A 55,223-nucleotide genomic window follows, 5' to 3' on the forward strand; every position below is an offset into this window, starting at 1 on the left:
CCCATGCCGAACACGGAAGTTAAGCTCTTCAGCGCCGATGGTAGTCGGGGGTTTCCCCCTGTGAGAGTAGGACGCCGCCAAGCTATCATTACGGTAAAGGCAGCTCATCATGAGCTGCCTTTTTTGTTTTTGAATAAAAACAAAACAAACACCGAAATACGGAAACGCCCATATACTAATTGCAAACTTCAAAAAGGTCCAAATTGTGTATACAATCAACAGCTTAAGGGAAGGCTATTCATACGGAGGTGGGCAAAATGAATGAAACGTCCGGCCATGAAGAAACATGTATTGTGTGTGAAACCAAAAAAAGCAGGGGAATCCATATTTATACGAAATTTATATGTTTAGAGTGTGAGAAGAAAGTAGTTTCCACTCCGACCTCTGATCCGAATTATGAATTTTTCGTTCGTAAACTGAAAAGCCTTCATACACCGACGTTATATTCTTAACCCTGAAAAGGGTCTTTTTTTTGCCTGAAATCAGAGGAGTTTTTACACTTTTTATAAAAGAACTGATACGATAAGAAGAGGAACTTGTTTAGACATGGAATGTAATAGATAATACTGATAAAAGTGAATAAATAGGAGTCGATCAAGTATGAAACCGTTTATTCAATATATGAAATGGACGCTTTGCGGCAGCACAGTTTTTGTATTAGCGGGGATAACCTTCTTTACGATAGGGCATCAGCCTTTTCTGTATTCGCTTTTATACGGGGCAGCCAGCGGAGCCGCAGTCAGTGCAGCCGGCCTGTGGAATGCGAAGCGTCTCTTTTTAAAAAAACACCGGCTGACAAGAAAAGAATATGCTTATATCAAGGAAAATCTTGAGGAAGCAAAGGGTAAAATCATCCGATTACGCAGGGCGCTTTTTCGCTCTAAAAGTATACAAATGCTGAAGCAGAATGCAGAGATACTGCGGATAACCCGACGAATATATCTGCTCACAAAGCAGGAGCCGAAGCGTTTTTATCAGGCAGAGCGTTTCTATTATCAAACGCTTGATTCTGTTGTGGAACTGACGGAAAAGTATGCTCTGCTCTCCTCACAGCCGCGAAAAAATAAAGATTTATCAATGTCCTTGAGTGAGACGAGGATGACTCTAGCAGAGCTTTCCAGAAGGCTGGAAGAGGATCTTCATGAACTGATGAAGGAGGACATCGACGACCTGCACTTTGAATTAGATATGGCAAAGCATTCACTGAGAAAATAAGAAAGGAAGAAGGAAATGGCCAAAGACCGTTCCGACGACAGCATGGACGCCCAAAATGACCAGACCCCTCTAAAGCTTGCAGATACGCTGCGGGAAGAAACAAGAGAAGCGGCACTTCAGCTCGCTGAAAAACTGGATCCTGGGAATATGCAAAGCATTGTTCTGTTTGGTTCACAGGCGCAGGCGAATCTTCTGGAATTTTCCCACACGATGATAGAGCACGTGCAAAGAAAAGATGCAGGAGAGATGGGACAGATACTGGCTGATTTGATGCTGAAGCTTGACCAGGTAAACCCCGATGATCTGCAGATGAAGAACAAAGGGTTTTTCGCCCGGCTGTTTAAAAGGGTATCCGGTTCTGTGCAGGAAGTGCTTTCGAAATATCAAAAGACAAGTGTGCAGATTGACCGTATCAGCAGAAGGCTGGAACATTCTAAAAATGTGCTGTTGAGTGACAATAAATTGTTAGATCAGCTGTACGCCCAAAACAAACAATACTTTTCTGATTTAACTATGTATATAGCAGCGGGGGAATTAAAATTAGATGAGCTGAAAACAAAGCTGATACCCGAAGCGGCAAGAAAAGCCGAATTACAAGAACACAATCAAATGGCCGCGCAGGAAGTGAATGATCTTCGCCAGTTTGCCGACCGTCTGGATAAGAGGGTGCATGATCTGCTGCTGAGCAGGCAGATTACGCTTCAGAGTGCGCTGCAAATCCGCTTGATTCAAAACACGAATCAGGCACTGGCAGAGAAAATTCAGTCCTCCATTGTTACGGCTATTCCTTTATGGAAGAATCAAGTCGCTATCGCGCTGACGCTTATGAGGCAGCGGAGTGCGGCAGATGTGCAGCAGAAGGCGGCGGATACGACAAATCAATTGCTGCTGAAAAACGCCGAACTTCTGAAAACAAGTACAGTCGAGACCGCCAAAGCTAATGAGCGCGGGCTTGTTGAGGCAGAGACCCTCAAAAAAGTGCAGGAAAGCTTAGTCAGCACACTTGAAGAAATCATGTCTATTCAAGAAGAAGGCAGGATGAAACGCAGGCGTGCCGAGGAGGAGCTTGTTATCATGGAAGGCGATTTAAAAAAGAAGCTGCTTGATATGGGGGCCGGCCGGGATAACGGCTAGATGGCAAAAAGTCTTAGCTTTAAGTTGGCTCGCAGGCACGATATAATAAGAAAGACAGGCAAAGGATTTGTTTAAAAATGGACACACCTTTATATACAGCGCTGATGAAGCATGCGCACCGAAATACGTATTCTTTTCATGTTCCGGGACATCACAATGGAGATGTCTTTTTTGATGAAGCCAAATCTGTATATCAATCTCTTTTATCTATTGATATGACTGAGATCACGGGTCTTGATGATTTGCATCACCCGACGGGGGTCATTAAGGAAGCGCAGGATTTGGTGAGCAGATTTTACGGCTCTCAGGAAAGCTTCTTTCTCGTCAATGGAACGACCGCCGGCAATCTGGCGATGATTTTAGCTGTTTGTGAACCGGGTGAACCCATTCTGATCCAGCGTAATTGTCACAAGTCTGTTTTCCATGCGGCGGCATTGGCCGGAGCCAAGCCGGTTTATTTGTCGCCGGAAATCGATGAAAACATGCATGTGCCGGCACATGTATCCCTTTCAGTCATCGAAAAAGCGCTGGCGTCATATCCGAACGCGAAAGGACTTGTGCTGACCAACCCGACTTACTATGGACACGCCGCCGATTTGACTGCGGCAGTTAACAAAGCCCATTCATACGGCGTTCCTGTACTGGTGGATGAGGCTCATGGGGCTCACTTTGTGTTAGGCCAGCCTTTCCCGCCTTCATCATTGGCTATGGGGGCGGATGCTGTTGTTCAATCGGCTCACAAAACGCTTCCGGCTATGACGATGGGGTCTTACTTTCATTTGAACAGCACCAGAATTGACAGAGACCGATTAACTTATTATATAAGCAGTCTGCAAAGCAGCAGCCCGTCATACCCGATTATGGCATCTTTAGATACGGCGCGCGCTTATGTGCAGGATATTGCTGAAAAAGGGACACTTCCCGTTCATATGGAGCACATTGAGAAAATCAAACGAAGATTCGCATCAATTTCTTCTATTGAAATAATCGAGCCTTCCGGATATGGGCTGCGGGCGGACCCGTTAAAATTAATTCTTCGGTCAAAGCTCGGACATTCCGGCTATTCATTACAACGTATTTTGGAGAGTGAAGACATTGTTGCCGAGCTGGCTGACGAGTACCAAGTATTGCTCGTACTGCCGATAGGCGGCCGGCGGATGATAGAACAGGAAACCGTAAGAAACATACAGCAGAAACTGGAGAAAACACCGCCTGATAAATTGCCGGATGCCGTGAATTGGACATTTCCGTCCATATCGACACTTGAATACCCGCAAAATGAGATGCGGAAGTTTACAAAAGAGCTTACAGATATAAATAAGGCGGCCGGGCGCTTGCATGCGGGGAACATTATTCCTTATCCGCCGGGAATTCCGCTGATCATGGACGGAGAACGGATAACAGAAGAGATCGTACAAAAGCTTTCCCGTTTAATCGGCATGGACGCGCATATTCAAGGCTTATTAAACGGGGAACAATTACTTGTCTATATAGAAGAGGAGAAATCATGAGCGGTTTATTTATAACATTTGAAGGTCCTGAAGGTGCAGGGAAAACGACTGTGCTTCAGGAATTGAAAGAGATTCTGTCGGCAGAGGGGCTCCCGGTGACAGCGACAAGAGAACCGGGCGGCATCGACATTGCGGAACAGATCAGAGAAGTGATCTTAAATAAAAACAATACACTGATGGATGCAAAAACGGAGGCGCTGCTTTACGCTGCGGCGAGAAGACAGCATTTAGCCGAAAAGGTGCAGCCTGCATTGAAAGAAGGCCGCATTGTGCTGTGCGATCGTTTCATCGACAGTTCGCTGGCTTATCAAGGCTATGCGAGAGGGCTCGGGATTGATGAAGTTCTTTCTATCAACCAGTTTGCAATCGGCGATACGATGCCTGATGTCACCATCTATTTTTCTATTGAGCCGGAAGAAGGGTTGAAACGGATTACGTCGAATGATTCAAGAGAAAAGAATCGTCTCGATCTTGAGGCCCTGCACTTTCACACGAAAGTACGGGAAGGATACCAAAAGGTAATGCAGCGTTTTCCGGAAAGATTCCATACAATCGACGCATCGAAAAAGAAGGAACTCGTCATTCAGGACGCACTTCAAGTGATAAATGAAGCATTGAAAAAAATTCAGTTGTGACCTGTTTCTCATAAGTTGCTATAATGAATGTAACGACAATGTTCTTTCCAACCTAAAGGGGGCCTAGAGAATGAAACTAATAGTGGCAGTGGTGCAGGATCAGGACAGCAACAGGCTTTTGAAAGTATTAACCGACCACAACTTCAGGGTGACGAAACTTGCGACAACAGGCGGATTCCTTAAATCAGGCAATACGACGTTTATGATCGGGGTGGAAGATATCCGTGTCGATAAAGCGCTCAGCCTCATTAAAGAGAATGGCTGTAAACGTGATCAGATGATTGCCCCGGTATCCCCGATGGGCGGGAATGCGGATTCCTACGTTCCATATCCCGTCGAAGTGGAAGTCGGCGGAGCGACGGTCTTTGTCCTCCCGGTCGATGAATTTCATCAATTTTAAGGATTTGACGACGTGAAAATAAATTCTGACTTACGTACATTTATTGAGAAAAAGCAGCAGCCTGCTTATAAAGCGGCAGAGCTTTCCGGAACGTTTAAAAGTTCAATGGACAGCCAAAGCAGCAAGCTGAAATTTGATCAGCTGAGCAGGTTCTTAACGGATATAGAAACGTTCGGGAAAAGGCTGACGAAGTCGAGAAACTTCAAAGACTTAGCGAAATTCAAAGGATTGGTAAAACGTTTTGTAAAAGAGGCTGTAGACAGCGGATTATCGCATGAGACGGAGAAAAGCTTTGACCTGTACGGCAGCAGCCGGACTCTGGGGCTTGTGAAAGAAATAGATGAAAAACTGCTTCAGCTGACGGAAGAAATGTTAGATCAGGAAAAACCGGCAATTGATTTGCTGGATCGAATCGGAGAAATAAAAGGTTTATTGATTAACCTTTACACATAGAGAGTGATACAATGGCAATATCATGGAAGGAAATGACCGGGCAGCAGCCCAGAGTGATGAGGCTTTTGCATAACAGCATTGAAAAGAAAAGGCTTTCTCACGCATATCTGTTTGAAGGCAAAAAAGGTACGGGCAAATTGGATGCCGCACTGCTTCTCGCAAAAAGCTTTTTTTGCCTTGAAGACGGGACTGAGCCTTGCGGGGAATGCCGGAACTGTAAGCGTATCGAATCCGGAAACCATCCCGACCTGCATGTGGTTCAGCCCGACGGATTATCCATTAAAAAGGCTCAGATCCAATCGCTTCAGGAAGAGTTTTCCAAAACAGGACTGGAATCGCATAAAAAGCTGTACATTATATCCCATGCGGATCAAATGACGACAAATGCAGCAAACAGTCTGCTGAAATTTTTAGAGGAGCCGAGTCAAGACACCATCGCAATTCTTATTACTGAGCAGCTCCACCGAATACTGGATACCATCGTTTCGAGATGTCAGGTTCTTCCGTTCCAGCCGCTTCAGCCGAAAGCCATAGAAGAAAGGCTGATTGAACAGGAAGTGAGCCCTCACATGGCCCGGCTCTTAGCAAATATGACAAATAATATTGCGGAAGCAGTCGAATTAAGTCGAAATGATGAGTTTGCAGAGTCCAGAGCGAAAGTGATAAAATTGTATGAAGTCTTACATCAGCGGAAAGGACATGCCTTTTTCTTCATTCAGGATCAGTGGGTGCCCTTTTTCAAAGAAAAAACCCATCAAGAAATGGGTCTTGATATGCTCTTATTGATATACCGTGATGTATTATCCATCCAAATTGGAAATGAAGATAAACTGATTTATCAAGACTTATTCCAATCAATAAAACAGCATGCGCTGCAATTTACACAACAAAGCGTTACGAACCAAATTCTCGCTGTTTTAGAAGCAAAAAAACGGCTTCATTCCAATGTGAATGTGCAGGGATTAATGGAGCACTTGGTGTTAACGTTGCAGGAGGGATAAGCTTGTACAACGTAATAGGCGTCCGCTTTAAAAAAGCGGGAAAAATTTATTATTTTGATCCGAACGGATTTGATATAGAACAAGACAGCTGCGTCATTGTTGAAACCGTAAGAGGTGTCGAATACGGGCAGGTTGTCATCGCAAATAAACAAGTGGACGAGCATGATGTTGTGCTTCCGCTTCGAAAGGTCATACGCGTTGCTGATGAACGCGATCTTCTCATTGTAGAAGAAAACAAACAGGAGGCCCTGTCCGCTTTTGAAGTCTGTCAGAAAAAAGTGGCTGACCACGGCTTAGATATGAAGCTGGTTGATGTTGAGTTTACATTTGACCGCAATAAAGTCATTTTTTACTTTACAGCAGACGGACGGGTTGATTTCAGGGAATTGGTCAAAGACTTGGCTTCTATCTTTAAAACGAGAATCGAATTGCGCCAAATCGGGGTGAGGGACGAGGCGAAAATGCTCGGCGGTATCGGACCATGCGGGAGAATGCTTTGCTGCTCCACGTTCCTCGGTGATTTTGAACCGGTGTCCATCAAAATGGCGAAGGATCAAAATTTATCGTTGAACCCAACGAAGATTTCCGGTCTGTGCGGCCGTTTGATGTGCTGTTTGAAGTACGAAAATGATGAGTATGAGACGGCGAAAGAACAGCTGCCGGATTTAGGCGAAATGATTACGACGGCAAACGGCCCCGCAAAGGTTGTCGGTCTTAATATTCTGGAACGGGTGCTTCAGGTGGAACTGAAGAATCGTGAAAAAGTGATAGAATATACTTGGGAAGAGCTCTTGGAAGAGGGCGTCGTATCCGCACAAACCACAGATTAACGAGGTGTGGAACCTTGGATAAAAAAGAGTTATTTGATACTGTCATAAACCTGGAGGAACAAATCGGTTCGCTGTACCGTCAGCTGGGTGACTTAAAGCAGCATATCGGCGAAATGATTGAAGAGAATCACCATCTTCAGCTTGAAAATAAGCATTTGCGTAAGCGGCTTGATGACACGACAGAGCAAATTGAGAAATTCAAAGCCGATCAGAAAGAAACAAAAACACAGAAGGCAGAGCAGAGTGATATAGGAGAAGGGTACGACAATCTGGCCCGGCTGTATCAAGAAGGCTTTCATATTTGCAACGTCCATTATGGGAGCGTCCGCAAGGGAGATTGCCTTTTTTGTCTGTCCTTCTTAAATAAAAAATAAGGAAAAGGCTTCCGCTGATGTCGGAAGCCTTTTTCAAAGAGTGCCGAAAGGAATAAGATTATGGTTTCATTACGTGATGATGAAAGATTGGATTACTTATTAGCAGAGGATATGAAAATAGTACAGAGTCCGACGGTTTTCGCTTTTTCATTAGATGCCGTGCTGCTGTCTAAGTTTGCATACGTTCCGATTCAAAAGGGGAACATCGTTGATTTATGCACGGGGAACGGCATTGTGCCGCTTTTGCTCAGCACAAGGTCAAAAGCCGATATCACCGGCGTTGAAATTCAGGAACGCTTGTATGATATGGCGCTCCGAAGCGTGGAATACAACGGGCTGGACGGTCAGATCAGTCTCATTCATGATGATCTGAAAAATATGCCGGAAAGACTCGGACATAATAAATATGATGTTGTCACCTGCAATCCGCCTTATTTTAAAACACCGAAAGAAGCGGAGCAGAACCTGAACGAGCATCTCAGAATCGCAAGGCACGAAATCCTTTGCACGCTTGAAGATGTGATTTCCGTCAGCAGCAAACTGCTGAAGCAAGGCGGAAAAGCGGCTCTCGTTCATCGGCCGGGGAGGCTTTTGGAAATCTTTGAATTAATGAAAGCGTACCGAATAGAACCGAAACGGGTTCAGTTTATTTATCCGAAACAAGGTAAAGAAGCGAATACCATTTTGGTTGAAGGAATTAAAGGCGGCCGCCCTGATCTCAAAATTCTTCCCCCGCTGTTCGTATACAATGAACAAAATGAATATACGAAAGAGATCCGAACGATTTTATATGGAGACAAATAGTCATTTCTTTTATGTGCTGCTGTGCAATGACAACAGTCTGTATGCCGGTTATACAAATGATCTGCAAAAACGGCTGAAAACCCACAATGAGGGAAAGGGCGCGAAGTACACAAGGGCGCGGAGGCCGGTTTCGTTATGCCATGCGGAATCATTTGAAACAAAACGGGAAGCGATGCAGGCGGAATACCGTTTTAAGCAGCTGACCCGAAAGAAAAAAGAGCAATATATAGAAGAAAAACAACGCAGCAAGGAGGCTGTATATGTTAAGACGCCAGATGAGTTTTAACGGAAAATCTGAAATGGGAACTCTGTACCTTGTTCCTACACCGATCGGCAATTTGGAGGACATGACCTTTCGTGCAGTAGAGACGCTGAAATCGGCCGATGTCATAGCAGCCGAAGATACGAGACAGACGAAAAAGCTGTGCCATGTTTATGACATAGAAACATCTCTCATCAGCTATCATGAACATAATAAAGAAAGCAGCGGCCATAAAATCATTGAATGGCTGAAAAGCGGAAAGAATGTGGCATTGGTCAGTGATGCCGGCATGCCGACAATTTCCGACCCGGGGGCTGAGATTGTGAGAGATTTCACCCAAATCGGCGGATATGTCGTTCCGCTTCCGGGTGCAAATGCGGCATTAACCGCGCTGACCGCATCAGGCATCACCCCGCAGCCGTTTTTCTTCTACGGATTTTTAAACAGACAGAAAAAAGAAAAGAAGAAAGAACTCGAACTCCTGAAAAAACGGCAGGAAACGATGATATTTTACGAAGCGCCGCACAGATTAAAAGAAACATTAACAGCAATGCATGACGTTTTGGGTAATCGAACCATCGCCGTCACGAGAGAATTAACGAAAAAGTACGAGGAATTCATCAGAGGAACCATCGCCGAGGTGATTGAATGGGCAAATGAAGATCAAATCCGCGGTGAGTTCTGTCTCGTTGTCGAAGGAAATCAAACCGCTGAACCGGATGAAGAGGAAAAGCCTTGGTGGACGGAGCTTTCTGAGAAAGAACATGTGGAGCATTACATAAATGAAGGATCTTCTTCCAAACAGGCCATAAAACAAACAGCGGTAGATCGGGACGTGCCGAAACGCGAGATTTATGACGCTTATCACATTCAATCATAAAAAAAACCGTTCTTGTGTCGTAACAAGAACGGTTTTTGTATGAAATAGCTTATTTTTGGTTTTGAAGCTGGTTTTGAATTTCAGAGATGATTTGCTCAGCGCCTTCTTTGCTGAGTACCAATTTGCCGCCGGCAAGTTTAAGGTTATCATCAGAAACTTCACCAGTTACTTGGCAAGTCATGTTTGGTTTATATTTTTTAAGGATGATTTTTTCATCATCAACATAAATTTCAAGAGCGTCTTTTTCTGCGATGCCCAGTGTACGGCGAAGTTCGATAGGGATAACTACGCGTCCAAGTTCATCAACTTTACGTACGATACCAGTAGATTTCATTAACAGTCTCCTCCCGAGAGATAATTATTTGTAGTTTATATTTTTCTTCGTCATTATTCGACAAAATCCCTTACATTCCTAGCATAACAAGGTTTCCAATAATCGTCAATCTTTTTGTTTGCTATTGTTTGTAAGAATTAGTTCTTATAGTAAGTAAAGCCTTGGAAATCCTGAAATAACAGGCTTTTTGACTGCTTTTTCGAACCTATTATCCTACTGAAAATCCTTTTAAATCAAGACTTTCGAACCAAGATGTTTTATATTAGTAGATTATATACGACAAATTTCGACATGTTAAGACTTTTTTTAATTTCAATAAAAATTTTTAATTTTATTTACTCTTTTACGCGCAGTACGTATATATCCTTGATCTTAAAGGCTAAGATGGTATCATAGATAGAGGACAAATATCAATATTGTATATCAAATAAAACCGCTCTCGTCCTTTGGGCGTGAGCTTTTCGACATTCTGAATGGGAGGTTGCAACATGCCGCAAGACAATAATACTTTTTATATTACAACCCCGATATATTATCCGAGCGGAAAATTACATATCGGCCATGCTTATACTACCGTGGCCGGCGATGCGATGGCGCGTTACAAAAGATTAAAAGGATTTGACGTACGCTACTTAACCGGAACGGATGAGCACGGACAGAAAATCCAGCAGAAAGCGGAGGAAGAGAATATCACGCCTCAAGCTTATGTGGATCGTGCAGTTGCTGAAATCCAAAAACTATGGAAGCAGCTCGACATTTCTCACGATGATTTCATCCGGACGACGGAAAGCCGGCACAAAGAAATTATCGAGAAAGTGTTTCAAAAACTTCTTGATAATGGTGACATTTACCTGGATGAGTATGAGGGCTGGTACAGCATCCCTGATGAAACATTCTATACGGAAACACAGCTGGTGGATGTGGAACGAAATGAGAAGGGTGAGGTTGTCGGCGGAAAAAGCCCTGACAGCGGACACCCGGTCGAATTAATCAAAGAGGAGTCATACTTCTTCCGCATGAGCAAATACGCAGACCGCCTGCTGAAGTTTTATGAGGAAAATCCTTCTTTCATCCAGCCTGAATCACGCAAAAATGAAATGATTAACAACTTCATTAAACCGGGGCTTGAAGATTTGGCCGTTTCCAGAACGACGTTCGACTGGGGCGTAAAAGTGCCGGGAAATCCGAAGCATGTCGTGTATGTATGGATTGACGCACTGTTCAACTATATTACAGCGCTCGGTTACGATACGGAAAATGATGAGCTTTACAAAAAGTACTGGCCGGCTGACGTCCACCTTGTCGGTAAAGAAATTGTCCGTTTTCATACCATTTACTGGCCGATTATGCTGATGGCGCTTGATCTCCCGCTGCCTAAGCAAGTATTCGCGCATGGCTGGTTATTGATGAAAGACGGAAAAATGTCGAAATCAAAAGGAAATGTCGTTGATCCGGTAACGTTAATTGAACGCTACGGCTTGGATGAACTTCGCTATTACCTGCTTCGCGAAGTACCGTTCGGTTCAGACGGTGTCTTTACGCCGGAAGGTTTCGTAGAACGGATTAATTATGACTTGGCGAACGACTTAGGAAACCTTCTGAATCGTACAGTCGCAATGATCCAAAAATATTTTGACGGCGAGATTGGTTCATATGAAGGAAATGTGACAGATTTTGATTCAGAGCTTTCTTCTGTAGCCGGTGAAACGGTTAAAGCTTATGAAAAGGCAATGGAAAACATGGAGTTTTCAGTCGCTTTATCAACGCTATGGCAATTAATCAGCCGTACGAACAAATATATTGATGAAACTGCTCCGTGGGTGCTTGCTAAAGATCAGGAAAAAGAAAAAGAATTACGTTCTGTCATGTATCATTTAGCTGAATCATTACGTATCTCAGCCGTATTGCTCCAGCCTTTCTTGACACAAACGCCTGAAAAAATGTTTGCCCAGCTAGGAGTTGAGGATCAGTCTCTTAAAGCATGGGACAGCATTCAGACATTCGGCCAATTGAAGAACACGAAAGTGAAAAAAGGGGAACCGCTTTTCCCTCGTCTTGAAGCTGAAGAAGAAGTAGCTTACATCAAGCAAAAAATGCAAGGAACTGCTCCTGCTAAAGAAGAAAAGGCGGAAGAGCCGCAAGAAGCAGAGCGTCTTCCTGAAATTACGTTTGATCAATTTATGGATACAGAACTTCGCGTCGCAGAAGTCTTGTCCGCAGAGCCGGTGAAAAAAGCAGATCGGCTGCTGAAATTGCAAATTGATCTGGGCTTTGAACAGCGCCAAGTTGTATCAGGTATCGCGAAGCATTATACACCGGATCAGCTTGTGGGAATGAAGATCATTTGTGTAACGAATCTAAAACCGGTAAAACTGAGAGGCGAGCTTTCTCAAGGAATGATACTGGCAGGAGAATCGGACGGCGTTCTCAAAGTTGTAGCTGTCGACCAGTCATTACCGAAAGGCACTCGAATTAAATAAATAAATAGATGCAAAAGGTGTTTCACGTGTAACATTCCGTCGAACACCTTTTGTTTTTCAACAAGAAAGGAGTTTTTATGATGCTTTTTGATACACATGCGCACTTAAATGCCGAGCAATTTGACACAGACTTAGAGGAAGTCATTGCGCGTGCAAAGGCTGAAGAAGTTGAACGAATCGTCGTTGTCGGATTCGACAAACCCACTATCACGCGTGCGATGGAGCTGATTGAGGAATATGACTTTATATACGCTGCGATCGGCTGGCATCCGGTAGATGCAATTGACATGACAGAGGAAGATTTATCATGGATTAAGGAACTGTCCTCTCACGAAAAAGTCGTGGCAATCGGAGAGATGGGCCTTGATTACCACTGGGATAAATCACCAAAAGACGTTCAGAAAGAAGTATTCCGGAAACAAATCGCTCTCGCCAAAGAAGTGAACCTTCCAATTATCATTCATAATCGTGATGCAACGGAAGATGTTGTCACGATTTTGAAAGAAGAGGGGGCGGAAGAAGTCGGCGGCATTATGCACTGCTTTACGGGGAGCGCGGAGGTTGCGCGGCAGTGTATGGATATGAATTTTTATATTTCATTCGGCGGACCGGTTACCTTCAAAAATGCGAAGAAACCAAAAGAAGTGGCAAAGGAAATTCCGAATGACCGTTTGCTGATTGAAACGGACTGTCCTTTCCTGACACCGCATCCTTTCCGCGGTAAACGAAATGAGCCAAGCTACGTAAAATATGTTGCTGAACAGCTCGCTGAATTAAAAGGGCTGACATATGATGAAATTGCCTCAATTACAACCGAAAACGCAAAAAGACTTTTCCGCATGAACTGACAGAATGCGCTGTCGTAACGTGTAAAGGCTTGTCCGATTCAGTGGATATGTAAAACGGTTCTACAAGCTTCCTTCTCCTCATAAGATAGGTTGTCGATATGTCTCTCTTCCTTTTTTTGCTTTGTTTTTGCATAATGAGGGATACGCTGAAGGTTTTTCATCTTCGAGATGGGAGGGTTGACAGCATTTTAGATACTCTATATAATCTCTCCGAGGAGAAGGAGGCGTTTTTCATCACACAAAAAATGAAAAAACTGTTTTCCGTAAAGCTTGGTAAAAGCAAGGTTATTCTTATTGCAGCTATTATTCTGCTGGGCGGAACCGGAACTGCATACGGGGCACATGAGCTCTCAAAACAATCAGTTTCTGTTTCCATCAACGGCAAGAAAAAGCAAATACGCACTCATGCAAAAACGGTTGGGGAACTTCTGGAAGATTTACATATAGAGACGAGAAATGAAGACCGGATTACCCCGTCTAAGCAGACAGCATTGGCAGACAACATGAATGTCGTGTATGAAGCTGCAAAGCAGATCCGTGTGACAAGAGGCGGAGAAGAAAAGACTTTATGGTCAACGGCAAAAACAGTCGGCGCATTTCTGAACGAACAGCATACACCTGTGAATCAGCACGATAAAATAGATCCAGCAGCAGATACGAAAGTGACAAACGGCATGAAAGTCACGGTCGACCCGGCTTTTCAGGTCACTGTAAATGATGCGGGAAAGAAAAAGAAAATATGGACGACTTCGACTACGGTCGCTGACTTTTTAACGCAGCATAAGATGGACATGAAAGACGAAGATAAAGTAAAACCGGCATTACACGAAAAGCTCACAAAAAATCAGGCCGGTATACAAATCACTCGTATCGAAAAAGTCACCGATGTAGTTGAGGAAAAAATAGCGTATCAAGTGAAAGAAAAAGAAGATGCGTCTCTCGACAGCGGGAAAGAAAAGATCGTTCAAAAAGGAAAAGAAGGCAAACTTAAAAAGCATTTTCATGTTGTCAAAGAAAATGGAAAAGAAGTTTCAAGAAAGCTTGTTAAAGAAGAAACATCTGAAAAAAGCAAAGATCAGATCATTGCGGTCGGCACAAAGCGGCACAGTCCCAAGATTGAGCAGCTCAGTGCACCTGTGAAGGCATCTTCGGGCGAAACCGGATCTTCCGGTAAAGTGATTACCGTGTCTTCCACGGCTTATACCGCAAGCTGCAGCGGCTGTTCCGGCCATACGGCTACAGGCGTTAACCTGACAAGCAATCCGAATGCCAAAGTCATTGCGGTAGACCCTAGCGTCATTCCGCTCGGCACGAGAGTCCACGTAGACGGATACGGGGATGCCGTGGCCGCTGATACAGGCTCAGCCATTAAAGGAAGACGGATTGATGTCTTTTTCCCTGAAAAATCTTCGGCTTACCGCTGGGGAAAGAAACAGGTCAAAATAAAAATCTTAAATTAATTCCGATTCACTCAGAGGGTTTTGCGCCCTCTGTTTTTTTCGTTATAATAGGTAAAGTGTATTTTCAGTATATTAGACGTGACATGTAAGCAAAGGTTTCGTTTTGGATATAAAAAGTTTTTTTGGAGGAAGTAATGAAAATTAAAGAAATTATTGTAGTCGAGGGACGCGATGACACTGCGCGCATAAAACTTGCCGTTGATGCGGATACGATCGAGACAAACGGTTCCGCAATCGGAGACGAAGTCATCAGACAGATTCGGCTGGCGCAGGAAACGAGAGGGGTCATCGTGCTGACGGACCCGGATTTTCCGGGGGAAAAGATCCGGAAAACCATTTCTGAAGCAGTACCCGGCTGTAAACACGCATTTCTGCCCAAACATCTTGCCAAACCGAAAAACAAGCGCGGCATTGGCGTTGAGCACGCATCCATTGAAAGCATCAGAGCATGTCTGGAAAATGTGCATGAAGAGATGGAGGCAAAGCCGAGTGAGATTTCAGCTGAAGATGTCATACAGGCCGGTCTGATCGGCGGACCGGCTGCCAAAAGACGCCGCGAACGATTGGGCGACCTGCTGAAGATCGGCTATACAAACGGCAAGCAGCTTCAAAAACGGCTGCAAATGTTTCAAATCAAAAGAAGTGATTTTATTGATGCGCTCGATGCTATGAGGCAGGAGGAACAGGATGAACAATAAAGATATCGCGACACCTATCAGAACGAAGGAAATTCTGAAAAAGTACGGTTTCTCTTTTAAAAAGAGTCTGGGACAGAATTTCTTAATTGATACAAATATATTGGACAGAATTGTGGACCATGCGGAAATTACGGATCGGACCGGAGTCATTGAAATCGGGCCCGGAATCGGCGCGCTGACAGAGCAGCTTGCCAAACGGGCGAAAAAGGTCGTCGCGTTTGAAATTGATCAGCGCCTGCTGCCCATTCTCAATGATACGCTGTCTCCGTATGACAATGTAACGATCATTCATCAAGATGTGCTGAAAGCAGACGTCAAATCTGTCATTGAAGAGCAGTTTCAGGATTGTGATGAAATTATGGTGACGGCGAATCTCCCATATTATGTGACGACGCCGATCATCATGAAGCTCTTGGAAGAACAACTTCCGTTAAAAGGAATTGTCGTGATGCTGCAAAAAGAGGTCGCTGAGCGGATGGCCGCTGATCCTTCCTCTAAGGAGTACGGATCGCTTTCCATTGCGGTTCAGTTCTATACGGAGGCCAAAACCGTCATGACCGTCCCGAAAACGGTGTTTGTGCCTCAGCCTAATGTCGATTCAGCCGTCATCCGTCTCTTGCTTCGTGACGGCCCGGCGGTTGACGTCGATAATGAACCGTTTTTCTTCCAGCTGATTAAAGCAAGCTTCGCACAGCGCCGGAAAACCTTGCTAAACAACCTTGTGAACAATCTTCCGGGCGGAAAAGAGAAAAAAGCTCAAATTGAAGAAGTTCTTCAAGAAACGAATATTGACGGAAAGCGGCGCGGTGAATCCCTGTCCATAGAAGAATTCGCGCTCCTGTCCAACGGATTGCATAAAGCCCTTTTCTAAGAGGGCTTTTTGTTTTGCGTCACCACTTGGACTGCCGCTACATAGGCTAGAGGAGAACCTTATTCATTCAACTGCAAGAAAAGCTTGAAACATCAAGCGCCGCAGCGGAAAGAGGTGTATTTGCCAAGACTTCTTTCATGATGAGGCTTAGTCTATTTGTGGAGTGGGTAACGTGCAATTTCAAATAGGAGATATGGTAGCCAGGAAATCCTATCAAATGGATGTTTTATTTCGCATTATCGGTATAGAGCAAACAAGCAATGGGAATTCAATTGCCATCCTGCATGGTGACGAAGTCAGATTGATTGCGGATGCTGATTTTTCTGATTTGGAGCCTGTCAGAAAAGACGAACAGGCCATGAGAAAGAAAAGAGATGAAAGCAGGATGAATGAATCTCTCGAGCTGCTCCGCCAGGATTATAAGCTGCTTCGGGAAAAACAGGAATATTATGCGACAAATCAATATCAGCATCAGGAGCACTACTTTCATATGCCCGGAAAGGTATTGCATCTGGACGGCGATGAGGCCTATTTGAAAAAGTGCCTGAACTTTTATGAAAAAATCGGTGTGCCGGTATACGGAATTCATTGCCATGAGAAAAAAATGCCGGCATCAATTGACGAGCTGCTTGATAAATACAGGCCGGATATTTTAGTCATCACCGGCCATGATGCATATTCCAAGCATAAGGGAGGCGTGAACGATTTAAGCGCCTACAGGCATTCCAAACACTTTGTCGAAACCGTTCAAAGAGCGAGGCGTAAAGTACCTCATTTGGATCAGCTGGTCATATTCGCGGGGGCGTGCCAATCTCATTTCGAGTCTTTAATCAGGGCAGGCGCGAATTTTGCAAGTTCGCCGTCACGCGTCAATATCCATGCGCTTGACCCGGTATATATTGTCGCGAAAATCAGCTTCACTCCGTTTATGGAGCGGATCAATGTATGGGATGTCCTGAGAAATACGCTGACGAGAGAGAAAGGGCTGGGAGGAATTGAAACGAAGGGTGTGCTGCGTGTCGGTATGCCGTATAAATCAAATGGATGAGTGATAAAACCCGCATATATTTCGCTATGCGGGTTAATTGTTTTACATATTGATACATAAATTTCCGGAACTTGTGAAAAATAACGCAGAAATCAATAGAATTTTGTCAAAATAATTTTGTTGACAATGACTTATTAACGTTGATATAATTTAAATTTTATTTGACAAAATTGGGCTCTTGTTGTACAATAAATGTAGTGAGGTGGATGCAATGGCGAAGACGTTGTCCGATATAAAAAGATCGCTTGATGGGAATTTAGGTAAACGGCTTACGTTAAAAGCAAACGGCGGCCGCCGAAAAACGATTGAGCGTTCGGGCATTTTAGCTGAGACGTACCCTTCTGTTTTTGTGATACAACTAGATCAAGACGAGAACTCGTTTGAAAGAGTTTCATACAGTTATGCTGATATTCTGACTGAGACTGTTGAATTGACATTCAATGACGATGCGGCAAGCTCAGTAGCATTTTAATGGGCAGTGAACCTTTTGTTTACTGCTTTTTGTTTTGCCTTCTAAAGCTCTTCTAATTATTCCCTCGAAAGTTTCAGCCGATTAAACGGAAGCTATAGGTGTCACATGTTTTATCGTGGCGTGCACGAATGGTGATCAATTCTATAAAAGGGGTTGTTTCGTTTGGGCAGACGTCGTGGAGTTATGTCAGATGAGTTCAAATATGAGCTGGCGAAGGACCTTGGTTTTTACGATACGGTGAAAAACGAGGGCTGGGGAGGCATTCGGGCGCGTGACGCCGGGAATATGGTAAAACGCGCGATTGAGATTGCCGAACAGCAGATGGCGGCTCAGAACCAAAATAACCGATAATGCAGTGGCCCGGGGGACAATCCGTTCCCCGGTTTTTTCTATCGCCTGTCAAAACCGACGTCAATTTCGGATAAGTACCTCCGGGTCTCCAAATGTGATACAATGTTCATACTTATGTTTAGATGGAGAAGTAGGTGAAAGCTATGCGTATTTTAGAAAAAGCGCCGGCCAAAATCAATCTGTCCCTCGATGTGACGAGTAAACGCCCGGATGGTTATCACGAAGTGGAGATGATCATGACGACAATTGATTTGGCAGATCGGATTGAACTGACAGAACTGCCCGAAAACGTTATCAGAGTGGCGTCGCATAATCGCTTTGTTCCGGATGATCAAAGGAATCTGGCTTATCAGGCAGCCAAACTGCTTAAAGAACGGTTTCAAGTCAAAAAAGGCGTTTCCATTATGATTACAAAAGTGATCCCTGTAGCGGCAGGGCTTGCCGGCGGAAGCAGCGATGCGGCAGCCACGCTCAGAGGGCTGAACAGGCTTTGGGATTTAAAGCTTTCTGTCGAAGAGCTCGCGGAGCTTGGAGCTGAAATCGGTTCTGACGTGTCCTTCTGTGTATACGGAGGCACTGCCCTGGCAACCGGACGCGGTGAGAAGATCAGGCACATCAGTGCTCCGCCTCATTGCTGGGTCGTGCTCGCCAAACCGACGATCGGGGTATCGACTGCCGAAGTGTACCGCCGGCTGAACTTACAGCAGGTTCGGCATCCTGATGTGCAGGCGATGATTGACGCGATTGAAGAAAAAAGCTTCCAAAAGGTATGCGGACAATTAGGAAACGTATTGGAGGCGGTTACGCTCAGCCTCCATCCCGAGGTGGCGATGATTAAAAATCAAATGAAACGCTTCGGCGCTGATGCGGTGTTAATGAGCGGAAGCGGACCGACTGTATTCGGTTTGGTTCAATACGAATCGAAGGTGCAGCGGATTTATAACGGGTTAAGAGGTTTCTGTGATCAAGTGTACGCGGTGCGGATGATCGGCGAACAGAATGCTCTTGATTAAATCCGTATGTTAAGTTATATTATTTTTAAATTATTCGGATTTTGGGGGTAAGTTCATGAAGTTTCGTCGCAGCGGCAGATTGGTGGACTTAACAAATTATTTGTTAACCCATCCGCATGAATTAATACCGTTAACATTTTTCTCAGAACGGTATCAATCAGCAAAGTCATCAATCAGTGAAGATTTAACGATTATTAAACAGACCTTTGAACAGCAAGGCATTGGGACGCTGCTTACAGTGCCGGGAGCTGCCGGAGGCGTCAAATACATTCCGAAAGTGAAACAGGCTGAAGCAGAAGCGTTTATACAGGAGCTGGGACAGTCTTTAGTAAATCCTGAGCGTATCCTTCCGGGCGGTTATGTATATTTAACGGATATCTTAGGAAAACCATCTGTCCTCTCTCATGTAGGCAGGCTTTTTGCTTCCGTTTTTGCGGAGCGGGAGATTGATGTGGTGATGACCGTTGCGACAAAAGGAATCCCTCTTGCTTACGCAGCGGCCAGTTATCTGAACGTTCCGGTTGTCATCGTGCGAAAGGACAATAAAGTGACGGAAGGCTCCACGGTGAGCATCAATTATGTATCAGGGTCATCTAACCGCATTCAAACGATGTCGCTTGCGAAAAGAAGTTTGGCTACGGGTTCGAACGTTTTGATTATTGACGACTTTATGAAAGCCGGCGGCACCATTAACGGCATGATCAGCCTGCTTGATGAGTTTAATGCAAACGTCGCGGGAATAGGCGTCTTGGTTGAAGCCGAGGGAGTGAATGAACGGCTTGTCGATGAATACATGTCACTGCTCACGCTTTCAACCATCAATATGAAAGACAAAACGATTGAGATTCAAAACGGCAATTTTCTGCGATTTTTTAAAGAACAGCATTTAAAGAATGGGGAGACAGAAAAATGACAAAAGCAATCCATACAAAACACGCGCCGGCAGCGATCGGGCCATATTCACAGGGAATCATCGTAAACAACATGTTTTACAGCTCAGGCCAGATTCCTCTTACTGCTGAAGGAGAAATGGTAAACGGTGATATCACAGAACAAACGCATCAGGTGTTCAGCAATTTAAAAGCTGTGCTGAAAGAAGCGGGCGCTTCGCTCGAGACGGTTGTCAAGGCAACGGTGTTTATTGCTGATATGGAGCAGTTTGCGGAAGTGAATGAAGTGTACGGACAATACTTTGATGTACATAAGCCGGCAAGGTCTTGTGTGGAAGTGGCGAGACTGCCGAAAGACGCTCTCGTGGAAATTGAAGTCATTGCGCTGGTGAAATCTTAAATCTCAGAAAAGTGGTTCCGGTCTCCGGGATCACTTTTTTTATGCAGTATATGATCCCCAAATATGGTTTATCACCTAATTGTGTATGTATATCCTATATTTTCAAAAAAACTTTTTGAAACGTGCAGGAATTTAAAAAGAATCGTGGAATTGTTAGACTAATGCTTTTATATAGGGAAAAGGTGGTGAACTACTGTGGAAGTTACTGACGTAAGATTACGCCGCGTGAATACCGATGGTCGCATGAGAGCGATTGCATCCATCACGCTGGATCACGAATTTGTCGTACATGATATTCGTGTGATTGATGGAAACAATGGTCTTTTCGTTGCGATGCCGAGTAAACGCACCCCTGATGGAGAATTCCGCGATATTGCTCATCCTATTAATTCCAGCACGCGGGGCAAGATCCAGGATGCTGTTTTAAATGAGTATCATCGTTTGGGTGACTCTGAAGCATTAGAATATGAAGAAGCCGGGGCTTCTTAAACATAACAAAATGTAAGGACTGCTGATAAAGGCTGACACAAGGCCTTTTCCGGCAGTCCTTTTTTAAATCTGATTTTTCAGTAATAAAGCGATTACATAGAAAATTCTTGCACTTTTTGATGTCTTCTTGAAATCAACAGCTATTTAGGATATATTTTTCTATGGATAAAAGGGATATTGGAGGCCATTAAATGGATAAGCGGTTTGCAGTGATTTTAGCTGCCGGAAAAGGAACGAGAATGAAATCGAAGCTTTACAAGGTCCTTCATCCGGTATGCGGAAAGCCTATGGTAGAGCACGTCGCAGACGAAGCTCTGAAATTATCTTTAGCGAAGCTTGTCACCATCGTAGGACACGGCGCCGAAGATGTGAAGAAGCAGCTCGGACAGAAAAGCGATTACGCTCTCCAAGCAGAACAGCTCGGTACGGCTCATGCGGTCAAACAGGCAAAACCATTTCTTCACGGAGAAAAGGGTGTCACGATCGTTATTTGCGGCGATACACCGCTTCTGACGGCGGAGACGATGGAAGCCATGCTAAATGAACATACAGACAAAGGTGCAAAAGCCACGGTGTTAACGGCCGTTGCCGACGATCCCGCCGGATACGGAAGAATCATCCGCAGTGAAGACGGCGCCGTTCAAAAAATCGTGGAGCACAAGGATGCTTCGGAACAAGAACGTCTTGTGAAAGAAATTAACACGGGAACGTACTGTTTTGATAACGAGGCTCTTTTTCGTGTCATCGAACAGGTTTCGAATGAAAATGCCCAAGGCGAGTATTATCTCCCGGATGTGATCGAAATCCTCAAAGACGAAGGCGAAACTGTTGCCGCTTACCAGACTGGTAACTTCCAAGAGACGCTCGGAGTGAATGATAGAGTCGCTCTTTCTCAGGCTGAAATGTATATGAAAGAGCGTATTAACAAACGGCATATGCAGAACGGAGTCACTTTAATCGATCCGATGAATACGTACATCTCACCTGACGCACGTATCGGACAAGATACAGTTATTTATCCCGGAACTGTGTTAAAGGGACAAGCTGAAATCGGCGATGAATGTGTCATCGGCCCTCACACTGAGATAGAGGACAGCTCAATCGGCAGCCGCACTGTGATTAAACAATCCGTTGTCAATCGCAGCAAAGTTGGGAATGATGTAAATATCGGTCCTTTTGCTCACATCAGACCCGATTCCGCAATCGGCAATGAAGTGAAGATCGGAAACTTTGTTGAAATCAAGAAAACACAATTCGGCGACCGGAGCAAAGCATCTCATTTAAGCTATATCGGTGATGCCGAAGTGGGCACGGATGTGAATCTGGGCTGCGGCTCCATCACGGTCAATTATGATGGGAAGAAAAAGTATTTAACCAAAATTGAAGACGGCGCCTTTATAGGCTGCAACTCCAATCTGGTCGCTCCTGTTACAGTGGGAGAAGGCGCGTACGTCGCTGCGGGTTCAACCGTAACTGAAGATGTGCCGGGCGAAGCGCTTGCCATTGCCAGAGCAAGACAAGTAAATAAAGAAGATTATGTGAAAAACATTCATAAAAAATAATCCTAAAATCGGAGGTTTACCATGTCTAACGAATACGGAGATAAGAATTTAAAGATTTTTTCTTTGAATTCAAATCCAGAACTTGCAAAAGAAATCGCGGATAATGTAGGGGTTCAATTAGGAAAGTGCTCTGTTACAAGATTCAGTGACGGAGAGGTCCAGATCAACATAGAAGAAAGTATTCGCGGCTGTGATTGCTATATCATTCAGTCTACAAGTGCGCCGGTTAATGAGCACATTATGGAATTGCTGATTATGGTTGACGCTTTAAAGCGCGCTTCCGCGAAAACAATCAACATTGTGATTCCGTACTACGGTTATGCGCGCCAGGACAGAAAAGCAAGATCACGTGAACCGATTACGGCAAAACTTTTTGCAAACCTGCTTGAAACAGCGGGTGCGACACGCGTGATCGCGCTTGATTTACACGCACCGCAAATTCAAGGTTTCTTTGATATTCCGATTGACCACTTAATGGGTGTTCCGATTTTAGGCCATTACTTTGAAGGTAAAGACTTGAAAGATATCGTCATTGTTTCTCCTGACCACGGCGGTGTGACGCGCGCCCGCAAACTTGCGGACCGTCTGAAAGCGCCGATCGCGATTATCGACAAACGCCGCCCTAGACCGAATGAGGTAGAAGTGATGAATATCGTCGGTAACGTGGAAGGTAAAACAGCGATTCTGATCGATGATATTATTGATACGGCCGGCACAATCACACTTGCCGCTAACGCGCTGGTTGAAAACGGAGCTGCAGAAGTGTATGCATGCTGTACGCACCCTGTACTGTCAGGCCCTGCCGTTGAGCGGATCAATAACTCTAAAATCAAGGAGCTTGTCGTAACGAACAGTATCAAGCTTCCTGATGAGAAAAAAATCGACCGCTTTAAGCAGCTTTCTGTCGGACCGCTTCTGGCTGAAGCGATTATCCGCGTTCACGAGAAACAATCTGTCAGCTATTTATTCAGCTAAACCGAAACTTTAAGGTTTAAATCCCAGTTATTGTGGGTATTGTTCTAATAGGACGATAAAACGATAATTAGGATGGTGCTGAATATGGCAACTTTAAAAGCAAATGAAAGAACAGATTTTAAACGTTCGACGCTTCGGAAAATCCGTCATTCAGGACATGTTCCAGGGATTATATACGGTAAAGAAACAACGAATACGCCTGTCTCTTTAGATAGTGTCGAATTGCTTAAAACATTGCGGGACGAAGGAAAAAACACGATTATCACAATTGATGTCAACGGAAATCAGCAATCGGTTATGGTGACTGATCTTCAGACAGACCCGCTCAAAAACGAATTGACGCACGCCGATTTTCAAGTCGTGAATATGAGTGAGGAGCTGGAGGCCGAGGTGCCGATTCAGCTGACGGGAGAGGCGAAGGGAGTCAAAGACGGAGGCGTCATCCAGCAGCCGCTGCATGAGCTTTCGATTAAGGCCAGACCGAAGGACATCCCTCAGACAATCAATGTTGATATTTCAGGACTTGAGATGAATGATGTGCTGACCATCGCAGATCTGACTGCTGACGGCAATTATACATTTACAAACGATCCGGAAGAAGTCGTGGCTTCCATCCTTCCTCCTAAGCAGGAAGCATTCGAAGAAGATGCAGAACCGTCTCCTGGGGAAGAGCCCGAAGGAGAAAATCAATAAGCGCTTTAAGACGTAACCCGCCCGAGGTTACGTCTTTTGTGCTAGAATGAGAAGAATTACAGCGATGTTGAGGGAGGATTTACGATGCTTGTGATTGCCGGTCTCGGTAACCCCGGGAAAACCTACGAGAACACGAGACATAATGTCGGCTTTATGGCCATTGACGAGCTTTCTAAAGAATGGAATATTGAACTGAATAAAACGAAATTCAACGGACTTTACGGAATGGGGTTTGTTTCCGGAAAAAAAGTTCTACTTGTTAAACCGCTTACATATATGAATTTATCAGGGGAATGTTTGCGGCCGCTACTGGATTATTATGATGCCGATCATGAAGATCTGAAAGTCATATACGATGACCTTGATCTTCCGACGGGCAAAATCAGGCTCCGGACGAAGGGGAGCGCAGGCGGACATAACGGAATTAAATCGCTTATACAGCACCTCGGAACCCCTGAATTTGACCGGGTCAGAATCGGAATCGGCCGCCCCGTCAACGGAATGAAAGTCGTTGACTATGTACTGGGAGCTTTTACGAAGGAAGAAGCGCCGCATATCAATGATGCCGTCTCAAAAACCGTAAAAGCCTGCGAAGCTTCCTTAACGAAACCATTTTTAGAAGTCATGAACGAATTTAATGCAAATGTATAAGATAAATAATGGGAGACCATACTAGGGAAAAATGATTTTTTCACATCAGGAGGTCCAACGTATGGCTTTGCATTATTTCTGCCGCCACTGCGGCTTTAAGGTAGGGAGCCTGGAATATTCGACGGTGCCGACACAGTCACTTGGATTTCAGCACTTAACAAATGAGGAAAGAAACGATATGATTTCATATAAAGACAATGGAGATGTCCATGTTCTTACAATTTGTGAAGACTGCCAAGAGGCGCTGGAACGCAATCCGCACTACCATGAACACAACACATTTATTCAATAAGAAGCTTTGGTGTAGATTCTAGACCAAAGCGTTTTTCTGTTCTTGCAGAAAATAGAGAGGAGGGCCCATATGGACAACATTCAAACCTTTATTAAAGAAAGCGATGATTTTAAATCCATTGTCAACGGTTTACATGAGGGGCTGAAGGAACAGCTGCTTGCGGGTCTGTCAGGTTCCGCGCGTTCTGTTTTTACCTCCGCCCTTGCACAGGAAACGAAAAGGCCGATTTTCTTTATCACCCATAATTTATATCAGGCCCAAAAAGTGACGGAAGATCTGACGGCGCTTCTCGGGGATCAATCTGTTTTTTTATACCCCGTAAATGAATTGATTTCTTCAGAAATTGCGGTAGCGAGCCCTGAACTGCGCGCTCAGCGGCTTGATGTCATTAATAGATTAACAAACGGAGAAGCGCCGGTCGTTGTGGCGCCCGTTGCGGCAGTGAGAAGAATGCTTCCGCCGAAGGAGCTGTGGAAAAGCAGCCAGCTCGTCATTTCACTCGGAGACGAAATAGAACCGGATCAGCTGTCCGCGCGCCTTGTAGAGGTGGGGTATGAGCGTTCCGATATGGTTTCTGCACCCGGTGAATTCAGTATTCGCGGCGGAATTATCGACATTTATCCGCTGACGTCGGAGCATCCGGTGCGAATTGAACTGTTTGATACGGAGGTCGATTCCATCAGAAGCTTCAATTCTGATGACCAGAGATCAATTGAGACGCTCAAACATGTGGCGATCGGACCGGCGAAGGAATTGATCATCAGGGCGGAGGAAAAAGCCCGTGCGATGGAAAGGCTCGATAAAGGGCTTGCCGACAGTCTGAAAAAGCTGAAGCAGGACAAACAAAAGGAAATGCTTCATATCAATATCTCACATGATAAAGAACGGTTATCAACGGGACAGACTGATCAGGAACTTGTGAAGTATCTCTCGTACTTTTACGAAAAGCCTGCTAGTTTGCTAGATTATACACCGGCAGACACGTTGTTACTGTTAGACGAGGTCAGCCGCATTCATGAAATGGAGGATCAGCTGCAAAAAGAAGAGGCCGAATTTACGACAAGTCTGCTCGAGGAAGGGAAAATTCTGCACGACATTCATTTATCCTTCAGCTTTCAGGAGCTTATGAGCGAAAAGCGGCGCCCGGCTATTTATTATTCATTATTTTTGCGTCATGTCCAGCATACAAGCCCTCAGAATATCGTGAATGTGACAAGCAGGCAGATGCAGAGTTTTCACGGGCAGATGAATGTGCTCGCAGGTGAAATGGAGCGCTTTAAGAAATCAAACTTCACCGTCGTCTTTTTAGGCGCGAATAAGGACAGAACCGACAGATTGGCATCCGTGCTGGCTGATTACGAAATTGAAGCCGCAAAAACGGACAGCTCCAAAGCGCTTGTGCAAGGACAGGTCTATGTCATGGAAGGCGAGCTGCAATCCGGTTTTGAACTGCCGCTGATGAAGCTGGCCGTCATTACGGAGGAAGAGCTGTTCAAAAACCGAATTAAGAAAAAGCCGAGAAAGCAGAAGCTGACAAATGCCGAACGGATCAAAAGCTATTCCGAGCTTCAGGTCGGTGACTATGTCGTCCACGTCAACCACGGGATCGGTAAGTATTTGGGGATCGAAACACTAGAAATCAAAGGCATTCATAAAGATTACCTCAACATTCATTATCAGGGCAGCGATAAGCTGTACGTCCCTGTAGAACAAATCGACCAGGTGCAGAAGTATGTCGGCTCTGAAGGAAAAGAACCGAAGCTTTATAAACTGGGCGGCAGTGAATGGAAACGGGTGAAGAAAAAAGTTGAAAACTCCGTTCAGGATATTGCCGATGATCTGATTAAGCTTTATGCGGAACGGGAAGCAAGCAAAGGCTATGCGTTCTCGCCGGATCATGAAATGCAGCGGCAGTTCGAATCTGCTTTCCCTTATCAGGAAACAGAGGACCAGCTCCGTTCCATTCAGGAGATTAAAAAGGACATGGAAAGAGAGCGCCCGATGGACCGTTTGCTTTGCGGTGATGTCGGTTACGGGAAGACGGAGGTAGCCATCCGAGCGGCCTTTAAAGCGATCGCAGACGGAAAGCAGGTCGCGCTTCTTGTGCCGACGACAATACTCGCGCAGCAGCATTATGAAACCATTATGGAGCGTTTTCAGGACTATCCGATTAACATCGGTCTTCTCAGCCGATTCAGAACGAGAAAAGAATCCAATGAAACGATTAAAGGCCTGAAAAACGGAACGGTAGACATCGTAATCGGAACCCACAGGCTCTTATCTAAAGACGTCGTCTATAAAGATCTCGGCTTGCTCATCATTGATGAAGAGCAGCGCTTCGGCGTAACGCATAAGGAAAAAATCAAACAGATCAAAGCCAATGTCGATGTGCTGACTCTTACAGCGACGCCGATACCGCGTACGCTTCATATGTCCATGCTCGGTGTGCGAGACTTATCTGTTATTGAAACGCCGCCGGAAAACCGTTTCCCTGTTCAGACATATGTCGTGGAATACAACGGCGCGCTTGTGCGGGAAGCCATCGAAAGAGAACTGGCGCGCGGAGGACAGGTATATTTCTTGTACAACCGCGTGGATGACATCGAGCGGAAGGCTGATGAAATTTCCATGCTTGTTCCCGATGCGAAAGTGGCATATGCCCACGGAAAAATGACTGAAAATGAATTGGAAAGCGTCATGCTCAATTTTCTGGAAGGGGAATCAGACGTCCTTGTCAGCACGACTATTATTGAGACAGGCGTAGATATACCGAATGTCAATACCTTGATTGTGTTCGACGGAGACAAAATGGGGCTGTCTCAGCTGTATCAGCTGAGAGGACGGGTCGGCCGTTCCAACCGCGTCGCTTACGCGTATTTTACGTACCGCAGAGACAAAGTGCTCACTGAGGTGGCGGAAAAACGGCTGCAGGCGATTAAAGAATTTACCGAGCTGGGATCTGGCTTTAAAATCGCCATGCGTGACTTGACGATCAGGGGAGCGGGGAACCTTCTCGGCGCCCAGCAGCACGGCTTTATTGACTCAGTCGGTTTTGACCTGTACTCGCAAATGCTCAAGGAAGCGATTGAAGAGCGGAAAGGCGATATTCCGAAAAGCGAACAGTTTGAGACAGAAATCGATATCGAGCTTGACGCGTATATTCCTGAAAACTATATACAAGACGGCAAGCAAAAAATCGACATGTACAAACGCTTCAGGTCAATCGCCACAATTGAGGAGAAAAATGAGCTTCAAGATGAAATCATCGACAGGTTCGGCAGCTACCCTAAAGAGGTTGAATGGCTGTTTACGGTTGCTGAGATGAAGGTATACGGAAAATATGAACGCGTCGAACTCATCAAGCAGGATAAAGACGCGATCAGATTTACCATTTCTGAAGAGGCCAGCGCACAGATTGACGGCCAGAAATTGTTCGAACTCGGCAATAAATACGGCCGGCAGATCGGACTGGGAATGGAAGGGAAAAAGCTGAAAATCTCAGTACAGACGAAAGGCCGCAAAACGGAAGAGTGGCTGGAGACCGTGCTCGGCATGCTGAAAGGCCTTCAGGGTGTGAAGAAAGAAACAATCGCGTCTTCATAAAAATTGTTACTCTCTGGTGTATATTACATTTGATGTGACGGATACTAATTTCAAGCGAGTGGCGGAAGCTACATAAAGTAAAGAGCTTTAGTACTTTCCCTTAAATATCATCACATGAAAGAGAGGCACCAGAGAGATGAAAGCTACAGGTATCGTACGTCGTATTGATGATCTAGGACGGGTCGTCATTCCTAAAGAAATTCGGAGAACACTGCGAATCAGGGAAGGAGACCCGCTTGAAATATTCGTTGACCGCGACGGAGAAGTTATATTGAAAAAATATTCTCCTATCAGTGAGCTTGGCGATTTTGCGAAGGAATATGCAGATGCATTGTATGACAGTCTCGGCCATTCCGTCTTGATTTGCGACCGTGACGCGTATATTGCCGTTTCAGGCAGTTCGAAAAAAGAATTTCTGAACAAAGCCATCAGCGATTTGCTCGAAAAAACGATGGATCAGCGCAGCTCAGTGGTAGAAAACGACGTGAAGTCCGCGCAGCTTGTTAATGACATTGATGAAGATATGAGCTCCTATACAATAGCCCCGATCGTGGCAAATGGCGATCCTATCGGCGCCGTGGTCATCTTTTCCAAGGAACAGGCGCTTGGTGAAGTAGAACATAAAGCGGTAGAAACGGCAGCCAGTTTTTTGGCGAGACAGATGGAGCAGTAGGTCTTATTACCATTATTGAAATAAGAAAACGGAGAAAGAGCAGCTCTTATACAAGTGCTGTTCTTTTTCATATTCATATGTGCTCTCTATCGGTTCGGCCGTTAGGATTGTGATATAATAAGCTCGTTTTATAGACGTAATTTTCTAGCGGCTGGAAGGAGCTTTTGGATGAACGATTCAGTTGGCGCCAAGCGGCAATCGGCATGGAAAGGTGCTTTTGTGCTCGTCGTTGCGGGTATCGTGACGAAGATATTAAGCGCCGTGTACAGGGTTCCTTTTCAGAATATTGTCGGTGACGTCGGATTTTACATTTATCAGCAGGTGTATCCGTTTTTAGGGATCGCGGTCATGCTGTCAACATCCGGTTTTCCGGTAATTATCTCAAAATTAATGAACGATTATAGCGATCATAAACAAAAAATAATGAAAATTTCCGCCCTTTATGTCACGGCGGCCGGACTTGTTCTGTTTGCGCTCATGTATGCCGGTGCGGCGCCGTTGGCCGGTTTTATGGGTGACGCCCGCCTTGTGATGCTGATAAGGGTCGCGGCGTTCGCTTTCATACTGTTTCCGTTTACGGCGGTTTTCAGGGGGTATTTCCAAGGCGTGCATGATATGATGCCGTCAGCCTTATCCCAGATTACGGAACAGCTTCTTCGCGTGGCGGTGCTTCTCGGTTTATCCTTCTGGCTTTTGAAAAGCGGCCGTTCATTATACGCGGCTGGTGCGGGGGCGGCCTCGGGATCAATTGCCGGAAGCTTGGCAGCCCTTTGTGTATTGGCTGTTTTCTGGTATAAGCGGGAAGAAACCAAGAAAGACGGCGGACATATCGAAACGGCCGTCATTATAAAAAAGCTGCTGCTTTATTCAGTCACCATCTGTATCAGCAGTGTACTCATGCTTTTGATTCAGCTTGTAGACGCCTTAAACTTATATTCACTGCTTTCAGACGGGACGGAGAGCCATGCCGCGAAACAGCTGAAAGGCATATATGACCGCGGACAGCCGCTCCTTCAGCTGGGAACCGTGTTTGCCGTCAGTATCGCCGCGTCATTGGTTCCTTCAATTTCAAAAGCGGTGCATGAGAATAAGCCGTTTATCATAAAAGAGAAAGCGACATCAGCCGTCAAGCTCTGCCTTGCGGTAGGGATCGGTGCATCAGCCGGGCTTTTTTGCATTTTAGAGCCGGTGAATATCATGCTTTTCCAAAACAGTGAGGGGACGCAGACCTTACAAATATTCAGCTTATCTATCTTTTTTGCCTCGATTGCGCTTACGGCAGCCGCGATTCTGCAAGGAGCGGGACATACCGTTTTCCCCGCCGTATCTGTTTTGGCGGGAGGGGCGCTGAAATGGGTGCTGAATGTTTGGCTGGTCCTCGGCTGGGGTATTACAGGAGCGGCACTGGCGACCGTCTTGGCATTTGCCGCAGTTGCGTGCCTGAATCTCCGGAGAATTTGGTCGAAGGGCTGGCTGACGAATATCGGCGGCGTGATTGCCCGTCTATGCTGGTGCAGCCTGCTGATGGTCTTCTTTCTGCTCGTATATATGAAGCTTTGGCAGTTATTTGTTCCTGTCAGCAGGGCCGGAGCTGTATGTGAGAGTCTGTCTGCGTCAGTCATCGGAGGGCTATTGTTTATTTATTGTATGATAAGAATGAAGATTTTCACGGACGAAGAGCTGAGCGGCCTTCCTTTCGGCAGTGCTTTAAGCAAATTGAAAAAGAGGAGAGAAAAACATGGCAGGTAACATTACGGTCGTCGGCCTCGGCGCCGGAGACATGGATCAGTTGACAGTGGGCGTACATAAGCTGCTGACTCAGGCGAAGCATTTATATATAAGAACGAAAGACCACCCTTTGATTCCGGAATTAGAGCAAGAGACGGAAGCGGACATCCGGTATTTTGATGATATTTATGAAAAACATGATCAGTTCGAAGCGGTCTATGAAGAGATCGCGGACATTCTGTTTGAAAAAGCGAAGCAAGAGGATATCGTCTACGCTGTACCCGGGCATCCGTTTGTCGCTGAGAAAACCGTTCAGCTGTTATTTGAACGCCGGGAAGAACAACAGATAGCTGTTCATACTGCCGGAGGGCAAAGCTTTCTGGATGCCACTTTTAATGCATTGCGAATTGATCCGATTGAAGGGTTTCAATTTACGGATGCGCAAACAATGACGCCGGATGAGCTCGAACTCCGCCATCACCTGATCATTTGCCAGGTTTATGACCAGATGACGGCCTCTGAGGTAAAGCTGACGCTTATGGAGAAATTGCCTGACGATTATGAAGTGGTCATCGTCACGGCAGCCGGAAGCAAGGGAGAAAAGATGACCAAGGTGCCTTTGTTTGAACTTGACCGCAATGTAGAAATAAATAACTTAACAAGCGTGTATGTTCCGCCGATTAAAAAAGAAGAACTCCTTTACCAGGAATTTTCTGCATTCCGAAGTATTATTCGCGAGCTTCGCGGGCCGAACGGCTGTCCGTGGGATCAAAAGCAGACACACCAGTCATTAAAGAAATATATGATTGAGGAATGCTACGAACTGCTTGAGGCCATTGACGAAGAGGACACGGATCACATGATAGAAGAACTCGGGGACGTCATGCTTCAGGTTATGCTGCACGCCCAGATCGGAGAAGACGAGGGGTATTTCTCAATTGATGATGTCATCAGAGACATCAGTGCGAAGATGGTCAGACGGCATCCGCACGTGTTTAAGGATGTTAAGGTTCAGGATGAACATGATGTCGTCGCCAACTGGGAAGAAATCAAAAAGGCGGAAAAGCAAACAACATCCTCTTCATTGCTGGATGCTGTGCCGAAAACACTGCCTTCTCTTGCAAAAGCGGCCAAGCTTCAGAAAAAAGCCGCGAAAACCGGCTTTGACTGGGATGACGTTCAGGATATATGGGATAAAGTAAATGAAGAGCTGAAGGAATTTTCTGCAGAGGCTTCCGCCGAATCAGCAGATGAAATCAGCTTAAAAGCTGAATTCGGCGATGTTTTATTTGCATTGGTCAATATCGGCCGATACTATAAAATTGAGCCTGAGGAAGCGCTCGCCATGACAAATGACAAATTCCGCAGACGCTTTGCTTATATTGAGAAAGAAGCGGCAGCAAAGGGACTTGAATTGACCGCAATGTCACTTGAGGAAATGGACAAATTGTGGGATGAAGCAAAAGAAATGGAGAGGAGATTCTGATATGAGACTTGATAAGTTTTTAAAAGTATCCAGATTAATTAAACGCCGCACATTGGCGAAAGAGGTCGCCGATCAAGGGAGAATCACCGTTAACGGGAATCAGGCGAAAGCCAGCTCAGACGTAAAAGCCGGTGATGAACTGACGGTCCGCTTCGGCCAGAAGCTTGTCACCGTGAAGGTAAACGAATTGAAAGAAACAACGAAAAAAGAAGAAGCCGCGGGCATGTATACAATCGTCAAAGAAGAAAAACTCGGCGAATAGGCTTGTTCTAAACAAGGCTCCCGCCTCATACAATGCAGTAATAATGCTAAAAGTATCGAGGATATGGGGGCTGAATAGATGAATTCATATTATGAGCAAAAAGGTTCTTCTTCTGTTCCGGAACAGCATGATGTAACGATGAAAGGGAGAAAGCATTTAGACATTTCGGGCGTCAAGCATGTAGAAAGTTTTGACAACGAAGAGTTTTTGCTGGAAACAGTTATGGGAATGCTTTCCGTCAGAGGCGAGAACCTGCAGATGAAAAACCTTGATGTGGAAAAAGGGATTGTATCTATAAAAGGCAGGGTGTTTGACCTTGTATATTTAGACGAGCAGCAAGGGGATAAAGCTAAAGGGTTTTTTAGCAAGTTGTTTAAATGACACTGACGACCCAATTTTATACGATGCTGGCAATGACCGGTATGGGCGCCTGGCTCGGAGCGTCGCTTGATACATACAGGCTGTTTGTCAGCCGCGCCAAAACGGCCAGATGGCTGTTATTCATTCATGACATTCTCTTTTGGATTGTACAAGGTCTGATGTTTTTCTATGTGCTGCTCAACGTGAATGAAGGAGAACTCAGGGTATACATTTTCTTGGCTGTCTTACTGGGTATTGCGACGTACCAAAGCCTGTTTAAACGAATGTATATAAAAATACTGAAATTTGCCATTCATCTTGCGGTGTCTCTTTACCAATTCGCAAAAAAGCTCATTCAGCACGTGCTGTTCCGTCCGGTGCTTCTGCTCTTTAAGCTGCTCATCGGGCTGATCACGGTTATTTCTTTATACTCCTATCGGGTGAGTGCCTTTTTTGCGAAGTGTCTTTTTAAGATCGTAGCTTTTTTGCTGTATCCGCTGTTCTTCCTGTTGAAACAATTATTGAAACTTCTTCCTGAAAAATGGCGTCTTACTTTCAAACGATATTTTCAAAAAAGTGCAGGATTTTCACAAAAGAGCAAGAAACTAATCATAACAATCAGATCGACCATGATACGTATTTTGAAAAGGTGAAAGGAGGACCGTCTGGTTTGAATCTATCTAGAGAACGTACAATAACTGAAATTCAAAACGACTATAAAGAGCAGGTTGAACGGCAATCCCAGCTTATGAAAAGAAGGCGGAAAGGGCTTTTCAGACGGTTGATCGTATTCGGCGCCCTTGTGTTGTTGACGGCTATTGTCTTAGCGGGTTCTCTGTGGTCACAGACCTCTTCCCTTAGCGCAAACGAAGAAAAGAAAGCTCAGCTGGAAAAACAAGTGAAAAAATTGAACGCGAAACAGGCTGATTTAAAAGATGAAATTTCCAAATTAAAGGATGAGGATTACGTCACAGAGCTTGCCAGAAGAGACTTGTTTATGTCAGGAAATGGTGAGATTCTCTTTAATGTAGAGAAGAAGAGCAAGTAGCCTTGTTGACACTTAAATTTTTATTTAGGTATAATTAAACAAACGATCTTTTTATAAGCCTAAGGAGGAGCACTTTTTTTATGTCGATTGAAGTTGGCAGCAAGTTGCAAGGGAAAATAACAGGTATTACAAATTTCGGAGCATTTGTTGAATTGCCTGGAGGCTCAACCGGTCTCGTTCATATCAGTGAGGTAGCCGATAATTATGTAAAAGACATTAACGAGCATTTAAAAGTCGGCGATCAAGTTGAAGTGAAAGTCATCAACGTTGAAAAAGACGGGAAAATTGGTTTATCAATTAAAAAAGCTAAAGACCGTCCGCAAGCCAGACCTAGAAATGATTTCCGTCCGAAAGAATCTTTTGAACAGAAAATGAACAAGTTTCTTAAAGATAGCGAAGACCGCTTATCATCTTTAAAACGAAACACGGAATCAAAACGTGGAGGGCGCGGAGCAAGAAGAGGATAACTTGCTGCTTTCTATAAATACATGGAGCATCCGTCTATCCCAGCGGGTGCTTTTTTTGTATGCGTCCGTATAGTCAGAAAATTAAAACTTTAAAGTTTCTGTTGACGAGATGAAGAAACCTTTGTATTATATAACTTGTGCTTATAAGCACCTATATGGCGGTGTAGCTCAGCTGGCTAGAGCGTACGGTTCATACCCGTGAGGTCGGGGGTTCGATCCCCTCCGCCGCTACCATATATATCCGGCCCGTTGGTCAAGCGGTTAAGACACCGCCCTTTCACGGCGGTAACACGGGTTCGAATCCCGTACGGGTCATCAAGCGAATCGGCTTCTGCAACAGAAGCCGATTTTTTCATATTTAGACAACTTTTTGAGAAATGTCGGAGGAAATACGAAAGGAAAGGGGAACAAGGGAGAAAGCGTCGAAGACTTCTTTGGAATTGTTACCTTCTTTTGACAAAATCCTATCTGGGCTTTCATTTATAATGACAAGCAACGAATAAAACAGGTGGGGGATGAGAGCAATGGAAAAAGCGGAAAGAAGAGTGAACGGGCCGATGGCGGGACAAGCTCTGGAAAAACTGCAATCGTTTTTTGAAAAGGCGGCAAAGCTTACAGTCCATCAAGCGCATTCACTTTTTTTCTATAAGGGGTTCATTTATGTCGTGATCGGTTTTTTACTTGGACGGGCTTTCATATTATCTGAGGTTCTTCCGTTTGCACTGCCGTTTTTCGGAGCGATGCTGTTGATCAGAAGAGATAAAGCCTTCTATGCTTGTCTGTCTTTACTTGCGGGCGCTTTAACCATTTCGCCGAAACACTCTTTATTGATTCTCACAGCTTTGGCCGTCTTCACTCTATTTTCGAAAATCGGTACATATATCGTGCAGGACCGGGTGAAGATGCTGCCGATCGTGGTGTTTTTCTCTATGGCTGCCGCGAGAATCGGATTTGTTTATTTTGAAAGCGGCGCTTTTACCACCTATGATTATGTGATGGCTGTTGTCGAGGCGGGCCTGGCCTTTATTTTGACGCTGATCTTTTTACAAAGCCTGCCGATCTTCACGATCAAAAAAGTGAAGCAATCGTTAAAAATAGAAGAAATCATCTGTTTTATGATCTTGATCGCATCCGTTTTAACCGGGCTTGCCGGTGTTTCATTTCAGGGAATGCAGGCTGAACATATCCTGGCCCGCTATGTCGTGCTGAGTTTTTCCTTTGTCGGCGGGGCAAGCATCGGCTGTACGGTCGGTGTTGTGACCGGACTGATCCTCGGGCTTGCGAATATCGGGAATCTCTATCAAATGAGTCTGCTTGCGTTTTCCGGGCTTCTTGGCGGGCTGCTGAAAGAAGGAAAGAAAGCCGGCGCCGCAGTCGGATTAGTGATCGGCTCACTGCTGATTTCATTATATGGAGAAGGATCTGCCGGATTAATGACCACTCTTTATGAATCTTTGATTGCCGTTGTTTTGTTTTTGATTACGCCCCAATCGATTACGAAAAAGGTGGCGCGATACATACCGGGCACTGCTGAGCACAGTCAGGAACAGCAGCAGTACGCAAGGAAAATCAGAGATGTCACCGCCCAGAAAGTAGACCAGTTCTCCAATGTGTTTCATGCCTTGTCGGAGAGCTTCGCCACCTTTCATCAGACGTCTTCTGATGAGCAGGCGGAAGAAGGGGAAGTGGATCTCTTTTTAAGCAAAATCACCGAGCATTCCTGCCAATCCTGCTATAAGAAAAGCAAATGCTGGGTTCAAAACTTTGATAAAACATATGACTTAATGAAACAAGTTATGCATGAAACAGAAGAAAAACAGTATGCCTCAAACCGCAGATTAAAAAAGGAGTTTCAACAGCACTGCTCCAAATCCAGACAGGTGGAAGAGCTGATTGAGGACGAACTTGCCCACCATCACGCCCATCTGACACTGAAGAGAAAAGTTCAGGACAGCAGAAGGCTTGTTGCCGAGCAGCTGTTGGGGGTTTCTGAGGTCATGGCGGACTTTTCTCGGGAAATAAAACGGGAGAGGGAGCAGCATTTTATTCAGGAAGAACAAATGATAGAGGCGCTTCAGCATTTCGGAATCGAGATTCAGCATGTCGAGATATACAGCTTGGAGCAGGGCAATATTGATATCGAAATGACAATCCCGTTCAGCGGAGGACACGGCGAGAGTGAGAAAATTATCGCCCCGATGCTGTCTGACATTCTTGAGGAGCAGATACTTGTCAAAAGCGAACAGCACTCGACTCATCCGAATGGCTACAGCCATGTCGCGTTCGGTTCGACCAAGTCGTACCGGGTATCGACAGGCGCGGCTCATGCGGCAAAAGGCGGCGGCCTTGTCTCCGGCGACAGCTACAGCATGATGGAACTGGGGGCGAGAAAGTATGCGGCCGCGATCAGTGACGGCATGGGCAATGGGGCGAGGGCCCATTATGAGAGCAATGAAACGATTAAGCTGCTCGAAAAAATTCTCGAATCAGGTATTGATGAAAAAATAGCGATCAAAACGATCAACAGTATTCTGTCTTTACGGACGACAGACGAAATCTACTCAACTCTCGATCTTTCTATCATTGATCTTCAGGATGCAAGCTGCAAATTCTTGAAGGTCGGTTCAACGCCAAGTTTTATCAAGCGGGGAGATCAAGTTATGAAAGTACAGGCCAGCAATCTGCCGATCGGCATCATCAATGAATTTGATGTAGAGGTTGTAAGTGAACAGTTAAAAGCGGGAGATCTGCTCGTCATGATGAGTGACGGTATTTTTGAAGGGCCGAAGCACGTTGAAAACCACGACCTGTGGATGAAACGGAAAATGAAAGGGCTGAAAACCGAAGATCCGCAGGAAATCGCTGATATATTAATGGAAGAGGTCATCAGAACGCGTTCCGGCCAAATCGAAGACGATATGACGGTGGTTGTTGTCCGGATTGATCACAACACGCCGAAATGGGCTTCCATCCCGGTGCCGGCGGTTTTCCAAAATAAAAAGGAGATTTCTTAATCCTTTCGTATAAATCACTTTCCTTCTGGCGAAGATGGGACTAATCGTATCACCGGGAGGAATGTATGTGAATAAGGGACATTTAAATCAAGTTCTGCTGATTACAGATGGCTGCTCCAATCATGGTGAAGACCCGATCGCAATGGCGGCTTTCGCCAAGGAGCAGGGGATTACGGTGAATGTTATAGGAATTATGGAAGAAAATGCGATTGACCAAGAGGCAATGAAGGAAGTTGAAGGCATCGCCATGGCCGGAGGCGGCGTCCATCAAGTTGTGTATGCGTCACAATTGTCTCAGACGGTTCAAATGGTGACGAAAAAAGCAATGACCCAGACGCTGCAAGGCGTCGTCAATCAAGAGCTTAAACAAATTTTAGGGAAAAACGTTGAAATGGAAGAGCTTTCTCCTGAAAAACGCGGCGAAGTGATGGAAGTTGTTGATGAACTCGGCGAAACGGTTCATCTGCAAGTGCTTGTGCTGGTTGATACGAGTGCGAGTATGGCGCCGAAACTGCCGACGGTGAAAGAAGCGCTGATCGATCTTTCCATCAGTTTAAATTCCCGGGCCGGACAAAATGAATTTGCAATGTGTATATTTCCCGGGAAAAGCCAGGAAGTTGAGCTTGTACTGAATTGGACGCCGAAGCTTGAATCCCTTTCTGCACTCTTTGCGAAGCTGTCGACCGGCGGTATCACCCCTACGGGCCCCGCTATCCGGGAAGCGACGCAGCAGTTTGAGAGAATCCGCTCAAGAAGGAGCATGTTGGCAGATGATGAACGACGCTTTAACGAGTTTGGCATGTAGTCTGGCACCGGGGACGGCAATTCAGGGCAAATGGAACGGCAAATCCTACAGATTGCTCAAACAGCTTGGAAAAGGGGCTAACGGTATTGTATATTTGGCAGAAGCATCAGGCGGACAGGTCGCTTTGAAAATAAGCAGCGACAGCATGTCTGTTACCTCTGAAGTGAATGTCTTAAAATCCTTTTCAAAGGCCCGGTCGCAAACGATGGGGCCTTCTTTTTTTGATGCGGACGACGCGTTTATACCGCAGCTGAATAAAAATGTCTCTTTTTACGTGATGGAGTACATAGAAGGGCCGCTTCTTCCGCAATATATCAGCAGTAAGGGAGCGGAGTGGATTCCGGTGCTGATGGTGCAGCTTCTTTCCAGCCTGTCAGTCCTTCATCAGCAAGGGTGGGTTTTTGGCGACCTCAAACCGGACAATCTCATTGTAACCGGGCCACCGGCTGCCATTCGCTGCATTGATGTAGGGGGAACGACAAAACAGGGCCGCGCGATTAAAGAGTATACGGAGTTTTACGACAGGGGCTATTGGGGGTATGGAACAAGAAAAGCAGAACCATCCTATGACCTGTTTGCTGTCGCAATGATCATGATCCACTGTGTCCAGAAGAAAGAGTGCAAAAAGTCAGGACAGCCGAAAGAACAGCTTCGTTCTATCATTGAAGGCCACCCGTTTCTGAATAAGTATAAGAAGGTTCTGTTTTCTGCTTTAAACGGTCAATATCCGTCTGCGGAAGCCATGAAGCATGACATCCTGACGGCGGGCCAGAGCGCCGGGAGCAAAAGGAAAGCCGCCGCCAAGCCTAAGCCGCCGCATTCAAAACCGCGGCAGGGCACTGTATCTCAGACGCGGTATAAACCTAAACAAAAACCCGCAAAGCACAATGGTTTGTTTGAAACAACACTTATTTTAATCAGCGTTCTCGCCCTTTATTTCGCTTACATCGTCTTTTTTCTCATCTAGTGCCGGCCGGACGCCTGCGCTCATGCTTCTTCTTTGCTTGGAGGGAATGAAAGTGATAGGATATGTATATCTTTAAAAAACCTGCTCATTGTGAGGGGGACATTGTGAAAAGCGTGGAAGATTTTTTCAAAACATATCATCTTCAGGCGGAGGGAGAAACGATTATTGCCGGGGTCTCCGGAGGCCCTGATTCAATGGCGCTTCTCAGTATGCTGAATAAGCACTTCGGGCATTCCTCCGTTATCATAGCGGCGCATGTCGACCATCAGTTCAGGGGTCCTGAATCTGAAGAAGATATGAAGTTTGTGCAGTCATATTGCGAGGCTGAACACATCCTCTGTGAAACGGTACAGATTGATGTTTCTGCATACGCAAAGAAGAATAAGCTGAACAAGCAGGCTGCCGCGCGTGATTGCAGATATCAGTTTTTCGAAGATCTGATGACAAAACACCAAGCGAAGTTTTTGGCGCTGGCTCATCACGGCGATGACCAGGTTGAGACAATGCTCATGAGGCTTGCGAAAGGTACGCTCGGGGCAGGGCTTGCGGGAATGCAGCCCGTTCGCGAATTTGCATCCGGCTGGCTGATCAGGCCTTTCCTCTATACGGCAAAGGATGAAATCCTTGAATACTGCCGTCAAGAAGGGCTCAGCTACAGAACGGATGAGAGCAATGCAAAAGACGATTATACAAGAAACAGATTCAGAAAGACCGTGCTTCCTTTTTTAAAACAAGAATCACCTGACGTTCATAAAATGTTTCAAAAGGTGAGTGAAGCACTGACAGAAGACGAACAATACCTGCAGTCATTAACGAAAGAACGAATGAATAAGGTTATTACAAGCAAGTCTGACACATCGGTTGAAGTCAATTCCTCTCAATTGCTTGCCCTTCCGATACCTTTACAAAGAAGAGGAGTTCAACTAATATTAAACTATCTTTATGAAAACGTTCCATCGTCGTTTTCCGCCCGCCACATACAGCAGTTTCTCGAATGGGCGGAAAATGGAAGCGCCTCGGGAGTGCTTGATTTTCCGAAAGGGCTGAAGGTGGTCAAATCATATCAGACATGTTTGTTTACATTTGAACAATGGCAATGTGAAAAGGTTCCCTTTGAGCTGCAGCTGCAAGGAGCGGAAGGCGAGACTGCTGTTCTCCCCAACGGCTTTATGATAGAGGTGGCCGATCAGGCTGACCCTCATATCAAAAATGGGAATGCTGTTTTTATGACAAGCAGAAATAAGGTGCAATTTCCTTTAACAATCCGGACGAGAAAAATCGGCGATCGGATCAAACTTAAAGGGATGAATGGCTCGAAAAAGGTGAAAGATATATTTATTGATCATAAACTGCCTCTGCGGGATCGGGACGAATGGCCGATTGTAACGGATGCGAGCGGTGAAATTATCTGGCTGCCTGGCTTGAAAAAATCCATCTTTGACGATCTTGTGATTTCAAACAGTGACCGCATTGTATTACAATATAGACAGCATGAAAAGTGTAGGGGGCAAGCATTAACATGAAACAGGATATCGAAAAAGTGCTGATCTCAGAAGATGAGATCCAGCAGAAAGTAAAACAGCTTGGAGAACAATTAACAAGCGAGTACAGCGACACGTTTCCGTTGGCAATCGGTGTGTTAAAGGGAGCGCTTCCTTTTATGGCTGATCTTATAAAGCATATTGATACATATTTGGAAATGGACTTCATGGATGTATCAAGCTACGGAAATTCCACGGTTTCTTCCGGAGAAGTCAAAATCATCAAAGATTTGGATACATCTGTAGAAGGCCGGGACATCTTAATCATTGAAGATATTATCGACAGTGGGTTAACCTTGAGCTATCTCGTAGAACTCTTCCGATATCGTAAAGCGAAATCAATTAAGATTGTTACCCTGTTGGATAAACCAAGCGGAAGAAAAGCGGACATTAAAGCAGACTTCGTAGGCTTTGAAGTTCCTGACGCGTTTGTTGTGGGTTACGGACTTGATTATGCCGAACGCTATCGCAATCTGCCTTACATCGGAGTATTAAAACCGGCGATTTATGAAAGCTGATCGGCTGCCTGCTTCCGAGATGGTTATCGGTTGTATTGGAATGATTTTCTATGGTACTATTGAACATAGTTGTGCTTACTGTGGGAGGAGGTAAGGAATGAATCGGGTCTTCCGTAATACCATTTTTTATTTACTTATTTTATTAGTAGTAATCGGGGTTGTGAGTTACTTCCAGACTTCAAACCCGAAAACAGAAAATATGTCGTACAGTACGTTTATCAAGAACCTCGATGAGGGGAAAGTTGATAGCGTATCGGTTCAGCCTGTCAGAGGTGTTTATGAGGTAAAAGGACAGCTGAAAAAATACGACAAAGACCAGTACTTTTTAACACATGTTCCTGAAGGAAAAGGAGCAGACCAGATATTTGATGCAATTAAAAAGACGGACGTAAAAGTTGATCCCGCACAGGAAACAAGCGGGTGGGTGACGTTCTTAACGACGATCATTCCGTTTGTCATCATCTTTATTCTGTTTTTCTTCCTGCTCAATCAGGCTCAGGGCGGCGGCAGCCGTGTCATGAACTTCGGAAAGAGCAAAGCGAAGCTGTATACGGAAGAAAAGAAACGCGTGAAGTTTAAAGATGTAGCCGGCGCGGATGAGGAGAAGCAGGAGCTCGTTGAGGTTGTTGAGTTTCTGAAAGATCCTCGCAAATTCGCCGAGCTTGGCGCCAGAATCCCTAAAGGCGTGCTGTTGGTCGGACCTCCGGGAACCGGTAAGACGCTGCTTGCGAGAGCCTCAGCCGGTGAAGCGGGCGTTCCTTTCTTCAGCATCAGCGGATCTGACTTCGTTGAAATGTTTGTCGGTGTCGGTGCTTCCCGTGTGCGTGATTTATTCGAAAATGCGAAAAAGAATGCGCCTTGTCTGATCTTCATTGATGAGATCGACGCGGTGGGACGTCAGCGCGGCGCAGGTCTTGGCGGCGGGCATGATGAACGCGAACAGACGCTGAACCAGCTGCTTGTAGAGATGGACGGTTTCAGTGCGAATGAAGGAATCATTATTATCGCTGCGACAAACCGTGCGGACATTCTCGACCCTGCATTGCTTCGTCCGGGACGTTTTGACCGTCAGATTACGGTAGACCGTCCGGATGTCATCGGCCGTGAAGCCGTATTACAGGTCCATGCGAGAAACAAACCGCTTGATGAAACGGTGAACTTAAAAGCGATCGCTTCAAGAACACCCGGTTTCTCAGGCGCCGATTTAGAAAACCTTCTTAACGAAGCGGCACTCGTTGCTGCCCGTCAAAACAAGAAGAAAATTGATATGCGCGACATTGATGAAGCGACGGACCGTGTGATTGCGGGCCCTGCGAAGAAGAGCCGCGTCATATCGAAAAAAGAACGCAATATCGTGGCGTACCACGAGGGCGGTCACACCGTTATCGGACTTGTGCTGGATGAAGCCGATATGGTTCATAAAGTAACGATCGTTCCGAGGGGGCAGGCGGGCGGATACGCGGTCATGCTTCCGAGAGAAGACCGTTACTTCCAGACAAAACCTGAACTTCTCGATAAAATTGTCGGTCTTCTGGGCGGACGCGTTGCCGAGGAAATTATCTTCGGCGAAGTCAGCACGGGCGCTCACAATGACTTCCAGCGGGCAACGAACATTGCCAGAAGAATGGTGACAGAGTTCGGTATGTCAGAAAAACTCGGACCGCTTCAGTTCGGTCAATCTCAAGGCGGTCAAGTATTCCTGGGCCGGGATTTCAACAACGAGCAAAACTACAGTGATCAGATCGCTTACGAAATCGATCAGGAAATTCAGCGCATCATTAAAGAATGTTATGAGCGTGCGAAAACCATCCTGACTGAAAATCGCGATAAGCTGGAATTGATTGCTCAGACATTGCTTGATGTGGAAACATTAGATGCGGAACAAATCAAGCATCTCGTGGATCACGGAAAACTCCCTGAGCGCAATTTCTCAGATGACCATCTTCAAAAAGACGATGTGAAAGTAAACATCCTGTCTAAAACAGAAGACGAAAAGAAAGACGAGCCGAAAGAATAGTTCGCTTTCTGATATGAAAACCGCCGGCGTATACCGGCGGTTTTTTTACTGGTTCCGTTTTGTTTACAAAAGAGCCGCAGATCGTGTATGGTATTGTAGAATGTTGAAAATGTTATGATTAGAAACTATTCAAAAGTGGTGATAGAGGTTGTTACTGGTTATAGATGTGGGGAACACCAACACCGTGATTGGTGTATATCATGATGGGGAATTAGAATATCATTGGCGCATAGAAACGAGCAGGCACAAAACAGAAGACGAATTCGGCATGCTGCTCCGTTCCTTATTTGAACATTCCGGACTCATGTTTGAACAGATTGAAGGGATTATCATCTCATCCGTGGTGCCGCCGATTATGTTCTCTTTAGAAAGAATGTGCACAAAATACTTTCACATCGAGCCGCAAGTTGTCGGCCCGGGAATGAAAACAGGTTTAAATATAAAGTATGACAATCCGAAAGAAGTGGGAGCTGACAGGATCGTCAATGCCGTTGCGGCGATCCAGCAGTATGGCGGCCCCTTAATTGTTGTTGATTTCGGAACGGCGACGACGTATTGCTACATTGATGAAAACAAACAATACATGGGCGGCGCGATTGCTCCCGGCATTACGATTTCGACGGAAGCGCTGTACTCACGTGCGGCGAAGCTTCCGAGAATTGAAATTGCCCGTCCGGACAATATCATCGGCAAAAACACGGTAAGCGCCATGCAGTCCGGCATCCTTTTCGGCTATGTCGGACAAGTTGAAGGTATAGTGAAGCGGATGAAATGGCAGGCAACACAGGAACCGAAAGTCATTGCGACAGGCGGGCTTGCGTCATTAATCGCAAACGAATCAGACTGTATTGATATTGTTGACCCGTTTCTCACTCTGAAAGGGCTGGAAATCATTTATGAGCGAAATCGTGTGGGTCACGTATAGGAGGTAAACGATGGATTATTTAATTAAAGCAATTGCATATGACGGTAAAGTGCGGGCTTATGCAGCCAGAACGACAGATATGGTTAATGAAGCGCAAAGAAGGCATGACACGTGGCCGACGGCATCAGCCGCAATCGGCCGGACGATGACAGCTTCTCTGATGCTCGGAGCGATGCTTAAGGGTGAAGATAAGCTGACAGTCAAAATAGAAGGCGGCGGCCCGATCGGAGCCATTGTCGCAGATGCGAACGCAAAGGGTGAGGTAAGAGCATACGTATCAAACCCGCACGTTCATTTTGACCTCAATGAACAAGGGAAACTGGATGTCAGACGGGCGGTCGGAACTGACGGAACACTCAGTGTCGTAAAAGATTTGGGCTTGCGTGATTATTTTACGGGACAAGTAGAGATTGTCTCGGGTGAACTCGGTGACGACTTCACGTATTACCTTGTTTCTTCTGAACAAGTCCCTTCATCTGTCGGCGTAGGTGTTCTGGTAAATCCTGATAACACGATTCTCGCTGCGGGCGGGTTCATCATTCAGCTTCTTCCGGGGACTGATGAAGAAACCATTTCAACAATTGAGAAGCAATTATCTCAAATCGAACCGATTTCAAAATTGATTCAAAAAGGCCTGACACCGGAAGAAATCTTAGAAGAAGTTCTGGGTCAAAAACCGGACGTTCTCGAAACAATGCCGGTCAAATTTCACTGTTCTTGTTCAAAAGATCGATTCGAAACGGCCATTTTAGGACTAGGCAAAAAAGAAATACAAGATATGATAGAAGAAGACGGAAAAGCCGAAGCGGTTTGCCATTTTTGTAATGAGAAATATTTATTTACAAAAGAAGAACTGGAAGAGCTTCGTGACGAAACAACCCGCTAGCTCTTTAGCGGGTTGTTCTATTTTATAAAAGGGATGGGGTAGATTTTGAAATCGAGAACACTTTTGACGATTATTGTAGCGGCGCTGTTAGTATGCAGTGTGACAGTGGCGTATAAGTTAACAAAATCCCAAGCCGCGGGGTCATCTGAAGAATCCATCGCGACAATCGGTGATAAACATATCACACGGCAAGACTGGATGAAAAAGATGGAAGACCAGTACGGAAAATCAACTCTGGAAGACATGATTAATGCACAAGTAGTGGAAGAGCTTGCGAAAAAGAATAAACTCACAGTTTCAAACAGCGAATTGGAGCGGGAGTTTCTTTTAATCAAAGCGGTGAATAATTCATTTTATGAAGACAGCCATATTACCGAAAAAGAATGGAGGGACCAGATCCGCTACAACATTCTTCTTGAAGAACTGCTGACGAAGGACATCGATATATCGGATAAGGAAATGCAATCATTTTATAATAAAAATAAAGAATTGTACCATTTCGATGATTCCTACAGAATCCGGCACATCGTCGTCAAAAACAAAGAAGAGGCGGACAGGGTGCTTGCTGATTTGAAAGGCGGTTCCAGCTTTGAAGCCGTCGCCGCTGAGCGTTCCACGGACAGATACACGTCTCAGTATGGCGGAGACCTCGGCTTTGTGACAGAAAACCTGGAAAATATCCCGCAGGCATATATCACAGAAGCTAAAAATCTTAAAGAAGATGAATGGTCCGCTGAACCGATTAAAGTTTCCTCAGGATACGCCGTCATTCAGCTGAAAGAAAAGCTTAAAGTGAGAACTTTCTCATACAATGAAGTGAAGAGCCAAATCAGACGCCAGATCGCGATGGATCAATTAGGTGACAAGGCGACAGTCAAAACGCTGTGGAAAGAGGCGGGGGTCTCTTGGTTCTACGGGGAAAAAAGAACTAAATGATTGACAAAAAATTTTGAAATTGATAACTTATATTTATAATACCAATAAATTTAGTCGGAAATTGAGGTGTCCAACATGGTGCGTATTGCAAATTCTATTACTGAACTAATCGGAAATACTCCTATTGTGAAATTGAATCGCCTGACGGATGAAAACAGTGCAGATGTATATCTGAAGCTTGAATACATGAATCCGGGCAGCAGCGTAAAAGACCGGATCGGAGTGGCGATGATTGAAGCGGCTGAAAAAGAAGGAAAATTAAAAGCCGGCGACACAATCATTGAACCGACAAGCGGAAATACGGGGATCGGTCTTGCAATGGTGGCAGCGGCTAAAGGTCTCAGAGCCATTCTCGTTATGCCTGATACAATGAGTATGGAACGACGCAATCTGCTGCGCGCATACGGAGCGGAGCTTGTGCTGACTCCCGGCGCAGAAGGAATGAAGGGCGCCATTAAAAAGGCGGAAGAACTTGCCGAGGAACACGGATACTTTGTGCCTCAGCAATTCAACAATGCGGCAAACCCGGAAATTCACCGCCAAACGACGGGGAAAGAAATCGTCGAACAGTTTGGTGACGACCAGCTTGATGCGTTCGTGGCCGGAATCGGTACCGGCGGAACCATCACGGGAGCGGGCGAAGTGCTGAAAGAAGCATATCCATCCATCAAAATCTATGCGGTAGAGCCGGCGGATTCTCCAGTTCTTTCCGGCGGAAAACCGGGCCCGCATAAAATTCAGGGTATCGGAGCGGGATTTGTCCCTGAAACATTGAATACGGACATCTATGATCAGATCATTCCCGTCAAAAACGAGGATGCATTTGAATATGCCCGTAAAACGGCAAAAGAAGAAGGGATTCTCGGCGGCATTTCTTCCGGAGCGGCCATTTACGCGGCACTGGAAATCGCGAAAAAACTGGGGAAAGGCAAGAAAGTGCTTGCGATCATCCCTAGTAACGGAGAACGTTACTTAAGCACACCGCTTTATCAGTTTGAATAGAGACATATACACGGCTCCCGGCTGTATCCGGGAGTTTTTTTGTGCTGAAGCATCGAAAATCCAAAAAACGTTTCGAATTTTATGGTTGGAAGTGAAATTCACTTTTTTCACCAGTGTGATTGCTTTAAAATAAAACTACAGTAAAACGAAGCAGAGGATTGATATGATGGCACAACGCAGACCGGCAGGAAGAAAAATACCTTTTACGAAACAAGCATTTTTACAGCGATATGAAAACCTTTCGAAATCGAGAAAACGGCATGTTCTGCTCGAAAGCGCGAGAGGGGGAAGATTCAGTATAGCCGGTCTAGATCCGATTGCGTCCGTCAGAGGGAAAGACGGAATTACAACGATCAAGCATGAGGGGGAAACACTGTTTAAAGAAGGTGACCCGCTGCGGGCCTTTCATGAATGGTTTGGAACGCTCGGAACGGAAACAAACGTTGAGTTTCCGGACTTTCAGGGCGGTGCGATTGGTTTTATCAGTTACGACTACGCCCGATATATTGAGAATTTTAAGATGCTGTCGTTAGATGATCTGGAAACACCTGATATTTACTTTCTTGTTTTTGATGATGTGGCCGTTTATGACCATGAGGAAGAGGCGTTATGGCTTATTACCCATACTGAAGCGGAAGAAGCGGATCTTGCGGAAGAAAAGCTGTCCGGCTTAGAGGACATGTGGTGTTCCCTACAAACGGCGGACGAGCCTTTTTCACCGCTGGATCGGAATGGGGACGGATCGTACGCCGCTCCGTTCACTGAAGAAGGATTTTCGCAGGCTGTAGAACAAATTAAACAATATATCGCGAGCGGCGATGTGTTCCAGGTTAATTTGTCCATCAGGCAGTCTCAGTCCTTATCCGTTCATCCGTATGAGGTGTATAAACACTTGAGAAACGTCAATCCGTCTCCTTACATGGCCTATCTCGAGACACCGGGGTTTCAAGTGATATGCGGGTCGCCGGAGCTATTGGTGACAAAGAAGGGGAAGAAGCTTGAAACGAGACCGATCGCGGGTACGCGTTCAAGAGGAAAAGACGATGCTGAAGACAAGGCTTTGGCTGACGAATTAATTCACAATGAAAAAGAACGTGCGGAACACGTCATGCTTGTTGATCTTGAGCGCAATGACCTCGGGCGCGTATCGCGCTACGGCTCCGTGCGCGTTAACGAATTTATGGCGATCGAAAAGTATTCCCACGTCATGCATATCGTGTCAAACGTACAGGGAGAGCTGCAGGACGGATATGACGCGACAGACATTATTCATGCGGTGTTCCCGGGGGGCACCATCACGGGAGCGCCCAAAGTGAGAACGATGGAAATTATAGAAGAGCTTGAGCCGACAAGACGGGGGCTTTATACTGGATCTATAGGCTGGTTCGGATTCAACGGAGATTTGCAGTTTAACATTGTGATCCGGACGATCTATGCAGCCGGCGGACATGCTTTTATGCAGTCCGGAGCAGGAGTGGTCATTGATTCGGTTCCGAAGCATGAATACAAGGAATCGTTCAAAAAAGCTTTTGCGATGAAAAAGGCGTTAGAGCTGAGCGAAGAAGAGACAAAAAATCAGACGAGGTGAGCAGAGATGATTTTAATGATTGACAATTATGATTCATTTACGTACAACTTGGTTCAATATTTGGGTGAGCTCGGGGAGGAACTGATCGTCAGACGGAATGACGAGATTACGATTGAGCAGATTGAAGAGCTGGGTCCGGACTTCTTAATGATTTCACCCGGGCCGTGCAGTCCTGATGAAGCGGGGATCAGCCTCGAAGCCATCAAACATTTTGCCGGCAGTATTCCTATTTTCGGCGTATGTCTCGGGCATCAGTCGATTGCGCAAGTATTCGGCGGCGATGTCGTCAGAGCAGAGCGGCTCATGCACGGCAAAACGTCAGAAGTTATGCATGACGGACAGACGATTTTTAAAGGCCTGCAAAATCCGCTGGTCGCCACCCGGTACCATTCACTTATTGTCAAAGCGGACACGCTGCCGGATTGTTTTACGGTATCCGCTCAAACCAAAGAAGGAGAAATTATGGCAATCCGCCATAATGAGCTGCCTGTTGAAGGTGTTCAGTTCCATCCGGAATCCATCATGACCTCCTTCGGCAAAGAGATGCTCAGAAACTTTATAGAGACGCACCGCAAAAAGGAAGTAACGGTGTGATTATATATTTGAATGGTCAATATATAGAGGAGAAAGAAGCGGCGCTTTCTCCTTTTGACCATGGTTATCTGTACGGGATCGGCGCGTTCGAGACGTTCAGGCTTTACAGCGGCCGGCCGTTTCTGCCGGATGCGCATGTCGCCAGGCTCAACAGGGCGCTTCGGGATCTGCAGATTGCATATGAGGTGAACAAACAGGAGCTGCTTGATATGCTTCTGAGACTGTTGCTCCTCAATGACATCAAGGACGGCAGCGCGCGTGTCCGGCTTAACATCTCGGCAGGCGTCAGCGATAAGGGATTTGCCGCGCAGACTTATGAAAAGCCGACCGTCCTTTGTTTCGTCAACCGGCTCAATCCGGAAACTCTGCCTGTTCAAAAAGAAGGCAGGCTTCTCTCTGTCCGGAGAAACACGCCTGAAGGATCTTTTCGGTTAAAATCCCATCACTATTTAAACAACATGTATGCTAAACGGGAGATCGGGAATGATCCCAATCTTGAAGGCATTTTCCTGACCGGAGAAGGAGATGTCGCGGAAGGCATTGTCTCCAACGTGTTTTGGCGAAAAGGAGACAAGGTCTTTACGCCATCTTTGGATACGGGAATTCTCGACGGCGTAACGAGACAGTTTGTCATTGATGAATTGAAACGGCAGGGGACAGAAGTCACCGAAGGCCGATTCCGTTTTCAATCAATGCTTGAAGCGGATGAAGCATGGATGACAAACTCCGTGCTTGAAATCATCCCGTTTTCTAAAATAGAGGAAGTGCCGCTGCCCGGAATGAGCGGGAAAACGGTGCAATTGCTCCGTAAGCAGTATCAGCAGGAAATAAACAAAATGAATGTACAGGAGGAGGAACAAAATGGCGCAGCAAACAATTGAACAGCCTAAACTGATTCATACAAAAAAAGGCGCTCTGTCCTATAAAGAGAAGACGCTCGTTATGGGGATATTAAATGTAACGCCAGACTCCTTCTCTGACGGCGGTAAATACGACAGTACGGAAAGGGCGCTTCTGCGTGCGGTGAAGATGGCTGAAGAAGGGGCGCATATTATAGATATCGGCGGTGAATCGACAAGGCCCGGCGCATCACTCGTGTCGGCTGATGAGGAAATGTCACGAGTCATCCCCGTCATAGAACGGATTACAAGCGAGCTGGACATTCCGCTTTCAATCGATACGTACAAAGCGTCCGTGGCAGACGAAGCGGTCAAAGCGGGAGCCTCTATCCTTAATGACATCTGGGGGGCGAAAGGTGACCCTGACATGGCGTCAGTAGCCGCCGCACACGGGGTTCCGATTATCTTAATGCATAATCGCACGGAAAGAAACTACAACGATCTTATTCCTGATATGCTTGCAGACCTGATGGAAAGCGTAAAAATTGCCGCAGAAGCCGGCGTCACAGATGAAAACATGATTCTGGATCCGGGGATCGGCTTTGCGAAAAACTATGAGGACAATCTGGCTGTCATGAACAAGCTGGAGGTGTTCAGCGGGTTAGGTTATCCGCTGCTCCTGGCGACATCGAGAAAAAGGTTCATCGGCCGTGTACTTGACCTTCCCCCTGAAGAACGTGCTGAGGGAACGGGAGCGACAGTATGCCTTGGCGTCCAGAAAGGCTGCGACATTGTGAGGGTGCACGATGTCAAAGAGATCGCAAGAATGACTAAGATGATGGATGCTATGCTGAACAAAGGAGGCGCACATTATGGATAAAGTATATGTGGAAGGTATGGAGTTTTACGGATATCACGGCGTGTTCGAAGAAGAAAACAAACTCGGCCAGCGCTTCAAAGTAGACCTGACTGCCGAACTGGATTTGAGCAAAGCGGGAAAAACGGATGACCTTTCTTATACCATTAACTATGCGGAATTGTACAGTGTCTGCCGCGGCATCGTTGAGGGCGAGCCCGTTAATTTGGTCGAGACCCTTGCGGAACGGATCGCAGACACCGTCCTTAAGAAATTTGAGCCGGTGCAGCAATGTACGGTAAAGGTTGTTAAGCCTGACCCGCCGATTCCCGGCCATTATAAATCAGTAGCTATAGAAATGACGAGAAAGAAATCATGAACAATACGGCATATATCGGCCTCGGTTCCAATATGGGCGACCGTGAACATTATTTGCGTCAGGCAGTGGCCATGCTCAGCCGGCATCATGGCGTAACGGTGTCAAAGGTGTCCTCCATATATGAAACAGATCCCGTCGGCTATGAGGATCAAGATCAGTTTCTCAATATGGCGGTTGAAGTGAAAACGTCGTTATCTCCTTTTGAACTTCTTGATGTAACGCAGAGCATTGAAGCTGAATTAGGCAGAACGAGAGAGATTCGCTGGGGACCGCGGACGGCAGACCTTGACATTTTGCTGTATAATCGTGAAAATATTGAAACAGAGCGGCTGATTGTTCCGCATCCGAGAATGTATGAGCGCTTATTTGTCCTTGCGCCGTTAAAAGAAATATGTCCGCAGGCGGATCATATCACGATAAGCGCTGAAACAAACCAAGAAGGTGTAAGAGTATGGAAGCAGAAATCTGGGGTAGGCGAATTCGTGCATTCAGAAAGCTGAAAGGTTATACTCAAGAAGGATTTGCAAAAGCATTAGGTATATCAGTTTCTATTGTCGGTGAAATTGAACGCGGAAACCGATTGCCGTCAGATGCCATCATTCAAGATGCGGCAGATGTTTTAAATATAAGTGCGGACGAATTGGCCCCGCCTGAAAAATAGACAAATGAAAGGAGGGGAAAAATGTTTAAAATCGGTGATATTCAATTGAAAAACCGGGTTGTGCTTGCCCCTATGGCCGGTGTCTGCAACTCAGCGTTCAGATTGACTGTAAAGGAATTCGGAGCCGGGTTGGTATGCGCTGAAATGGTCAGTGACAAAGCGATTCTTTACAACAACGCCAGAACAATGGGGATGCTTTACATTGATGAACGTGAAAAACCGCTCAGCCTTCAGATTTTTGGAGGAAAAAAGGAAACCCTTGTGGAAGCGGCGAAGTTTGTAGATCAAAACACAACTGCTGATATTATTGATATTAACATGGGTTGTCCCGTACCCAAGATTACAAAATGTGATGCGGGCGCCAAATGGCTTCTTGATCCTGATAAGATTTATGAAATGGTATCCGCAGTAGTAGATGCTGTTGATAAGCCGGTTACAGTGAAGATGAGAATGGGTTGGGATGAAGAGCACATCTATGCGGTGAAAAATGCCCAAGCCGTTGAACGTGCCGGCGGAAAAGCCGTTGCCCTGCACGGCCGCACAAGAGTGCAAATGTATGAAGGCACTGCGAACTGGGATATCATTAAAGAAGTGAAGCAATCCGTCTCCATTCCCGTCATCGGAAACGGTGATGTCAAAACGCCTCAGGACGCGAAACGTATGCTTGAGGAAACAGGAGTTGACGGCGTCATGATCGGCCGGGCCGCACTCGGCAACCCGTGGATGATTTACCGTACGGTGCACTACCTTGAAACCGGTGAGTTAAAAGACGAACCGAAAGTCCGTGAAAAAATGTCGGTATGCAAACTGCACTTAGACCGCCTGATTAAGTTAAAAGGCGAAAATGTGGCAGTCAGAGAAATGAGAAAACACGCTGCCTGGTACCTGAAAGGTGTCAGAGGCAATGCGAATGTACGCAACGAAATTAACCAATGTGAGACGCGTGAAGAAGTTGTGCAGCTTTTAGATGCATTTACCGCCGAAGCAGAGGCAAAAGAGCTTCAAGATGCAAAAGTAGGTTAATATACACCCTCTATTGCTGCTCACTGCCAGCTTACCGCTGGCAGTTTTTCTGCTTTTTCGTGAAATCAAAATGTAACGGAGTGATACCAATGAGTCAAGAAGAGCAAAATCATGAGGAATTGAACGACCAGCTGCAAGTCAGACGAGATAAAATGAACCAGCTGAGAGAAAACGGCATTGACCCTTTCGGCGAACGTTTCGAGAGAACGCATCAATCTCAACAGATCATTGACGCCTACCAAGAGCTTTCTAAAGAAGAACTGGAAGAAAAAGCGATCGAAGTGACCATTGCAGGCCGTATGATGACAAAGCGCGGAAAAGGGAAAGCCGGCTTTGCGCATCTGCAGGACTTAGAAGGTCAAATTCAAATTTACGTAAGAAAAGACAGTGTCGGCGAAGAACAATATGAAATCTTTAAATCTTCAGACCTCGGAGACGTTATCGGCATCACGGGGAAAGTTTTCAAAACAAACGTAGGCGAGCTTTCTGTCAAAGCGACATCTTTTGAACTGCTGACAAAAGCACTGCGTCCTCTTCCTGATAAATATCATGGGTTAAAAGATGTTGAACAGCGTTACCGCCAGCGCTATCTCGATCTCATCGTAAACCCTGACAGCAAACAAACGTTTATCACACGCAGCAAAATCATCCAAGCGATGAGAAGATACTTAGATGACCATGGATACTTAGAAGTTGAAACACCTACGATGCACAGCATACCGGGAGGAGCGTCTGCACGCCCGTTCATCACACACCATAACGCGCTCGATATGCCTCTTTATATGCGTATTGCGATTGAACTGCACCTGAAACGCCTGATTGTCGGCGGATTGGAAAAAGTCTACGAAATCGGCCGCGTGTTCCGTAATGAAGGTGTTTCTACACGCCATAACCCTGAATTCACGATGATCGAGCTGTATGAAGCGTACGCCGATTATAAAGATATTATGAGCCTTACGGAAAACCTCGTTGCACATATTGCGCAGGAAGTGCTTGGAAGCACCACAATCCAGTACGGCGAAGAGCAGATTGATCTAAAACCTGAATGGAAACGACTCCACATGGTAGATGCGGTCAAAGAAGCGACAGGCGTAGATTTCTGGAATGAGATGACTGTTGAAGAAGCGCGCGGTCATGCAAAAGAGCATGGTATCGAGATCACAAACTCAATGACGGTGGGTCATATCATCAATGAATTCTTCGAACAAAAAATTGAAGAAACACTCATTCAGCCTACATTTATTTACGGCCACCCTGTAGAGATTTCTCCTCTTGCTAAGAAAAATCCGGAGGACCCTCGCTTTACAGACCGTTTTGAGCTGTTTATCGTCGGCCGTGAGCACGCTAATGCGTTTACGGAGCTGAATGACCCTATTGACCAGAGGGAACGCTTTGAAGCGCAATTAAAAGAAAGAGAAGAAGGTAACGATGAAGCGCATATGATGGATGAGGACTTCGTTGAAGCTCTTGAATACGGCATGCCGCCGACCGGGGGATTGGGTATCGGTATCGACCGCCTTGTCATGCTGTTAACAAATGCTCCGTCTATCAGAGACGTTTTATTATTCCCTCAAATGAGACAACGCTAATAAAAGGGAAGGCGCCGTTTCTGCTTATCGCAGTACGGCGCTTTTTTAGAAACAAGCCGCTCGTAAAACTTTTTTGATTTTCTTTTAAAAAACTATTGCACTATTATTTGTGAGGTGGTATATTATTATTCGTTGCCGCTAAACAAGGCGCTGACGAAAAAAAGAAATTTAAAAAGTTGTTGACTTCAAGAGATTGATAAGATATAATAATAAAGTCGCTTGAACGAAAGACAAAATGATCTTTGAAAACTAAACAAGACAAAACGTACCTGTTAATTCAAAGTTTTAAATAAATCGCACAGCGATGTGCGTAGTCAGTCAAACGCTTTATCGGAGAGTTTGATCCTGGCTCAGGACGAACGCTGGCGGCGTGCCTAATACATGCAAGTCGAGCGGACAGATGGGAGCTTGCTCCCTGATGTTAGCGGCG

Annotated in this window: 59 protein-coding genes, 2 tRNA genes and 2 rRNA genes; 62 read left to right on the forward strand and 1 reads right to left on the reverse strand. The window is 45.6% G+C overall.

The window, feature by feature from the left end:
* The 14 genes from rrf to rsmI form a co-directional block, all read left to right on the forward strand.
* Positions 1 to 83 (forward strand): 5S ribosomal RNA (rrf, locus tag RUW00_RS21180); the annotation flags it as partial.
* 174 nt (positions 84 to 257) lie between these two features.
* Positions 258 to 452 (forward strand): sigma factor G inhibitor Gin, encoded by a 195-nt coding sequence (locus RUW00_RS21185; RefSeq protein ID WP_004264749.1) that lies wholly within the window; start codon positions 258 to 260, stop codon positions 450 to 452.
* A 148-nt stretch (positions 453 to 600) separates the two neighbouring features.
* Positions 601 to 1,215: a 5-bromo-4-chloroindolyl phosphate hydrolysis family protein gene (locus RUW00_RS21190; protein WP_014416714.1), complete on the forward strand. Its 615-nt coding sequence runs from the start codon at positions 601 to 603 to the stop codon at positions 1,213 to 1,215.
* Between the two features lie 15 nt (positions 1,216 to 1,230).
* On the forward strand, positions 1,231 to 2,349 hold the full coding sequence (locus RUW00_RS21195; protein WP_280144796.1) for a toxic anion resistance protein: 1,119 nt from the start codon (positions 1,231 to 1,233) through the stop codon (positions 2,347 to 2,349).
* A 77-nt stretch (positions 2,350 to 2,426) separates the two neighbouring features.
* Positions 2,427 to 3,860: an aminotransferase class I/II-fold pyridoxal phosphate-dependent enzyme gene (locus RUW00_RS21200; RefSeq protein WP_280144797.1), complete on the forward strand. Its 1,434-nt coding sequence runs from the start codon at positions 2,427 to 2,429 to the stop codon at positions 3,858 to 3,860.
* A complete protein-coding gene (gene tmk / locus RUW00_RS21205; protein ID WP_025650336.1) occupies positions 3,857 to 4,495 on the forward strand; it encodes a dTMP kinase in 639 nt (212 codons plus the stop codon). The genes RUW00_RS21200 and tmk overlap by 4 nt, the downstream gene beginning before the upstream one ends.
* A 70-nt stretch (positions 4,496 to 4,565) precedes the next feature.
* On the forward strand, positions 4,566 to 4,895 hold the full coding sequence (gene darA / locus RUW00_RS21210; RefSeq protein ID WP_004264734.1) for a cyclic di-AMP receptor DarA: 330 nt from the start codon (positions 4,566 to 4,568) through the stop codon (positions 4,893 to 4,895).
* Between the two features lie 12 nt (positions 4,896 to 4,907).
* The gene (locus RUW00_RS21215; protein WP_004264730.1) at positions 4,908 to 5,348 is read left to right on the forward strand and encodes a YaaR family protein; all 441 of its coding nucleotides are present in this window, start codon (positions 4,908 to 4,910) and stop codon (positions 5,346 to 5,348) included.
* A gap of 11 nt (positions 5,349 to 5,359) precedes the next feature.
* Entirely contained in the window at positions 5,360 to 6,349 is a 990-nt protein-coding gene (holB, locus tag RUW00_RS21220) for a DNA polymerase III subunit delta' (RefSeq protein WP_007409919.1), read from the forward strand.
* A 2-nt stretch (positions 6,350 to 6,351) separates the two neighbouring features.
* The gene (ricT, locus tag RUW00_RS21225; RefSeq protein ID WP_004264723.1) at positions 6,352 to 7,179 is read left to right on the forward strand and encodes a competence/sporulation regulator complex protein RicT; all 828 of its coding nucleotides are present in this window, start codon (positions 6,352 to 6,354) and stop codon (positions 7,177 to 7,179) included.
* A 14-nt stretch (positions 7,180 to 7,193) separates the two neighbouring features.
* Positions 7,194 to 7,553, forward strand: a complete 360-nt coding sequence (gene yabA / locus RUW00_RS21230; protein WP_004264720.1) for a replication initiation-control protein YabA — start codon at positions 7,194 to 7,196, stop codon at positions 7,551 to 7,553.
* Between the two features lie 60 nt (positions 7,554 to 7,613).
* Positions 7,614 to 8,357, forward strand: a complete 744-nt coding sequence (locus RUW00_RS21235) for a tRNA1(Val) (adenine(37)-N6)-methyltransferase (protein WP_209387811.1) — start codon at positions 7,614 to 7,616, stop codon at positions 8,355 to 8,357.
* Complete coding sequence (locus RUW00_RS21240; protein ID WP_063637080.1) at positions 8,344 to 8,643, forward strand: GIY-YIG nuclease family protein; 300 nt, start codon at positions 8,344 to 8,346, stop codon at positions 8,641 to 8,643. The genes RUW00_RS21235 and RUW00_RS21240 overlap by 14 nt, the downstream gene beginning before the upstream one ends.
* Positions 8,618 to 9,499 carry a 16S rRNA (cytidine(1402)-2'-O)-methyltransferase gene (gene rsmI / locus RUW00_RS21245; RefSeq protein ID WP_029974655.1) on the forward strand — a complete coding sequence of 294 codons (882 nt, stop codon included), beginning with the start codon at positions 8,618 to 8,620 and terminating at the stop codon, positions 9,497 to 9,499. The genes RUW00_RS21240 and rsmI overlap by 26 nt, the downstream gene beginning before the upstream one ends.
* 49 nt (positions 9,500 to 9,548) lie before the next feature.
* Here rsmI and abrB read toward each other — a convergent pair whose 3' ends face one another.
* A complete protein-coding gene (abrB, locus tag RUW00_RS21250; RefSeq protein ID WP_169510469.1) occupies positions 9,549 to 9,839 on the reverse strand; it encodes a transition state genes transcriptional regulator AbrB in 291 nt (96 codons plus the stop codon).
* A gap of 482 nt (positions 9,840 to 10,321) precedes the next feature.
* Between abrB and metG the strand changes: the two genes are divergently transcribed.
* The 48 genes from metG to RUW00_RS21490 all read left to right on the forward strand — a co-directional run.
* Entirely contained in the window at positions 10,322 to 12,313 is a 1,992-nt protein-coding gene (gene metG, locus RUW00_RS21255; protein ID WP_022552471.1) for a methionine--tRNA ligase, read from the forward strand.
* Between the two features lie 80 nt (positions 12,314 to 12,393).
* Entirely contained in the window at positions 12,394 to 13,161 is a 768-nt protein-coding gene (locus RUW00_RS21260; protein WP_280145423.1) for a TatD family hydrolase, read from the forward strand.
* 134 nt (positions 13,162 to 13,295) lie between these two features.
* Positions 13,296 to 14,621 (forward strand): resuscitation-promoting factor, encoded by a 1,326-nt coding sequence (locus tag RUW00_RS21265; RefSeq protein WP_023356663.1) that lies wholly within the window; start codon positions 13,296 to 13,298, stop codon positions 14,619 to 14,621.
* A 134-nt stretch (positions 14,622 to 14,755) separates the two neighbouring features.
* Complete coding sequence (rnmV, locus tag RUW00_RS21270) at positions 14,756 to 15,319, forward strand: ribonuclease M5 (RefSeq protein ID WP_004264696.1); 564 nt, start codon at positions 14,756 to 14,758, stop codon at positions 15,317 to 15,319.
* Positions 15,309 to 16,190, forward strand: coding sequence for a 16S rRNA (adenine(1518)-N(6)/adenine(1519)-N(6))-dimethyltransferase RsmA (gene rsmA, locus RUW00_RS21275; RefSeq protein ID WP_061861761.1), 882 nt, complete (start codon positions 15,309 to 15,311; stop codon positions 16,188 to 16,190). The genes rnmV and rsmA overlap by 11 nt, the downstream gene beginning before the upstream one ends.
* A gap of 172 nt (positions 16,191 to 16,362) precedes the next feature.
* On the forward strand, positions 16,363 to 17,238 hold the full coding sequence (gene yabG, locus RUW00_RS21280; RefSeq protein ID WP_004264691.1) for a sporulation peptidase YabG: 876 nt from the start codon (positions 16,363 to 16,365) through the stop codon (positions 17,236 to 17,238).
* A 211-nt stretch (positions 17,239 to 17,449) separates the two neighbouring features.
* Entirely contained in the window at positions 17,450 to 17,710 is a 261-nt protein-coding gene (veg, locus tag RUW00_RS21285; RefSeq protein WP_003218330.1) for a biofilm formation stimulator Veg, read from the forward strand.
* A gap of 162 nt (positions 17,711 to 17,872) precedes the next feature.
* Positions 17,873 to 18,061, forward strand: a complete 189-nt coding sequence (locus RUW00_RS21290) for a small, acid-soluble spore protein, alpha/beta type (protein WP_011996172.1) — start codon at positions 17,873 to 17,875, stop codon at positions 18,059 to 18,061.
* 143 nt (positions 18,062 to 18,204) lie between these two features.
* Positions 18,205 to 19,074: a 4-(cytidine 5'-diphospho)-2-C-methyl-D-erythritol kinase gene (gene ispE / locus RUW00_RS21295; RefSeq protein ID WP_061861762.1), complete on the forward strand. Its 870-nt coding sequence runs from the start codon at positions 18,205 to 18,207 to the stop codon at positions 19,072 to 19,074.
* A gap of 55 nt (positions 19,075 to 19,129) precedes the next feature.
* Positions 19,130 to 19,987 (forward strand): pur operon repressor, encoded by an 858-nt coding sequence (gene purR / locus RUW00_RS21300; RefSeq protein ID WP_004264666.1) that lies wholly within the window; start codon positions 19,130 to 19,132, stop codon positions 19,985 to 19,987.
* Entirely contained in the window at positions 19,984 to 20,364 is a 381-nt protein-coding gene (ridA, locus tag RUW00_RS21305) for a 2-iminobutanoate/2-iminopropanoate deaminase (RefSeq protein ID WP_004264663.1), read from the forward strand. The genes purR and ridA overlap by 4 nt, the downstream gene beginning before the upstream one ends.
* 195 nt (positions 20,365 to 20,559) lie before the next feature.
* A complete protein-coding gene (gene spoVG / locus RUW00_RS21310; RefSeq protein ID WP_004264660.1) occupies positions 20,560 to 20,853 on the forward strand; it encodes a septation regulator SpoVG in 294 nt (97 codons plus the stop codon).
* 191 nt (positions 20,854 to 21,044) lie between these two features.
* Positions 21,045 to 22,415, forward strand: a complete 1,371-nt coding sequence (gene glmU / locus RUW00_RS21315; RefSeq protein ID WP_004264658.1) for a bifunctional UDP-N-acetylglucosamine diphosphorylase/glucosamine-1-phosphate N-acetyltransferase GlmU — start codon at positions 21,045 to 21,047, stop codon at positions 22,413 to 22,415.
* Between the two features lie 21 nt (positions 22,416 to 22,436).
* A complete protein-coding gene (locus tag RUW00_RS21320; protein WP_004264656.1) occupies positions 22,437 to 23,390 on the forward strand; it encodes a ribose-phosphate diphosphokinase in 954 nt (317 codons plus the stop codon).
* An 84-nt stretch (positions 23,391 to 23,474) separates the two neighbouring features.
* Complete coding sequence (locus RUW00_RS21325; protein ID WP_014416724.1) at positions 23,475 to 24,083, forward strand: 50S ribosomal protein L25/general stress protein Ctc; 609 nt, start codon at positions 23,475 to 23,477, stop codon at positions 24,081 to 24,083.
* 84 nt (positions 24,084 to 24,167) lie between these two features.
* Positions 24,168 to 24,734 (forward strand): aminoacyl-tRNA hydrolase, encoded by a 567-nt coding sequence (gene pth / locus RUW00_RS21330; protein ID WP_004264652.1) that lies wholly within the window; start codon positions 24,168 to 24,170, stop codon positions 24,732 to 24,734.
* Between the two features lie 61 nt (positions 24,735 to 24,795).
* Positions 24,796 to 25,026, forward strand: a complete 231-nt coding sequence (gene fin / locus RUW00_RS21335) for an anti-sigma-F factor Fin (RefSeq protein WP_004264650.1) — start codon at positions 24,796 to 24,798, stop codon at positions 25,024 to 25,026.
* Between the two features lie 69 nt (positions 25,027 to 25,095).
* The gene (mfd, locus tag RUW00_RS21340) at positions 25,096 to 28,629 is read left to right on the forward strand and encodes a transcription-repair coupling factor (protein WP_280144799.1); all 3,534 of its coding nucleotides are present in this window, start codon (positions 25,096 to 25,098) and stop codon (positions 28,627 to 28,629) included.
* A 136-nt stretch (positions 28,630 to 28,765) separates the two neighbouring features.
* A complete protein-coding gene (gene spoVT, locus RUW00_RS21345; RefSeq protein ID WP_004264646.1) occupies positions 28,766 to 29,302 on the forward strand; it encodes a stage V sporulation protein T in 537 nt (178 codons plus the stop codon).
* Between the two features lie 168 nt (positions 29,303 to 29,470).
* A complete protein-coding gene (locus RUW00_RS21350) occupies positions 29,471 to 31,051 on the forward strand; it encodes a putative polysaccharide biosynthesis protein (RefSeq protein ID WP_061861764.1) in 1,581 nt (526 codons plus the stop codon).
* On the forward strand, positions 31,041 to 32,516 hold the full coding sequence (yabN, locus tag RUW00_RS21355) for a bifunctional methyltransferase/pyrophosphohydrolase YabN (RefSeq protein WP_280144800.1): 1,476 nt from the start codon (positions 31,041 to 31,043) through the stop codon (positions 32,514 to 32,516). The genes RUW00_RS21350 and yabN overlap by 11 nt, the downstream gene beginning before the upstream one ends.
* Before the next feature lies 1 nt (position 32,517).
* On the forward strand, positions 32,518 to 32,778 hold the full coding sequence (locus RUW00_RS21360) for an RNA-binding S4 domain-containing protein (RefSeq protein WP_007409934.1): 261 nt from the start codon (positions 32,518 to 32,520) through the stop codon (positions 32,776 to 32,778).
* 78 nt (positions 32,779 to 32,856) lie between these two features.
* Positions 32,857 to 33,159, forward strand: a complete 303-nt coding sequence (gene yabP / locus RUW00_RS21365; protein WP_004264638.1) for a sporulation protein YabP — start codon at positions 32,857 to 32,859, stop codon at positions 33,157 to 33,159.
* Positions 33,156 to 33,791 carry a spore cortex biosynthesis protein YabQ gene (yabQ, locus tag RUW00_RS21370; RefSeq protein ID WP_014416729.1) on the forward strand — a complete coding sequence of 212 codons (636 nt, stop codon included), beginning with the start codon at positions 33,156 to 33,158 and terminating at the stop codon, positions 33,789 to 33,791. The genes yabP and yabQ overlap by 4 nt, the downstream gene beginning before the upstream one ends.
* A gap of 17 nt (positions 33,792 to 33,808) precedes the next feature.
* Positions 33,809 to 34,186 (forward strand): cell division protein DivIC, encoded by a 378-nt coding sequence (gene divIC, locus RUW00_RS21375; protein WP_014416730.1) that lies wholly within the window; start codon positions 33,809 to 33,811, stop codon positions 34,184 to 34,186.
* A gap of 80 nt (positions 34,187 to 34,266) precedes the next feature.
* Positions 34,267 to 34,653 (forward strand): S1 domain-containing RNA-binding protein, encoded by a 387-nt coding sequence (locus RUW00_RS21380; protein WP_004264630.1) that lies wholly within the window; start codon positions 34,267 to 34,269, stop codon positions 34,651 to 34,653.
* Positions 34,654 to 34,810: 157 nt separating this feature from the next.
* A tRNA-Met gene (locus RUW00_RS21385) sits at positions 34,811 to 34,887 on the forward strand.
* 9 nt (positions 34,888 to 34,896) lie between these two features.
* Positions 34,897 to 34,968 (forward strand) — tRNA-Glu (locus RUW00_RS21390).
* A gap of 209 nt (positions 34,969 to 35,177) precedes the next feature.
* On the forward strand, positions 35,178 to 37,667 hold the full coding sequence (spoIIE, locus tag RUW00_RS21395) for a stage II sporulation protein E (RefSeq protein ID WP_007409936.1): 2,490 nt from the start codon (positions 35,178 to 35,180) through the stop codon (positions 37,665 to 37,667).
* 67 nt (positions 37,668 to 37,734) lie between these two features.
* Positions 37,735 to 38,472, forward strand: coding sequence for a vWA domain-containing protein (locus RUW00_RS21400; RefSeq protein ID WP_004264624.1), 738 nt, complete (start codon positions 37,735 to 37,737; stop codon positions 38,470 to 38,472).
* Entirely contained in the window at positions 38,438 to 39,439 is a 1,002-nt protein-coding gene (locus RUW00_RS21405) for a protein kinase domain-containing protein (RefSeq protein ID WP_014416732.1), read from the forward strand. Before RUW00_RS21400 ends, RUW00_RS21405 begins: the two co-directional genes overlap by 35 nt.
* A gap of 104 nt (positions 39,440 to 39,543) precedes the next feature.
* A complete protein-coding gene (gene tilS / locus RUW00_RS21410) occupies positions 39,544 to 40,962 on the forward strand; it encodes a tRNA lysidine(34) synthetase TilS (RefSeq protein WP_032864032.1) in 1,419 nt (472 codons plus the stop codon).
* Complete coding sequence (hpt, locus tag RUW00_RS21415; protein WP_004264611.1) at positions 40,959 to 41,498, forward strand: hypoxanthine phosphoribosyltransferase; 540 nt, start codon at positions 40,959 to 40,961, stop codon at positions 41,496 to 41,498. Before tilS ends, hpt begins: the two co-directional genes overlap by 4 nt.
* 97 nt (positions 41,499 to 41,595) lie before the next feature.
* A complete protein-coding gene (gene ftsH, locus RUW00_RS21420; RefSeq protein ID WP_004264608.1) occupies positions 41,596 to 43,515 on the forward strand; it encodes an ATP-dependent zinc metalloprotease FtsH in 1,920 nt (639 codons plus the stop codon).
* A 148-nt stretch (positions 43,516 to 43,663) separates the two neighbouring features.
* Complete coding sequence (locus RUW00_RS21425) at positions 43,664 to 44,440, forward strand: type III pantothenate kinase (RefSeq protein WP_007409940.1); 777 nt, start codon at positions 43,664 to 43,666, stop codon at positions 44,438 to 44,440.
* Between the two features lie 10 nt (positions 44,441 to 44,450).
* Entirely contained in the window at positions 44,451 to 45,326 is an 876-nt protein-coding gene (gene hslO, locus RUW00_RS21430; RefSeq protein ID WP_004264606.1) for an Hsp33 family molecular chaperone HslO, read from the forward strand.
* A gap of 45 nt (positions 45,327 to 45,371) precedes the next feature.
* Positions 45,372 to 46,262 (forward strand): peptidyl-prolyl cis-trans isomerase, encoded by an 891-nt coding sequence (locus RUW00_RS21435; protein WP_280144801.1) that lies wholly within the window; start codon positions 45,372 to 45,374, stop codon positions 46,260 to 46,262.
* Positions 46,263 to 46,337: 75 nt separating this feature from the next.
* Positions 46,338 to 47,264 (forward strand): cysteine synthase A, encoded by a 927-nt coding sequence (gene cysK, locus RUW00_RS21440; protein ID WP_007615206.1) that lies wholly within the window; start codon positions 46,338 to 46,340, stop codon positions 47,262 to 47,264.
* Positions 47,265 to 47,430: 166 nt separating this feature from the next.
* Positions 47,431 to 48,852 (forward strand): aminodeoxychorismate synthase, component I, encoded by a 1,422-nt coding sequence (gene pabB, locus RUW00_RS21445; RefSeq protein ID WP_025650395.1) that lies wholly within the window; start codon positions 47,431 to 47,433, stop codon positions 48,850 to 48,852.
* A 6-nt stretch (positions 48,853 to 48,858) separates the two neighbouring features.
* Positions 48,859 to 49,446 carry an aminodeoxychorismate/anthranilate synthase component II gene (gene pabA / locus RUW00_RS21450; protein WP_007409944.1) on the forward strand — a complete coding sequence of 196 codons (588 nt, stop codon included), beginning with the start codon at positions 48,859 to 48,861 and terminating at the stop codon, positions 49,444 to 49,446.
* Positions 49,443 to 50,327, forward strand: a complete 885-nt coding sequence (gene pabC / locus RUW00_RS21455; RefSeq protein ID WP_017419483.1) for an aminodeoxychorismate lyase — start codon at positions 49,443 to 49,445, stop codon at positions 50,325 to 50,327. The genes pabA and pabC overlap by 4 nt, the downstream gene beginning before the upstream one ends.
* The gene (folP, locus tag RUW00_RS21460; RefSeq protein ID WP_017419482.1) at positions 50,308 to 51,165 is read left to right on the forward strand and encodes a dihydropteroate synthase; all 858 of its coding nucleotides are present in this window, start codon (positions 50,308 to 50,310) and stop codon (positions 51,163 to 51,165) included. The genes pabC and folP overlap by 20 nt, the downstream gene beginning before the upstream one ends.
* Positions 51,158 to 51,520: a dihydroneopterin aldolase gene (gene folB, locus RUW00_RS21465; protein WP_022552479.1), complete on the forward strand. Its 363-nt coding sequence runs from the start codon at positions 51,158 to 51,160 to the stop codon at positions 51,518 to 51,520. The genes folP and folB overlap by 8 nt, the downstream gene beginning before the upstream one ends.
* Positions 51,517 to 52,020, forward strand: a complete 504-nt coding sequence (gene folK / locus RUW00_RS21470; RefSeq protein ID WP_007409947.1) for a 2-amino-4-hydroxy-6-hydroxymethyldihydropteridine diphosphokinase — start codon at positions 51,517 to 51,519, stop codon at positions 52,018 to 52,020. Before folB ends, folK begins: the two co-directional genes overlap by 4 nt.
* Entirely contained in the window at positions 51,972 to 52,181 is a 210-nt protein-coding gene (locus RUW00_RS21475; protein ID WP_003150668.1) for a helix-turn-helix domain-containing protein, read from the forward strand. Before folK ends, RUW00_RS21475 begins: the two co-directional genes overlap by 49 nt.
* Before the next feature lie 21 nt (positions 52,182 to 52,202).
* Positions 52,203 to 53,204 carry a tRNA dihydrouridine synthase DusB gene (dusB, locus tag RUW00_RS21480; protein ID WP_007409948.1) on the forward strand — a complete coding sequence of 334 codons (1,002 nt, stop codon included), beginning with the start codon at positions 52,203 to 52,205 and terminating at the stop codon, positions 53,202 to 53,204.
* A gap of 89 nt (positions 53,205 to 53,293) precedes the next feature.
* On the forward strand, positions 53,294 to 54,793 hold the full coding sequence (gene lysS / locus RUW00_RS21485) for a lysine--tRNA ligase (protein WP_014416740.1): 1,500 nt from the start codon (positions 53,294 to 53,296) through the stop codon (positions 54,791 to 54,793).
* Positions 54,794 to 55,120: 327 nt separating this feature from the next.
* A 16S ribosomal RNA gene (locus tag RUW00_RS21490) occupies positions 55,121 to 55,223 on the forward strand; the annotation flags it as partial.

Origin of the sequence: Bacillus sp. IS1, assembly GCF_032461585.1 — a bacterium.
GTDB classification, from domain to species: domain Bacteria; phylum Bacillota; class Bacilli; order Bacillales; family Bacillaceae; genus Bacillus; species Bacillus velezensis.

What these genes read in the sequence shown, in the direction of transcription:
- RUW00_RS21325 (WP_014416724.1), top strand. Translation starts at nt 23,475, where the DNA reads ATGGCAACTTTAAAAGCAAATGAAAGAACAGATTTTAAACGTTCGACG.
- ftsH (WP_004264608.1), top strand. Translation starts at nt 41,596, where the DNA reads ATGAATCGGGTCTTCCGTAATACCATTTTTTATTTACTTATTTTATTA.
- yabQ (WP_014416729.1), top strand. Translation starts at nt 33,156, where the DNA reads ATGACACTGACGACCCAATTTTATACGATGCTGGCAATGACCGGTATG.
- pabB (WP_025650395.1), top strand. Translation starts at nt 47,431, where the DNA reads ATGGCACAACGCAGACCGGCAGGAAGAAAAATACCTTTTACGAAACAA.
- cysK (WP_007615206.1), top strand. Translation starts at nt 46,338, where the DNA reads ATGGTGCGTATTGCAAATTCTATTACTGAACTAATCGGAAATACTCCT.
- RUW00_RS21185 (WP_004264749.1), top strand. Translation starts at nt 258, where the DNA reads ATGAATGAAACGTCCGGCCATGAAGAAACATGTATTGTGTGTGAAACC.
- RUW00_RS21200 (WP_280144797.1), top strand. Translation starts at nt 2,427, where the DNA reads ATGGACACACCTTTATATACAGCGCTGATGAAGCATGCGCACCGAAAT.
- RUW00_RS21360 (WP_007409934.1), top strand. Translation starts at nt 32,518, where the DNA reads ATGAGACTTGATAAGTTTTTAAAAGTATCCAGATTAATTAAACGCCGC.
- RUW00_RS21405 (WP_014416732.1), top strand. Translation starts at nt 38,438, where the DNA reads ATGATGAACGACGCTTTAACGAGTTTGGCATGTAGTCTGGCACCGGGG.
- metG (WP_022552471.1), top strand. Translation starts at nt 10,322, where the DNA reads ATGCCGCAAGACAATAATACTTTTTATATTACAACCCCGATATATTAT.
- RUW00_RS21190 (WP_014416714.1), top strand. Translation starts at nt 601, where the DNA reads ATGAAACCGTTTATTCAATATATGAAATGGACGCTTTGCGGCAGCACA.
- RUW00_RS21195 (WP_280144796.1), top strand. Translation starts at nt 1,231, where the DNA reads ATGGCCAAAGACCGTTCCGACGACAGCATGGACGCCCAAAATGACCAG.
- yabN (WP_280144800.1), top strand. Translation starts at nt 31,041, where the DNA reads ATGGCAGGTAACATTACGGTCGTCGGCCTCGGCGCCGGAGACATGGAT.
- lysS (WP_014416740.1), top strand. Translation starts at nt 53,294, where the DNA reads ATGAGTCAAGAAGAGCAAAATCATGAGGAATTGAACGACCAGCTGCAA.
- spoVT (WP_004264646.1), top strand. Translation starts at nt 28,766, where the DNA reads ATGAAAGCTACAGGTATCGTACGTCGTATTGATGATCTAGGACGGGTC.
- RUW00_RS21240 (WP_063637080.1), top strand. Translation starts at nt 8,344, where the DNA reads ATGGAGACAAATAGTCATTTCTTTTATGTGCTGCTGTGCAATGACAAC.
- RUW00_RS21475 (WP_003150668.1), top strand. Translation starts at nt 51,972, where the DNA reads ATGGAAGCAGAAATCTGGGGTAGGCGAATTCGTGCATTCAGAAAGCTG.
- RUW00_RS21265 (WP_023356663.1), top strand. Translation starts at nt 13,296, where the DNA reads ATGAGGGATACGCTGAAGGTTTTTCATCTTCGAGATGGGAGGGTTGAC.
- mfd (WP_280144799.1), top strand. Translation starts at nt 25,096, where the DNA reads ATGGACAACATTCAAACCTTTATTAAAGAAAGCGATGATTTTAAATCC.
- glmU (WP_004264658.1), top strand. Translation starts at nt 21,045, where the DNA reads ATGGATAAGCGGTTTGCAGTGATTTTAGCTGCCGGAAAAGGAACGAGA.
- RUW00_RS21350 (WP_061861764.1), top strand. Translation starts at nt 29,471, where the DNA reads ATGAACGATTCAGTTGGCGCCAAGCGGCAATCGGCATGGAAAGGTGCT.
- spoIIE (WP_007409936.1), top strand. Translation starts at nt 35,178, where the DNA reads ATGGAAAAAGCGGAAAGAAGAGTGAACGGGCCGATGGCGGGACAAGCT.
- RUW00_RS21235 (WP_209387811.1), top strand. Translation starts at nt 7,614, where the DNA reads ATGGTTTCATTACGTGATGATGAAAGATTGGATTACTTATTAGCAGAG.
- fin (WP_004264650.1), top strand. Translation starts at nt 24,796, where the DNA reads ATGGCTTTGCATTATTTCTGCCGCCACTGCGGCTTTAAGGTAGGGAGC.
- tmk (WP_025650336.1), top strand. Translation starts at nt 3,857, where the DNA reads ATGAGCGGTTTATTTATAACATTTGAAGGTCCTGAAGGTGCAGGGAAA.
- hpt (WP_004264611.1), top strand. Translation starts at nt 40,959, where the DNA reads ATGAAACAGGATATCGAAAAAGTGCTGATCTCAGAAGATGAGATCCAG.
- pabA (WP_007409944.1), top strand. Translation starts at nt 48,859, where the DNA reads ATGATTTTAATGATTGACAATTATGATTCATTTACGTACAACTTGGTT.
- hslO (WP_004264606.1), top strand. Translation starts at nt 44,451, where the DNA reads ATGGATTATTTAATTAAAGCAATTGCATATGACGGTAAAGTGCGGGCT.
- folP (WP_017419482.1), top strand. Translation starts at nt 50,308, where the DNA reads ATGGCGCAGCAAACAATTGAACAGCCTAAACTGATTCATACAAAAAAA.
- ispE (WP_061861762.1), top strand. Translation starts at nt 18,205, where the DNA reads ATGCGTATTTTAGAAAAAGCGCCGGCCAAAATCAATCTGTCCCTCGAT.
- rsmA (WP_061861761.1), top strand. Translation starts at nt 15,309, where the DNA reads ATGAACAATAAAGATATCGCGACACCTATCAGAACGAAGGAAATTCTG.
- dusB (WP_007409948.1), top strand. Translation starts at nt 52,203, where the DNA reads ATGTTTAAAATCGGTGATATTCAATTGAAAAACCGGGTTGTGCTTGCC.
- yabP (WP_004264638.1), top strand. Translation starts at nt 32,857, where the DNA reads ATGAATTCATATTATGAGCAAAAAGGTTCTTCTTCTGTTCCGGAACAG.
- folK (WP_007409947.1), top strand. Translation starts at nt 51,517, where the DNA reads ATGAACAATACGGCATATATCGGCCTCGGTTCCAATATGGGCGACCGT.
- RUW00_RS21320 (WP_004264656.1), top strand. Translation starts at nt 22,437, where the DNA reads ATGTCTAACGAATACGGAGATAAGAATTTAAAGATTTTTTCTTTGAAT.
- holB (WP_007409919.1), top strand. Translation starts at nt 5,360, where the DNA reads ATGGCAATATCATGGAAGGAAATGACCGGGCAGCAGCCCAGAGTGATG.
- purR (WP_004264666.1), top strand. Translation starts at nt 19,130, where the DNA reads ATGAAGTTTCGTCGCAGCGGCAGATTGGTGGACTTAACAAATTATTTG.
- ridA (WP_004264663.1), top strand. Translation starts at nt 19,984, where the DNA reads ATGACAAAAGCAATCCATACAAAACACGCGCCGGCAGCGATCGGGCCA.
- RUW00_RS21380 (WP_004264630.1), top strand. Translation starts at nt 34,267, where the DNA reads ATGTCGATTGAAGTTGGCAGCAAGTTGCAAGGGAAAATAACAGGTATT.
- rsmI (WP_029974655.1), top strand. Translation starts at nt 8,618, where the DNA reads ATGTTAAGACGCCAGATGAGTTTTAACGGAAAATCTGAAATGGGAACT.
- veg (WP_003218330.1), top strand. Translation starts at nt 17,450, where the DNA reads ATGGCGAAGACGTTGTCCGATATAAAAAGATCGCTTGATGGGAATTTA.
- darA (WP_004264734.1), top strand. Translation starts at nt 4,566, where the DNA reads ATGAAACTAATAGTGGCAGTGGTGCAGGATCAGGACAGCAACAGGCTT.
- rnmV (WP_004264696.1), top strand. Translation starts at nt 14,756, where the DNA reads ATGAAAATTAAAGAAATTATTGTAGTCGAGGGACGCGATGACACTGCG.
- RUW00_RS21260 (WP_280145423.1), top strand. Translation starts at nt 12,394, where the DNA reads ATGCTTTTTGATACACATGCGCACTTAAATGCCGAGCAATTTGACACA.
- folB (WP_022552479.1), top strand. Translation starts at nt 51,158, where the DNA reads ATGGATAAAGTATATGTGGAAGGTATGGAGTTTTACGGATATCACGGC.
- pth (WP_004264652.1), top strand. Translation starts at nt 24,168, where the DNA reads ATGCTTGTGATTGCCGGTCTCGGTAACCCCGGGAAAACCTACGAGAAC.